39 protein-coding genes and 2 pseudogenes (1 of these 41 running past the window's edge) are annotated in these 57,671 nt (G+C 71.7%); 22 read left to right on the top strand and 19 right to left on the bottom strand.

All coding sequences use genetic code 11. From position 1 onward, the window contains the following. Positions 1–216: the 5' portion of a bifunctional DNA primase/polymerase gene (locus tag AC3EVP_RS24105; RefSeq protein ID WP_435132906.1), read on the bottom strand. 582 nt of this gene lie to the left of the window's left edge; the window shows 216 of its 798 coding nt (coding positions 1–216); its start codon is at positions 214–216; the stop codon falls past the left edge of the window. Between the two features lie 214 nt (positions 217–430). Here AC3EVP_RS24105 and AC3EVP_RS24100 point away from each other — a divergent pair, with 214 nt between their 5' ends. Continuing rightward, positions 431–1,081 carry a biliverdin-producing heme oxygenase gene (locus AC3EVP_RS24100; protein ID WP_435132903.1) on the top strand — a complete coding sequence of 217 codons (651 nt, stop codon included), beginning with the start codon at positions 431–433 and terminating at the stop codon, positions 1,079–1,081. Positions 1,082–1,148: 67 nt separating this feature from the next. Here AC3EVP_RS24100 and AC3EVP_RS24095 read toward each other — a convergent pair whose 3' ends face one another. Next, complete coding sequence (locus AC3EVP_RS24095) at positions 1,149–2,399, bottom strand: helix-turn-helix domain-containing protein (RefSeq protein WP_488179825.1); 1,251 nt, start codon at positions 2,397–2,399, stop codon at positions 1,149–1,151. Positions 2,400–2,708: 309 nt separating this feature from the next. Here AC3EVP_RS24095 and AC3EVP_RS24090 point away from each other — a divergent pair, with 309 nt between their 5' ends. Further along, on the top strand, positions 2,709–3,617 hold the full coding sequence (locus AC3EVP_RS24090) for a helix-turn-helix domain-containing protein (protein ID WP_435132900.1): 909 nt from the start codon (positions 2,709–2,711) through the stop codon (positions 3,615–3,617). 19 nt (positions 3,618–3,636) lie between these two features. On the opposite strand, the gene AC3EVP_RS24085 is transcribed toward AC3EVP_RS24090, so the two are convergent. Together AC3EVP_RS24085 and AC3EVP_RS24080 are read right to left on the bottom strand one after the other, a co-directional pair. After that, positions 3,637–5,226 (bottom strand): HtaA domain-containing protein, encoded by a 1,590-nt coding sequence (locus AC3EVP_RS24085; protein ID WP_435132897.1) that lies wholly within the window; start codon positions 5,224–5,226, stop codon positions 3,637–3,639. A 111-nt stretch (positions 5,227–5,337) separates the two neighbouring features. Continuing rightward, positions 5,338–6,894, bottom strand: a complete 1,557-nt coding sequence (locus tag AC3EVP_RS24080; protein WP_435132894.1) for an HtaA domain-containing protein — start codon at positions 6,892–6,894, stop codon at positions 5,338–5,340. 172 nt (positions 6,895–7,066) lie between these two features. On the opposite strand from AC3EVP_RS24080, the gene AC3EVP_RS24075 reads away from it, so the two are divergent. From AC3EVP_RS24075 to AC3EVP_RS24065, 3 genes are read left to right on the top strand one after another with little or no spacing between them, the layout of a single operon-like run. After that, positions 7,067–8,077, top strand: a complete 1,011-nt coding sequence (locus tag AC3EVP_RS24075; protein ID WP_435132892.1) for a heme/hemin ABC transporter substrate-binding protein — start codon at positions 7,067–7,069, stop codon at positions 8,075–8,077. Further along, on the top strand, positions 8,074–9,195 hold the full coding sequence (locus tag AC3EVP_RS24070; RefSeq protein ID WP_435132889.1) for a FecCD family ABC transporter permease: 1,122 nt from the start codon (positions 8,074–8,076) through the stop codon (positions 9,193–9,195). The genes AC3EVP_RS24075 and AC3EVP_RS24070 overlap by 4 nt, the downstream gene beginning before the upstream one ends. Further along, positions 9,192–10,100: a heme ABC transporter ATP-binding protein gene (locus AC3EVP_RS24065; RefSeq protein WP_435132886.1), complete on the top strand. Its 909-nt coding sequence runs from the start codon at positions 9,192–9,194 to the stop codon at positions 10,098–10,100. The genes AC3EVP_RS24070 and AC3EVP_RS24065 overlap by 4 nt, the downstream gene beginning before the upstream one ends. On the opposite strand, the gene ddaH is transcribed toward AC3EVP_RS24065, so the two are convergent. Next, positions 10,033–10,851: a dimethylargininase gene (gene ddaH / locus AC3EVP_RS24060; RefSeq protein WP_435133044.1), complete on the bottom strand. Its 819-nt coding sequence runs from the start codon at positions 10,849–10,851 to the stop codon at positions 10,033–10,035. The two genes, AC3EVP_RS24065 and ddaH, sit on opposite strands and share 68 nt — an antisense overlap. A gap of 293 nt (positions 10,852–11,144) precedes the next feature. Here ddaH and AC3EVP_RS24055 point away from each other — a divergent pair, with 293 nt between their 5' ends. Both AC3EVP_RS24055 and AC3EVP_RS24050 read left to right on the top strand, forming a co-directional pair. Then, on the top strand, positions 11,145–12,737 hold the full coding sequence (locus tag AC3EVP_RS24055; protein WP_435132885.1) for a phytoene desaturase family protein: 1,593 nt from the start codon (positions 11,145–11,147) through the stop codon (positions 12,735–12,737). After that, positions 12,734–13,861 (top strand): magnesium and cobalt transport protein CorA, encoded by a 1,128-nt coding sequence (locus AC3EVP_RS24050; RefSeq protein ID WP_435132882.1) that lies wholly within the window; start codon positions 12,734–12,736, stop codon positions 13,859–13,861. The genes AC3EVP_RS24055 and AC3EVP_RS24050 overlap by 4 nt, the downstream gene beginning before the upstream one ends. Before the next feature lie 173 nt (positions 13,862–14,034). On the opposite strand, the gene AC3EVP_RS24045 is transcribed toward AC3EVP_RS24050, so the two are convergent. Further along, the gene (locus AC3EVP_RS24045; protein WP_435132880.1) at positions 14,035–15,102 is read right to left on the bottom strand and encodes a small ribosomal subunit Rsm22 family protein; all 1,068 of its coding nucleotides are present in this window, start codon (positions 15,100–15,102) and stop codon (positions 14,035–14,037) included. 321 nt (positions 15,103–15,423) lie between these two features. Here AC3EVP_RS24045 and AC3EVP_RS24040 point away from each other — a divergent pair, with 321 nt between their 5' ends. After that, on the top strand, positions 15,424–17,040 hold the full coding sequence (locus tag AC3EVP_RS24040) for an exopolysaccharide biosynthesis polyprenyl glycosylphosphotransferase (protein WP_435132878.1): 1,617 nt from the start codon (positions 15,424–15,426) through the stop codon (positions 17,038–17,040). Between the two features lie 8 nt (positions 17,041–17,048). On the opposite strand, the gene AC3EVP_RS24035 is transcribed toward AC3EVP_RS24040, so the two are convergent. Beyond that, positions 17,049–18,011 carry a GDP-L-fucose synthase family protein gene (locus AC3EVP_RS24035; RefSeq protein ID WP_435132875.1) on the bottom strand — a complete coding sequence of 321 codons (963 nt, stop codon included), beginning with the start codon at positions 18,009–18,011 and terminating at the stop codon, positions 17,049–17,051. A gap of 135 nt (positions 18,012–18,146) precedes the next feature. On the opposite strand from AC3EVP_RS24035, the gene gmd reads away from it, so the two are divergent. The 5 genes from gmd to AC3EVP_RS24010 all read left to right on the top strand — a co-directional run bounded on the left by gmd (position 18,147) and on the right by AC3EVP_RS24010 (position 24,132). After that, entirely contained in the window at positions 18,147–19,160 is a 1,014-nt protein-coding gene (gmd, locus tag AC3EVP_RS24030) for a GDP-mannose 4,6-dehydratase (protein ID WP_435133041.1), read from the top strand. Between the two features lie 129 nt (positions 19,161–19,289). Continuing rightward, positions 19,290–21,509: a LamG-like jellyroll fold domain-containing protein gene (locus AC3EVP_RS24025; RefSeq protein WP_435132873.1), complete on the top strand. Its 2,220-nt coding sequence runs from the start codon at positions 19,290–19,292 to the stop codon at positions 21,507–21,509. Next, a complete protein-coding gene (locus tag AC3EVP_RS24020; protein WP_435132870.1) occupies positions 21,506–22,309 on the top strand; it encodes a hypothetical protein in 804 nt (267 codons plus the stop codon). The genes AC3EVP_RS24025 and AC3EVP_RS24020 overlap by 4 nt, the downstream gene beginning before the upstream one ends. Beyond that, complete coding sequence (locus AC3EVP_RS24015; protein ID WP_435132867.1) at positions 22,306–23,130, top strand: glycosyltransferase family 2 protein; 825 nt, start codon at positions 22,306–22,308, stop codon at positions 23,128–23,130. The genes AC3EVP_RS24020 and AC3EVP_RS24015 overlap by 4 nt, the downstream gene beginning before the upstream one ends. 120 nt (positions 23,131–23,250) lie before the next feature. Then, positions 23,251–24,132 carry an NmrA family NAD(P)-binding protein gene (locus AC3EVP_RS24010; RefSeq protein ID WP_435132864.1) on the top strand — a complete coding sequence of 294 codons (882 nt, stop codon included), beginning with the start codon at positions 23,251–23,253 and terminating at the stop codon, positions 24,130–24,132. Positions 24,133–24,229: 97 nt separating this feature from the next. Here AC3EVP_RS24010 and AC3EVP_RS24005 read toward each other — a convergent pair whose 3' ends face one another. The 6 genes from AC3EVP_RS24005 to AC3EVP_RS23980 all read right to left on the bottom strand — a co-directional run bounded on the left by AC3EVP_RS24005 (position 24,230) and on the right by AC3EVP_RS23980 (position 30,109). Then, a complete protein-coding gene (locus AC3EVP_RS24005; RefSeq protein ID WP_435132862.1) occupies positions 24,230–26,281 on the bottom strand; it encodes a LamG-like jellyroll fold domain-containing protein in 2,052 nt (683 codons plus the stop codon). Positions 26,282–26,431: 150 nt separating this feature from the next. Continuing rightward, positions 26,432–26,989, bottom strand: a complete 558-nt coding sequence (locus tag AC3EVP_RS24000; protein WP_435132859.1) for a cysteine hydrolase family protein — start codon at positions 26,987–26,989, stop codon at positions 26,432–26,434. A gap of 166 nt (positions 26,990–27,155) precedes the next feature. After that, positions 27,156–28,508, bottom strand: coding sequence for an MFS transporter (locus AC3EVP_RS23995; protein WP_435133038.1), 1,353 nt, complete (start codon positions 28,506–28,508; stop codon positions 27,156–27,158). 97 nt (positions 28,509–28,605) lie between these two features. Next, positions 28,606–29,052, bottom strand: coding sequence for a MarR family winged helix-turn-helix transcriptional regulator (locus tag AC3EVP_RS23990; RefSeq protein WP_435132857.1), 447 nt, complete (start codon positions 29,050–29,052; stop codon positions 28,606–28,608). Positions 29,053–29,426: 374 nt separating this feature from the next. Next, on the bottom strand, positions 29,427–29,837 hold the full coding sequence (locus AC3EVP_RS23985; protein ID WP_435132854.1) for a type II toxin-antitoxin system VapC family toxin: 411 nt from the start codon (positions 29,835–29,837) through the stop codon (positions 29,427–29,429). After that, positions 29,834–30,109 (bottom strand): hypothetical protein, encoded by a 276-nt coding sequence (locus AC3EVP_RS23980; RefSeq protein WP_334476569.1) that lies wholly within the window; start codon positions 30,107–30,109, stop codon positions 29,834–29,836. Before AC3EVP_RS23980 ends, AC3EVP_RS23985 begins: the two co-directional genes overlap by 4 nt. Before the next feature lie 706 nt (positions 30,110–30,815). Between AC3EVP_RS23980 and AC3EVP_RS23975 the strand changes: the two genes are divergently transcribed. Then, positions 30,816–31,409 carry a DinB family protein gene (locus AC3EVP_RS23975; protein WP_435132852.1) on the top strand — a complete coding sequence of 198 codons (594 nt, stop codon included), beginning with the start codon at positions 30,816–30,818 and terminating at the stop codon, positions 31,407–31,409. Between the two features lie 339 nt (positions 31,410–31,748). Continuing rightward, positions 31,749–32,479, top strand: a pseudogene (locus AC3EVP_RS23970) (tyrosine-type recombinase/integrase); the annotation flags it as partial. Positions 32,480–33,099: 620 nt separating this feature from the next. Here the strand turns inward: AC3EVP_RS23970 and AC3EVP_RS23965 are convergent. Continuing rightward, positions 33,100–39,717 carry a polymorphic toxin-type HINT domain-containing protein gene (locus tag AC3EVP_RS23965; protein WP_435133035.1) on the bottom strand — a complete coding sequence of 2,206 codons (6,618 nt, stop codon included), beginning with the start codon at positions 39,715–39,717 and terminating at the stop codon, positions 33,100–33,102. Positions 39,718–40,264: 547 nt separating this feature from the next. After that, entirely contained in the window at positions 40,265–43,870 is a 3,606-nt protein-coding gene (locus AC3EVP_RS23960) for a laminin G domain-containing protein (protein ID WP_435132849.1), read from the bottom strand. Between the two features lie 458 nt (positions 43,871–44,328). Between AC3EVP_RS23960 and AC3EVP_RS23955 the strand changes: the two genes are divergently transcribed. Then, positions 44,329–45,051, top strand: coding sequence for a hypothetical protein (locus AC3EVP_RS23955; RefSeq protein ID WP_435132847.1), 723 nt, complete (start codon positions 44,329–44,331; stop codon positions 45,049–45,051). Between the two features lie 415 nt (positions 45,052–45,466). On the opposite strand, the gene AC3EVP_RS23950 is transcribed toward AC3EVP_RS23955, so the two are convergent. Beyond that, a complete protein-coding gene (locus AC3EVP_RS23950) occupies positions 45,467–45,748 on the bottom strand; it encodes a hypothetical protein (protein ID WP_435132845.1) in 282 nt (93 codons plus the stop codon). Positions 45,749–46,120: 372 nt separating this feature from the next. Next, positions 46,121–46,579, bottom strand: coding sequence for a Scr1 family TA system antitoxin-like transcriptional regulator (locus AC3EVP_RS23945; RefSeq protein ID WP_435132842.1), 459 nt, complete (start codon positions 46,577–46,579; stop codon positions 46,121–46,123). A gap of 70 nt (positions 46,580–46,649) precedes the next feature. Here AC3EVP_RS23945 and AC3EVP_RS23940 point away from each other — a divergent pair. The 4 genes and pseudogenes from AC3EVP_RS23940 to AC3EVP_RS23925 all read left to right on the top strand — a co-directional run. After that, positions 46,650–46,883 (top strand): annotated as a pseudogene (locus AC3EVP_RS23940) (mycothiol transferase); the annotation flags it as partial. Between the two features lie 190 nt (positions 46,884–47,073). Further along, positions 47,074–49,815, top strand: coding sequence for an NPCBM/NEW2 domain-containing protein (locus AC3EVP_RS23935; RefSeq protein ID WP_435132840.1), 2,742 nt, complete (start codon positions 47,074–47,076; stop codon positions 49,813–49,815). Positions 49,816–50,114: 299 nt separating this feature from the next. After that, on the top strand, positions 50,115–51,770 hold the full coding sequence (locus AC3EVP_RS23930; protein WP_435132838.1) for a cellulase family glycosylhydrolase: 1,656 nt from the start codon (positions 50,115–50,117) through the stop codon (positions 51,768–51,770). 147 nt (positions 51,771–51,917) lie between these two features. After that, complete coding sequence (locus AC3EVP_RS23925; protein ID WP_435132836.1) at positions 51,918–53,216, top strand: Ig-like domain-containing protein; 1,299 nt, start codon at positions 51,918–51,920, stop codon at positions 53,214–53,216. Positions 53,217–53,271: 55 nt separating this feature from the next. Here the strand turns inward: AC3EVP_RS23925 and AC3EVP_RS23920 are convergent, their stop codons facing one another. Then, positions 53,272–54,039, bottom strand: coding sequence for a DUF899 family protein (locus AC3EVP_RS23920; protein ID WP_335982843.1), 768 nt, complete (start codon positions 54,037–54,039; stop codon positions 53,272–53,274). A gap of 513 nt (positions 54,040–54,552) precedes the next feature. Here AC3EVP_RS23920 and AC3EVP_RS23915 point away from each other — a divergent pair. Beyond that, the gene (locus tag AC3EVP_RS23915; protein WP_435132833.1) at positions 54,553–54,963 is read left to right on the top strand and encodes a hypothetical protein; all 411 of its coding nucleotides are present in this window, start codon (positions 54,553–54,555) and stop codon (positions 54,961–54,963) included. On the opposite strand, the gene AC3EVP_RS23910 is transcribed toward AC3EVP_RS23915, so the two are convergent. Next, positions 54,912–56,087 carry a glycosyltransferase gene (locus AC3EVP_RS23910; RefSeq protein ID WP_435132830.1) on the bottom strand — a complete coding sequence of 392 codons (1,176 nt, stop codon included), beginning with the start codon at positions 56,085–56,087 and terminating at the stop codon, positions 54,912–54,914. The genes AC3EVP_RS23915 and AC3EVP_RS23910 overlap by 52 nt on opposite strands. Before the next feature lie 259 nt (positions 56,088–56,346). Between AC3EVP_RS23910 and AC3EVP_RS23905 the strand changes: the two genes are divergently transcribed. Continuing rightward, positions 56,347–57,671 (top strand): alpha/beta hydrolase (locus tag AC3EVP_RS23905; protein WP_435132828.1); only part of this gene is annotated, 1,325 nt, incomplete at its 3' end.

Below are 57,671 nucleotides of genomic sequence, written 5' to 3'. Positions count from 1 at the left end.
GACCAGCCGGAAGCCGGCCGCGGCCGCGGCCCGGGTCAGCTCGTCGCGCCGCGGGTCGGGGCCGGCGGGGCCGGAGCGGGAGCCGCGCGCGGCGCGCGGTGTCCGGGCGGGGCGGACCGGGCGGGTGGGGCGCTCGGCGGGCGAGGCGGACGAGGCGGACGAGCCGCTGTCCGCGCCGCGGCGCAACCAGTCGGACAACCTGTTCCTGCCTGCCATCGAGCTCCTTCCCTCGCCCCTGGGCCACCGCGATACCCGACACGGTACGCCGACGGTGGAGGCAATCCTGCCTCCTACCTGGATTGAACAGCCACTCGGGGTGGAAGTCTTCCCGTGCAACCTTTACCGACGAGATGTCGGCAAGACCTTGACCGATCGAGCGCGGCACGTCTTACTTAGGTATACCTAACTCGTTGACTTCCGGGAGACCGCCTTGCCGCCGCTGCCTGTCGCCACGCCCTTCTCGACCGTCATCCGCACCGCGAGCCAGGACCTGCACACCGAGGTCAACAACACCTCGTTCATGAGCGACATGCTCGGCGGGCGGCTCGGCGTCGAGGCGTACGCCCGCTACACCGAGCAGCTGTGGTTCGTCTACCGCGCGCTGGAGGACGGCGCGGCCGCGCTCGCCGGCGACCCCGTGGCCGGGCCCTTCCTCTTCCCCGAGCTCTCCCGGGTGCCCTCCCTGGAGCGGGACCTCGCACACCTGCGCGGGCCCGGCTGGCAGCAACGGGCCACCGCCGTGCCCGCCACCGCCGCGTACGCCGCCCGCATCGCCGAGGTCGCGGAGACCTGGCCGGCCGGCTACGTCGCCCACCACTACACCCGCTACCTCGGGGACCTCTCCGGCGGGCAGGTCGTGCGCGACACCGCGCAGAAGACGTGGGGGTTCGACCACAAGGGGGACGGCGTCCGCTTCTACGTCTTTGACGGCATCCCCAACCCCGCCGCCTTCAAGCGGTCCTACCGTGCCCTGCTCGACGCGCTCCCCCTCGACGCCCCCGAACAGGCCCGCGTCATCGCCGAGTCCCGCCGCGCCTTCACCTTCAACGGCGCCCTCCTCGCCGACCTCGCCACCGCCTGACGTCTTTTGGCGGCGCCGTGTTCCCCCGGGGTGCGCTGATCCCCCCGGGGGCCCGGGCGGGGGGCGGTCAGATGAGGAGGAGGTGGCCGTGGGCGTTCATCAGGTCGCGGACCTCCGGCAGGTCGTCGTACGCGCGGAGTCTGGTGAGGACGACGCGGACGCGTTCGGAGGTGCGCGTGCTGGTGAGGTCGCCGGACACGTCGATGGTGCGGTGCGCCTCTTCCACCGCGCGCTCGGGCTCGTTCGCATCGGCGAGGGCCACGGCCAGCCACGAACGGTAGAGCGCCACCTCGCGGGTGTGCGTGGCGTCGTACCGGCCGAGCACGTCTTCGAGCAGGGGGACCGCCCGGAGCGGCCGGCGCAGTTCGGTGTAGGCGCGGGCGTCCATCACCTCCAGTTCCGCCTGGGTGACCCAGTAGGCCCAGGCGGGTGCGTCGTCGGTGTCCGCTGATCCGAGTGCGTCGTGGGCGGCACCGAGTGCCTGGATGGCGGACCGCGCTTCCCCGGCCTTCGCGTGGGCCCACGCGACCCGGTCGAGGAACAGGGCTCGGGTCTTCGGCGGCGCGTCCGGTCCGGCTTCGTCCACCGCCGCGTGGGCGAGGTCGATCCCCTCGCGTTCCCGGCCGGTGTTGGAGTGCTGGTAGGCGAGGGACCCGGCGAGGTTGGCGACCAGCGGCCGGTCACCGGCCTGGCGTGCGGCGGAGATACCGAGCGTGTAGGCCCGTTCGGCGTCCGAGTGGCGTCCGGCGTCCGACGCGATCCAGCCCGCGATCTGGGCCAGCTCCCCGATCTGCACGAGCAGTGCGCGACCGGTGCGTTCGCTGAACGCCGCCTCTCGGTGCAGGCGCACCCCGGCATGGAGTGCGCGGAAAGCCGGTTCGATCAGGTCGCCGCCGGAAAGCACGTCGTCGGCCAGGCGCAGGGCATGTACGCGGGCGGCCAGGTCGGCCACGGTCTCGGCGCCGATCCGTCGGCCTTGTGGGGCACTCAGGGGGGCCATGAGGTCACCGTCGGGAAGCAGCTCCGCCAAGGTGGCGGACGGGCCGGGCAGAACTCCACCGGGAGCGTTGCGGGCATACGCGGCGGCCCGCTCCATCTCGGATGCGGGAACTCCCAGCGCCTGGGCCAGAAACGGCAGCCAGGTATCCGGAATGCGTTCGCCACGCTCCCAACGTGACACTTCATTACGGGTGATCGACTGCGTGCCCGACAGATCCGACAGCCGCAGCGCAAGAGTTCGCTGGGACTTGTCGGCCCGTCGCCGAAGCTGTGCCACGTACGCGCCGAACCGGCGCCGTCGTTCGATTTCGCTCGCCATCTGGCCCCCTTCCTCCCCAGTCTGGCCCCTCTCTGGCCCCCTGTCTGGTTCCTCACCCGCACGTGCCGAACGGCTTCGATGGACGGTGAGACCCCGGCGGCCGTGCAACCGGCCCCGGGGCGTGGCCGATCCGACACCGTTCCGAGGAGCAGCAGATCGACATGCAGGAAACTACTGGGTTTGCGGGCCTGGACACGGACCCGGCGCATCGCCTGTCGCCAGCGGCATTGCTGGAGGACCTCTCGTAGCTCGGTCGCAGCAGAACCCGAACCCTTCGGACCACATCGGAGAAAAGGAAGAGACGCCCGCATGGAGAACGACGACGACAGCACGATCGGCGACGCCAACGGAAGCGGCAACGGGAATGCGAGGAGCAAGAACGTCCGGGCGGTGGACCGGTTTTCGGCACGGGCGCTGTACGCCAACCGGCTCGCGTACGAACGGGAACGCTCCGGGATGAGCCTGGTGCAACTCGGCGAGAAATGCCGGTACGAGCAGTCGTACCTGCACCGGCTGGAGACCGGCGGCCGTTTGGGTACCGTACAAGCCGCCCGCGCGCTGGACGCGGTGTACGGAACCGGGGACCTGCTGGAGCGGCTCTGGTGGCTGGCGAAACGCGAGACCAAGGACCGACTCGTCCTCGGCCTCGCCCCGTTCGAGGCGAACGCCGCCGGCATCCAGGAATACGCGAACAGCACCGTCCCGGACCTGCTCCAGACCCGCGCCTACGCGCGCGAACAACTGCACCTCGCGCAACTGAGCGACGAACAGGCCGAGGAGCAGGTCACGGCACGGATGGACCGGCACGCGCGGCTGACCGGACCCGAGCCGGTGCACTACCGGGCCCTGATCGACGAAGCGGTACTGCGCCGCAAGGCCCGCGACCCCAAGACGTGGACCGCCCAACTGGAGCACCTCATCGAGGCAGCACAGTGGCCAGGCGTCGCCCTGCACGTACTGCCCTACGGCACCGGACCCCACCACCTGCGCAGCGCCCTGGAACTGGTCTACCTGCGCAACGGCGCCACCATCGCCTACACCCAGGGCAGTTGGAGCGGCCACCTCACCGACGACCCCGAAGAAGTCGAACCGCTGCGCATCGCCTTCGACTCCCTGCGCGACACCGCACTGCCCCCCGCCGCCTCCCTGACCTTCCTACGAGCCCTGCTGGACGAACACACGCAGCACGGGACGCCGGAGGAGGGTGCCGCGTCGTGAGCCCGGTACCCCGGGGGCGTCAGCCGGTGGTGCGGCGCGGGCGGGGGGAGCGGGCTACGAGGGCCGTGGCCGCGGCACCGGTGACGACGAGGGCGGCGGCCGCGCCGAGGAGGAGGGGGACGGGGGTGTCGGACCCGGTGGACGCGAGCGTGGCGCCGTCGGTGGTGCCGTCGGTGCCGCCGACCGTGGCGGCACCGTACGACGTGTCCGCCGCGGAGGTGCCGATGGAGGCGGTCGAGGCGGTGGGGAGCGCGGCGTTGTCCTCGAGGGAGACCGCGACGGTCACCGGGTCGAGCGCGTCACCAGCCTGGTAGAACCCGCTGAAGACGCCCGCCGCGTCGGCGGTGAGCGAGGCGGCGGCCGAACTGACGGTGACCACCTCCCCGTTGACCGTGGGCGACACCTTGCTGAGGGTGGCCACGTCGAGGTCGTCGTAACTGCTGGTCTTCCCCGTGGACATGTCCTTGCTGGTGACGTCGGCGGTCAGGGTGCCGGTGCTGCCGCTGGTGGTCACCTTGAGGTTGCTGAAGGACAGGTCGAGCAGGTAGGTGCCGTCGGTGAGGTGCCCGAGGAAGTGGACGCCGCCGGCGAAGGACACGTTGAGCGCCTTGCCGTCGGCGTCCCAGGTGCCGGTTCCCTTCGGAAAGCGGTAGCCGGCGGCGGTGTCGGCGGCGCCCCCGCTCAACTCGGCCTTGCCGTCGGCGATCGGGCCGGTGACGTAGCTGCGGAAGGACTCCTTCACGCCCCAGTCGAGGTTGCCGTCCACCACGGTGGCGCCGGTGCCCTCGTCGGTGTCGGCGTCGGCGTCGGTGTCGGTGGGAGCCGCGGGCGCGGTGGTCGCCGGGTCCGTCGTGGCGGGAGCCGACGTGGTCGGCCCGGTGGTCGGCCCGGTCGTGGCCGGCTCGGTGCTGGGTGCCGTCGTGGGTGCCGTCGTCGGCGGGGTGGTGGGCGGGGTGGTCGCCGGGGTCGTCGTGGCCGAGCCCGCCGTCACCGCGAGGTTCGCGGGGTCGAGCGCCGTGCCCGCCTGGTACATCCCGTTGAACGCCTGCGCGCCGTCCGCGGTGAGCGCGGTCGCGATCGCGTCGTAGGTGATGCTGCCGTCGGAGCCGTGGCCCGCGGTGGCCGCCGACAGGTCGAGCGAGGCGAAGTCCACGTCCTCGGAGGTGGTGCCCGCCGAGGTGACGTCGGCGGTGAGGGTGCCGGTCGTGCCGGTGGTGGTCAGCTTGATGTCGGCGAGCTTGATGTCGAAGCCGTGCAGTGTGGAGGCGAACTCCACGCTGCCGTCGAACGCGACCGTCACGGAGTGCGTGCTGGTGTCGTACGTGCCGGTGCCGTGGGTGAAGCGGTAGGTGCCGTCGTCGTTGGCGGTCGCGCCGTCGGCGGTGGTGATGGTGCCCGCCGCGATGCCGGTGACGTAGCCGCGGAAGGACTGCTTCACGCCCCAGTCGAAGGTGCCGCCGCTCAGCGGCAGGGTCGGCGGTGGGGCGTCCGCGGCGGCGGCGAGCGCGGGCAGGCCGAGCGCGGCGGCGCCCCCGGCCGTGGCGGCGGCGATGGCGAGGGCGAGCAGGCGGGAGCGGTGCCGTCGGGGCATACGGGTGAGCGCGGACATGGCGGAATGCCTCCTTTGGGGCGCAACGGGTGCGATGCGCAAGGGGTGTACGGGCAACGGGAGTTGGGGGGACCGGCGGCAGCGGGCGCGGGGTATCCGCTGCCGCCGGCTTCAGTCGGCCTCGGGCCCGGATGTCGGTCCGGGCCCGAGACCGGGCTCAGGGGCGGGTCCGTCACCGGACCCGGGTACGGTGACGGCCCGGTCGCCGCGGCGCCCGCGGGCGCGGACCCGGGCGAACGCGGCCGCCGCGAGGACGGCCGCCGCGCCGAGGGACAGCGCGGTGACCGTCCCGGCACCGGCGCCGGTGCCGTCGGAGGCGTTTTCGGGGTGCGGAGCGGCGGCGGGCGCGCTGCCGGCGGGCGGTGCGGGCGCCGTCGCGGGTGCGGCGGCGGCCGTGGTCGGGGCGGTGCCGATGTCCGGCAGCGCGGGCAGCTTCGCGCTCGCCGTCAGGGTGGCGGACACGCTGATCGGGTCCATCGACGTGCCCGCGGTGTACAGGCCGTTGAACTTCGCGGCGCCCCGCGCGGTCAGTTCGGTGGGCGCGTCGGCGACCGTGAGCAGGCCGTTCCTGGGTGTGGGCGCGGCGGGCGCGGTGAAGGTGGCGAAGGCGGTCCCGTCGGCGTAGAGGGTGCCCTTGGCGCCGGCGAGGTGGACGCGTACGCCGCTGAGCGCGAGGTCGAGCCCGTACGATCCGTCGGCCGCGCGCAGGCCGAGGAAGCGGACGGTTCCGGTGAACGAGGCGTCCAGAGTGCGGGTCTTCGCGTCGTAGCTGCCCTTGCCGCTGCCGAAGCGGTAGACGGCGCCGCCGTCCTGGGCCCCGCCGGAGACCTGCGTCCGGCCGTGCGCGATGTCGCCGCTGACGTACTCGCGGAAGGTGCGGCGTATGCCCCAGTCGACGGCGCCGCCGGTCAGCGGGCCGGACGTGGAGCTCGAACTTGCAGTTGACGGGGGCGACTTGGCGGGCGAGCCGGTGGTCGCGGCGGCGGGGCGGTGCAGGTCGACGGAGAAGGTGACCGGGTCGAGGACGGTGCCCGCGGTGTAGTAGCCGGCGAAGGCGCGCGCGCCCTGCGCGGTGAGCGTCGCCGGGACGGTGCCGAGGTCGAGCTGCGTGCCGGTGGCGCCCTTGGTGCTGACCTTGCCCAACGCTAGGGCGGCGAGCGGTACTTGGGCGGTGGTGGTGAATTTCCCGGTGTCCTTGTCCTTGCTGCGCATGTCGGCGTAGAGGGTGCCGGTGCGGCCGGAGATCCGCACGGTGGGGCGGGAGATGGCCAGGTCGAGGACGTAGCTCCCGCTGCTCTGGCGGTGCCCGACGAAGTGCACGCCGCCCTGGAAGCCGGCGGTGAGCGCGCCGGTGGCCGGGTCGTACGTGCCCTGCGCGGACGGGAAGCGGAACTGGCTGCTGCCGACGGTGTCGGCGCCCCCGGTCAGGCTCCAACTGCCTTGTGCGATGGGGCCGGTGACGTAGCTCTGGAACGACGCCTTGATGCCCCAGTCCAGCCGGCCGCCCAGCACCGTGCGGGTGGGCGCGTCCTGCGGAGCCGCGTGCGCGGCGGTCACCGGCGCGAGGAGCGCGGCGGCGAGCAGGGCGAGGCAGGTGGCGATGCGCGGCCGGAGCCGTACGCGGCGGCGCACACGGGCCCGGACCCGGGCAGGGCGGAGCAACGGCATACGGACCTCCCAAGAACCGACCGACTTAGGTAAGGCTAACCTAAGCTAACCTCATGGGCGGCGGGAAGCCCGCCCCCGGAGGTCCGGGACGGTGACGGTGACCGTGACGACGACGAGGAGGCGGCGAGCAGTGCGAAGAGGGCCGGTACACAGCACGGACGGGACGGGGAACGTGGGATCGCGCTCGACGGAATGGCGGTGGGCCGCCGCACTCGCCCTCGCACTGGCGGTCCTGCTGGCCGGGTGCGGCGGCAGCGCCTCGCCGGGCACGCCCGCCCCGGCCGGGTCCACCGCCTCCGCCGCCGACCTGGTACAGCCGCTGTCCGGCACCCCCGCGCCCCAACTGCCCGCCACCGTAAGGTCATCCGACGGCCGTACCGTCACCGTGCGCAGCGACGACCGGATCATCCCGCTCACCGGCGGCCTGTCCGAGGTGGTCTTCACCCTCGGGCTGGGCAGCCGTGTGGTGGCCCGCGACATCTCGGCGACCTTCGCTCAGGCGGCCAAGCTCCCCCTGGTCACCCGCGCGCACGACGTGTCCGCGGAGGGCGTGCTCTCGCTGCGTCCGACGGTCGTCCTCGCCGAGTCCACCACCGGCCCGGCAGACGCGATCGCGCAGATCCGGGCGGCGGGCGTACCGCTGGTGGTCCTCCCGGCCGCGACCTCGCTGTCCGACGTCGGCCCGCGGATCGACGCGGTGGCCGCCGCGCTCGGCGTGGCGTCCGCGGGGAAGAAGCTGCGTACGCGCACCGCGCAGCGGATCGCCGCCGTCCGCCGGGAGGTTCCGGCCGAGGCGCGCAGGCCGCGGGTCGCCTTCCTCTACCTGCGCGGCACCGCGTCCGTCTACCTGATCGGCGGGCGCGGCTCCGGCGCCGACTCCCTGATCGCCGCGGCCGGGGGCACCGACGCGGGCGTGGCGTCCGGCCTGACGAAGGACTTCACCCCGATCACCGCCGAGGCCCTGGTGAAGGCCGCGCCCGACGTCATCCTGGTGATGACCGAGGGGCTCCGGTCGGTGGGCGGGGTCGCGGGCCTGGAGAAGGTGCCGGGCGTCGCCCAGACCCCGGCCGGACTGGACCGCCGGGTGGTCGCGATCGACGACGGCACCCTGCTGAACTTCGGCCCGCGCACGGATGTGGTGCTGCGGGAACTGGCCGACGGAATACGGGAGTCGGCGAAGTGACGGCATCCCAGGACACCACGGCCGCCCCCGCGGGCCCCGATGCCGGCGCGCCCGCCGCCAAGCCCGCTGCTTCCGGCGTCCGTTGGCCATGGGAGCGGCGCAACACCCTGCTCGGTACGGGACTTGCCGTCGGCCTGGTGCTGGTGGTGCTGCTGTCGGTCGGCGTGGGGGCCTATCACCTCGGCACCGGTGACGTCATGGCGTCGGTGGCGCACCGGGCCGGGCTCGGCGGCCACCGGCTGGACCGGGTGGGCGAGTCGGTGCTGTGGGACGTGCGGATGCCGCGGGTGGTGCTCGCGGTGCTGGTCGGCGCGTCGCTCGGCTGCGCGGGCGCGCTGATGCAGGGCGTGTTCGGCAACCCGCTGGCCGAGCCGGGCGTGATCGGGATCTCCTCGGGCGCCGCGGTCGGCGCCGCCGGGTCGATCGCGCTCGGCCTCGGCTTCGCCGGGAACTGGACGGTCACGGTCTGCGCGTTCGCCGCGGGTCTGCTGACCGTCCTGGTGGTCTACGGGCTGTCCCGCTCCGGCGGCCGTACGGAGGTGGTGACGCTGGTGCTCACCGGCATCGCCGTCAACGCCTTCGCGGGCGCGGCGATCGGGCTGTGCGTGTTCACCGCGGACAGCGCGCAGCTCACCGAGATCACGTTCTGGCAGCTGGGTTCGCTGGCGCAGGCGACCTGGCCGAAGGTGCTCGCGGTGCTGCCGTGCGCGGTGGCCGGGCTCGCCGTGGCGCCCTGGTACGCGCGCCGGCTGGACCTGCTGGCGCTCGGCGAGCGGCAGGCCCGGCACCTGGGGGTCGACGTGGAGCGGACGCGGCTGGCGCTGATCGCGGTGGTGGCGCTGCTGACCGCCGCCGCGGTGGCGGTCGCGGGCATCGTCTCCTTCGTCGGGCTGGTGGTGCCGCACCTGCTGCGGATGGCGGCGGGCCCCGGCCACCGCTTCCTGCTGCCGGGCAGCGCGCTGGGCGGGGCCCTGGTGCTGGTGGCCGCGGACCTGGCCGCGCGGACCCTGGCGGCGCCGGCCGAGTTGCCGCTCGGGGTGCTGACCGCGCTCGTCGGCAGCCCGTTCTTCTTCTGGCTGCTGCGCAGGACCCGTGGCCGGCAAGGGGGTTGGGCGTGAGCGGGCGTACGCCGCCCGGCCGCCGGGGGCTGCGCGGGCTGTTCGCGGCGCGGCCGGCGCCTCCCGCGCCCGCCCGGCCCGGCGACGTGCTCGCCGCCGCCCGCGAGGTGCGGGTGTCGCTGGGCGGTCGGGAGGTGCTGGCGGGGGTGTCGCTGGACGTGCGGGCCGGGGAGGTGCTGGCGCTGGTCGGGCCCAACGGGGCCGGCAAGTCCACGCTGCTGGCCGCGCTCGCCGGTGACCTGCCCGCCGGGGACGGTGAGGTGCGGGTGGGCGGCGCGCCCGTGGCGTCCTGGACGGCCGCCCAACTCGCCCTGCGCCGGGCGGTGCTGCCGCAGTCCGCGCCGCTCGCCTTCCCGTTCACCGTCGAGGAGGTGGTGCGGATGGGCCGGGCGCCCTGGGCGGGGCGCGACGACGGCTCCGCGGTCGCCGCCGCCATGGCCGCCACCGAGGTGCGGGCGCTGGCGGCGCGCCCCTGTCCCGCGCTGTCGGGCGGGGAGCGCGCCCGCGTCGGCCTCGCCCGCGTCCTGGCCCAGCAGGCGCCGCTGGTGCTGCTCGACGAGCCGACCGCGGCGCTGGACCTGCGCCACCAGGAGCTGGTGCTGCGGGTCTGCCGCGGTCAGGCCGCCGCCGGGCGGGCCGTCGTCGTGGTCCTGCACGACCTCGGGCTCGCCGCGGCGCACGCCGACCGCGTCGCCGTCCTGGCCGGCGGCCTGATCGCCGCCGACGGCTTCCCCGCCGATGTGCTCACCGCGCCGCTGCTCACCCGGGTCTACCGGCACCCGGTGGAGGTCCTCCCCCACCCGCGCACCGGCCGCCCCCTGATCCACCCGCACCGCACTACGGAACCGGGGGCACCGGAGGCGCCGGGGGGACCTGCGGGCGCAGCTCCATCGTGCAGCACTTGACGCTGCCGCCTGCCTTGTGGAACTCGGACAGGTCGACGGCGACGGGGGCGAAACCGCGGCGGCGCAGCGGCCCGCGCAGGCCCTTGGCGGCGCGCGGCAGCAGCACGTTGCGGCCGTCGCTGACGGCGTTGAGGCCGAAGGCGGCGGCGTCCTCGGCTGTGGCGAGCAGCGCGTCGGGGAAGAGCCGGGCGAGGACGGCGCGGCTGCCGGGGGTGAAGGCGCCCGGGTAGTACATGATCTCGTCGGCGTCGTCGTCGAGGACGGCGAGCGCGGTGTCGAGGTGGTAGTAGCGGGGGTCGGTGAGTTCGAGGCTGATGACGGGGCGGCGGAAGAACTCCTGTGCCTCGTCGTGCGCGAGGGGGCTGCTGCGGAAGCCCTGCCCGGCCAGCAGCCAGGAGGACGTCACCGCGAAGTCGCCCTCCCCTTCGTTGACGTGCTCCGGCTCGCGGATGTCGGGGTAGCCGTGCGCGCGGAACCAGGCGAGGTGCGCCGGGGCCTCCGCGGTGCGCTCGGGGTTGGCGAACCGCGCGCCCAGCACCCGGCCGTCCACGACGGTGGCACCGTTCGCCGCGAACACCATGTCGGGCAGGCCCGGCAGCGCGTCGAGCACCTCCACGGTGTGTCCGAGCCCGCGGTAGCGCTCCCGCAGGTCCTCCCACTGGAACATCGCGAGCGCCGGGTCCACCGGTTTCCGCGGGTCCATCCAGGGGTTGATGCTGTACGTCACTCGGTAGTGCGCCGGTGGGCACATCAGGTACCGGCGGGGCGTCGCGATGCGCAATGGGGGCTCCTCGGAGGGTGGTTGAGTGCCTGACTTGCACGGCGCCCCCGCACCGGACGGTCGGCCCGGAGCCGGGGACGCGGAATCGCACGGCCCCGTACGGCAGTTCGTCCGCACGGGGTCGTACGCCTGCATTGTGCGCCCGGTTCGCCCTACCGGTCCCTAGCCCGTTCGGGCCCCCGGCCCGCACCCCGCCGGGGAGGGCGCCGTACCCGAGGGGCGGGGTCCCGCCCGGGCGGCCCGGGGCGCCGTACAGTGCGGGGATGGACGTGGGAAGCGGGGCGCGGCAGGACGTCGTGATCGTGGGCGGCGGGCACAACGGTCTGGTGGCCGCGGCGTATCTCGCCCGGGCCGGGCGGAGCGTGCTGGTGCTGGAGCGGCTGCCGGGGACCGGGGGCGCCGCGGTGTCGACGCGGGCCTTCCGCGGGGTGGACGCGCGGCTGTCGCGCTACTCGTACCTGGTCAGCCTGCTGCCGCGGAAGATCGTGGACGACCTGGGCCTGCGCTTCGCGGTGCGGCGGCGCCGCATCTCGTCGTACACCCCGCACGGGGACACCGGGCTGCTGGTGGACGCGGTGGACGGCGGGCGCACCCGGGAGCAGTTCGCGCGGCTGACCGGCTCGGACCGGGAGTTCGAGGCGTGGCAGCGGTTCTACGCGATGACCGCGCACGTGGCCCGGCAGGTCTTCCCCACCCTCACCGAGCCGCTGCCGACCCGGGCGGAGCTGGAGCGCCGGGTGGGCGACAGCGCCGCCTGGGAGGCGCTGTTCGAGCGGCCGCTCGGGGAGGCGGTGGAGGCGGCGTTCGCCGACGACACGGTGCGCGGCGTGGTCCTCACCGACGCGCTGATCGGCACCTTCACCCACGCGCACGACCCGTCGCTGCGGCAGAACCGCTGCTTCCTCTACCACGTGATCGGCGGCGGCACCGGCGACTGGGACGTGCCGGTCGGCGGGATGGGCGCGTTCACCGACGCCCTCGCGGACGCGGCGCGCGCGGCGGGCGCGCGGATCACCACCGGCGCCGAGGTCACCGCGATCACCACCGACGGCACGGTCGCGGAGGTGGCGTACGAGGACGCCGGGAGCGGCCGGACCCGTACGGTCGCCGCCCGAGACGTGCTCGTGAACGCCTCCCCGCACACGCTGGCCGGGCTGCTCGGCACACCCCCGCCGCCCCGCCCGGAAGGCGCGCAGCTGAAGGCGAACATGCTGCTGCGCCGCCTGCCGCGGCTGCGGGACCGCGCGGTGGACCCGCGCGAGGCGTTCGCGGGCACCTTCCATGTCGCCGAGGGCTACGGGCAGTTGCAGGCGGCGTACGAGCAGGCGGCCGCCGGGCGGGTGCCGGACGCGCCCCCGTCGGAGATCTACTGCCACTCGCTGACCGACGCCTCGATCCTCTCCCCCGAGCTGGCCGCGGCCGGTGCGCACACCCTGACGCTCTTCGGGCTGCACGCGCCCGCCCGGCTCTTCGCCGCCGACCCAGAGGGCGCCAAGCGCGAGCTGCTGGCGGCGACGCTGGACCGGCTCGACGCGGTGCTCGCCGAGCCGCTGGCGGACTGCCTGGCCACCGACGCGGACGGGCGGCCGTGCCTGGAGGCGAAGTCGCCGCTGGACCTGGAACGGGAGGTGGGGCTGCCCGGCGGCCACATCTTCCACCGGGACCTGTCCTGGCCGTACGCGGCCCCGGCCGGCCCCGGCGCCGACGGCGATGTGACCCAGAGCACAGACCGTTGGGGTGTCGGCACCGGATGTGCGAACGTCTTCCTCTGCGGCGCGGGCGCGGTCCGCGGCGGCGGGGTCAGCGGTGTCCCCGGGCACAACGCGGCGAGAGCGGTACTGGAGAAGGCACGATGACGGACACCCCCGCGGTGGCGCACCGCAAGGACGCCTCCCGGCGCGGTTTCGGGCGGCAGTGGCGGCGCGGCGGCCGCTGGCACGCCCTGGACGGCGCGGAGCGCGAGCTGCCCGAGCAGCGGCGCTGCACCGCCGACGTGGTGGTGGACTGCGCGGTGTACGAGGAGGGCTGCCGGGCCGCGTCGCTGCCGCCGCAGGAGGCGCTGGACGAGGCCCGCAAGCGCGGCGGTTTCGCGTGGATCGGGCTGCACGAGCCGGACGCGGAGCACCTGGAGGAGATCGCGCAGGTCTTCGGGCTGCACCCGCTCGCGGTGGAGGACGCGGTGCACGCCCACCAGCGGCCGAAGCTGGAGCGGTACGGCGACACGCTCTTCCTGGTGCTCAAGACGGTCGTCTTCGTGGAGCACGAGAAGCTCACCGCGACCAGCGAGGTGGTCGACACCGGCGAGGTGATGATCTTCCTCGGCCCGGACTTCGTGGTCGTGGTGCGGCACGGCAGCGCGCCCGGGCTCGCCCGGGTCCGGCGCGCCCTGGAAAGCCGCCCGGAGATCCTGGCGCACGGCCCGACCGCGGTGCTGCACGCCATCACCGACCAGGTCGTGGACGACTACGTCGACGTCGCCGACGCGGTCGAACTCGACGTGGACACTCTGGAGTCCGACGTGTTCTCACCCGAGCACGGCGACGACGCCAGCCGCATCTACCAACTCAAGCGCGAACTCATCGAGTTCAAGCGCGCCGTCTTCCCGCTGGCCCGCCCGCTCGAACGCCTCACCGAGGGCGCCGACGGCCTGGTCAGCGCCGAAATGGGCCGCTACTTCCGCGACGTCTCCGACCACCTCTCCCACGTCCGCGAACAGCTCCTGGCCTTCGGCGAGTTGGTGGACGGCCTGCTCCAGGCCAACCTCAGCCAGCTCGCCGTGCAGCAGAACGTCGACATGCGCCGGATCAGCGCCGGCGCGGCGATCCTCGCCATCCCGACGATGATCGCCGGCTTCTACGGCATGAACTTCCACCACATGCCCGAACTCGCCTGGACCTACGGCTACCCGGTGATGCTCGGCGTCACCGCCGTCCTGTCCGCCCTGTGCTACCGCGCCTTCCACCGCGTCGGCTGGCTGTAGGTCGTGTCTGAACAAATCCCGCCTGGCTGACGGGGTCTGGCACGCACGCTCGCTGCGTTGTCGGTCGTCGGCGCAGCCCGCTGCGCTCTCCTCCCTCCGCCTTGCGATCGCACGCACCAGGCCCCGGCAGCCCCCGCCCTTTGGGCGGGACGACGCTATTTGTCAGACACGACCTAGACCGCCCCTTCGCGGTCCGACCCTCCGCCGCTGGCGGGCTGGTCGTCGGGGGGCCAGGGGGCGCCCCAGCGGGCGTCGCGGGCGGCGCGGTAGAGGGGGCCGTGGCGTTTGGTGACGGTGGTGCGGGTGAGGTCGCCCGCGGCGGCGCACAGGTCGAGGAGGACCTGGCCCTTGCGGGTCTGCGGGTGGCGCACCACGCGGTTGGCGGCAGGTGCGGGAGGGGTCCCGGCGCCGTCGGGGCGGACGGCGGCGACGTAGCTGAACTTCTCGTCCTCGTACGGCAGGGTGCCGCCCTTGACCTGGCGGTGCAGCGCGGACCGCGGCACGCGCGCGGCGAAGTGGCACCAGTCGGTGCCCGTGACCGGGCAGGGCCCGCTGTGCGGGCAGGGCGCCAGCACCCTGAACCCGGCGGCGACCAGCCGGTCGCGGGCGGTGATCACCCGCGCGTAGCCCTCGGGCGTACCGGGTTCCGCGACCAGCACCACCCCGCCCGCGCGGGCGGCGCCGGCGGCCGCGTCGACCAGCGACGCGCGGTCGCCGGGAGTGAGTTCGCCGAGCACGTAGGAGACCGTGACCAGGTCCGCCGCCGGGAGCTCGGGCGCCCCCGACAGCGGCGCCCGGGTCCAGGTGGTGGCCCGCATCGAGGGCGCCGAGGCGTCGGCGGCCAGCGCCCGCCCGAGGTCGAGCGCGGCGGCCGACCAGTCCAGTACGGTGCCGCGCGGCCCGGACTCCCCCGGCCAGGTGTCGGCGACCGCCCACCGCGCGGCGCCCGTCCCCCCGCCGAGGTCGAGGTGCGCCCGCGGGGTCCAGGCCCCCGTACGGGCCCGCAGCTCGGCCAGCGCCGACCGCGCGGCCGCGTACGTCGCGGGCATCCGGTACGCCGCGTACGCCGCCGCGTCACCCGCGTCCCGCAGCACCGGCGCGGCCGTGGGTGTCGCCCCGCGGTAGTTCTCGATCAGCCGGTCCACCTGCGCGGACGCCTCGGTCGGCGCGGTGGCGGCAAGCCGGCGCGTCAGCGCCGCGGCAAGGTCGTCGGGCAGGTGCACGGTGGGAACGAGAGACACGAAGCCCCACTCTAGGCGGTCCGCGGCCGGCCCCCGCCCGTCCCCGCGCCCGGCCCCCGCACGTCCCCGCGCCGCCGGCGGCGGCACTCCGGGCTGCGCGCCGGGAGGGGACGCCCTCTTGCGCGGGCGGCGGGGGTCGGAGACCGTCGAAGCGGCCAAGAGCACACGCAGACAGTCAACTCTGTCATCACATCCACTCGAATACGTGCAATCGACGGCGCAACGGACCCTTGGTGGCTTACCGTTCGCAGGTGTCACGGAGCGCCAGCACTTGGGGAAGTGCTGGGGCTCCTCGTCGGTCGCGATGTGCCAGGGGGGTCCATGCGGCGTACCGAAACAACCCCGGCTACACCCGTACTGCCCGCAATACCCGTGGAAGGCGAGCCACGGCGCCGGTTCCGCCCGCGCTCCGCGCGGCCCGCCCCGCCGGTCCTGCCCGCCTTATCCGGGGCGGCGGAGACACCGCCGTCCCCGTACCGCGCCCGCACCCTGCCCGGCTGGCACGGCGTGCACCGCGCACACAGCGGCTACGGCGACAAGGCGCTCTGGTACCTGCCTCTGACGCTGACCGCCGACGCGCTGGCCGCCGCCCTCCCGCCGGCCGCGCTGCTGCACCGCGCCGGGCAGCCGCACGCCGCCGCGGCGGGCGCGGCGGCGGCCGCGGCCTGGCTCGCCGTCCGCGCCTGCCGCCGCCGCTACACCGCCGCCGAACTCGGCGAGCGCAGCGGTGTGACCGCCGTCGTCGCCGACTGGCTGGTGCTGCTCGGGGTGCTGGCGGTGCTGCTCCTGGCGGCGGACGAGCAGGTCGGCGCCGCGCAGGCGCTCGCCGGGGTCGCCGCCGCGCCGCTGGTCGCGGTGGCGACCCGGACCGCCGCGCACCGCCACCTGGTCGCCGCCCGGCGCTGCGCGCACGCGGTGCGCCGGGTGCTGGTGGTCGGCGAACCGGCCGCCGCCGACGACGTGGTGGGCCATCTCGCCGCCCGCACCGACCACGCCTACGTAGTGGTGGGGGTGGTGCCGGTCGGCGGCGCGCGCGTGGCGAGCGGGGCGCCGGTCACCACGCGGCTCGGGCCGGTGGCGCCCAGCGGCCCGGCCGAGGACGCGGGCATCGTGCTGGGCGCGGTCCGCGAGCACCGGGCCGAACTCGTCCTGGTGCTGCCGGGCCCGCGGCTGTCCGCCGAGCGGCTGCGCCGCCTGTCGTGGGCGCTGCACGACGCGCTGGTGCCGCTGGCGGTGGCGCCCGGCCTGGTGGACGTCGGGGTGGGCCGTATGCAACTGGACGCGCCCGCGGGCCTGGCGCTGCTGCACATCGCGCCGCCGGCCCGCTCCGGTGCGCCGGTCGCGGTGAAGGCGGCGCTGGACCGGGCCGGAGCGGCGCTCGGACTGCTGCTGCTGGCCCCGCTGTTCGCGGTGCTGGCCGCCGCGGTCCGCTGCTCCTCGCGGGGCCCGGTCTTCCACCGGCAGACCAGGCACGGGCGGGCGGGCGCGCCGTTCACCATGTGGAAGTTCCGCACCATGGTCGCCGACGCGGAGTCCCGCCGGGCGGAGTTGGAGCAGGCCGGCGGCAACGAACACGACGGGCTGATGTTCAAGATGCGCCGCGACCCGCGGATCACCGCGGTCGGCCGGGTGCTGCGGCGCTGCTCGCTGGACGAGTTGCCGCAGCTGCTGAACGTGCTGCGCGGCGAGATGTCGCTGGTCGGCCCGCGCCCGCCGCTGCCGGACGAGGTGGCCCGCTACGACGAGGTGGCCCGCCGGCGGCTCGCGGTGCGCCCGGGCATCACCGGGCTGTGGCAGGTCAGCGGGCGCAGCGAGCTGTCGTGGGACGAGACGCTGGCGATCGACCTGCGGTACGTCGACAACTGGTCGCTCGCCGGGGACGTGGACGTGATGACCCGCACGCTGCGGGCGGTCGTCGACGGGCGCGGTGCGTACTGATGGGCCGGTCAGGAGCCGGACACAGACCGGGCGGCGGCGGGCGCGGTGCGCCAGTGGTCGTAGACCGCGGCGATGCCGTCGCGCAGCGCGATCCGCGGCCGCCAGCCCAGCGCGTGCAGCCGGGTCACGTCCAGCAGTTTGCGCGGGGTGCCGTCGGGCTTGCCGGTGTCCCAGCCGATCGCGCCGCGGTAGCCGACCACGTCCCGTACGGTCTCGGCGAGTTCGCGGATGGTCAGGTCGGTGCCGCAGCCGACGTTGACCGGTTCGTCCGCGTCGTAGCGGCGCAGCAGCAGCGCGCAGGCCGACGCGAGGTCGTCGACGTGCAGGAACTCTCGGCGCGGGGTGCCGCTGCCCCACAGCACCACTTCGGGCAGGCCGCCCTGCGCGGCTTCGTGGAAGCGGCGGATGAGTGCGGGCAGCACGTGCGAGGTGGCGAGGTCGAAGTTGTCGCCGGGCCCGTAGAGGTTGGTGGGCATCGCGGAGACGAAGCCGGCGCCGTACTGCCGCCGGTAGGAGCGCACCTGGACGATGCCGGCGATCTTGGCGAGCGCGTACGCCTCGTTGGTGGGCTCCAACGGGCCGGTGAGCAGGGCCTCTTCGCGGATGGGCTGCTCGGCCAGCCGCGGGTAGATGCAGCTGGAGCCGAGGAAGAGCAGGCGGGCCACGCCCGCCTGGTGGGCGCCGGCGATCACGCTGAGCTGGATGGCGAGGTTGTCCTCCAGGAACTGCACCGGGTGGGTGGCGTTGGCCATGATCCCCCCGACCCGGGCGGCGGCGAGCACCACCGCGTCGGGCCGGGTGCCGTGCAGGTAGGCGGCCGTGGCGGCGGCGTCGCGCAGGTCGAGTTCGGCGCGGGTGCGGGTGAGCACCCGGTGGCCGTCGGCGGTCAGCCGGCGGGCGATCGCGGAGCCGACCAGCCCGCGGTGGCCGGCGACGAATATCCGGGCGCCGGGCGGCAGCAGTTCGCTCATGGCGGCGATTGTGCCAGCCGATCGGGACACCGCGGCGCCGATCCCTTCTTTCCGTCAATTCCCTGACTTCGGCCGACTCGCCCTGGCACCCTGTCCCGGGTGTCCGCCCGACCACTCCACCTCTTGGGGGAACCCGTGGGCAAGACCGCCCTCATCACCGGCGTCACCGGGCAGGACGGCTCGTACCTGGCCGAACTGCTGCTGTCGAAGGGCTACACGGTGCACGGCATCGTGCGGCGCTCCTCGTCGTTCAACACCGAGCGGATCGACCACATCTACCAGGGCCCGCAGGAGGCGCACCGGTCGCTGGTGCTGCACCACGCGGACCTGGCCGACGGGGTGGGGCTGGTGAACCTGCTGCGCGAGGTGCGGCCGGACGAGATCTACAACCTCGGCGCCCAGTCGCATGTGCGGGTCTCCTTCGACGCGCCGATGTACACCGGTGACGTCACCGGGCTCGGCGCGCTGCGGCTGCTGGAGGCGGTACGGGCCAGCGGCAGCGACGCCCGCGTCTACCAGGCGTCCTCCTCCGAGATGTTCGGCGCCACCCCGCCGCCGCAGCACGAGGGCACCCCCTTCCACCCGCGCAGCCCATACGCCTGCGCGAAGGTCTTCGGCTACTGGGCGACGGTCAACTACCGCGAGGCGTACGGGATGTACGCGGTGAACGGCATCCTGTTCAACCACGAGTCGCCGCGCCGCGGTGAGACCTTCGTGACCCGGAAGATCACCCGCGCGGTGGCCCGGATCAAGGCGGGCCTCCAGGACCGGCTCTACCTCGGGAACCTGGACGCGGTCCGGGACTGGGGCTACGCGCCGGAGTACGTGGACGCGATGTGGCGGATGCTCCAGCGCGCCGAGCCCGAGGACTACGTGGTGGCCACCGGACGGCCCGCCACCGTACGGCAGTTCCTGGACACGGCCTTCGCGCACGCCGGCCTGGACCCGGCCGAGCACGTGCGCTACGACCCGAAGTACGAGCGGCCCAGCGAGGTGGACGCGCTGATCGGCGACGCCTCCAAGGCCCGCGAGCTGCTCGGCTGGCAACCACGGGTCGAGGCCGAGGAGTTGGCCCGGCTGATGGTGGACGCCGACATCCAGCAGGTGGCGGACCAGCTCGCGGGCGCGGCCGTCCGCATCGACCGCTAGCGCCCCCGCGCGTACGGCAGCACAGCACGTACCGGAAGCACAGCACCTACCTGAAGCAGCACGCACGGCACGCACCTGAGTACAACGCCCCCGCACCACCCGCCTATCCGTTCCAGAGGAGAGCAACCCATGCGCAGATGGCCGGTGTTGACCGCTGCCCTCGCCTTGGCAGCCGCGGCATTGGGGATGGTGGGGCCGCCGTCGGCGACCGCACTGCAAGCACCCGTCGGGATCACCGCGGGAAACCTGCCCACCTACCAGACGAACGGCATCGTCTGGGCGATGGCGCAGTCGGGCGGTGACGTGTTCGCGGGCGGCACCTTCTCCACGATCCGCCCGCCGGGCGCGGCCGCGGGCACCCAGGAGACGGCGGCGGCGAACTTCGCGTCCTTCGACGCGGCCACCGGCCAACCGGCCGGCTGCCAGCCGTCGTTCACGGTCGGCTCGGACAACGCCACCGTCCGCGCCCTGGCTGTCTCGCCCGACGGCAAGACGCTCTACGCGGGCGGCTTCTTCGGCTCGGTCAGCGGCACCGGCGTCAGCAGCCTGGCCGCGATCGACCTGGCCACCTGTACGGTGCGCACCACCTTCCGCCCGGCGGTCTCCGGCACCGTGCGCACCATCGTGGCCACCGACGACGCGGTCTACTTCGGCGGCGACGTGACCTCGGTCGGCGGCACCACCCGGCACCGCTACGCGGCGGTCAGCGCCTCGGACGGCGCACTGCTGCCGTGGACGCCGAACGTCGACAACCCGGGCCGGGCCCTCGCGCTGACCCCCGACGGCAAGGACGTCATCCTCGGCGGCGACTTCAACACCGTGGACGGCACCGACTCGCACTCCCTGGCCGTGGTCGACGCGGCCACCGGCGCGCTGGTGAAGGCGTACCCGACCGGTTTCTTCGACGCCGCCTCGGTCACCAAGACCATCTACGTCGACCCGGCGAGCAACAGCTTCTACACCGGCAACGAGGGCACCGGCGGCGGGGTGTTCGACGGCCGGGCGCGCTTCAGCCTCACCGACTTCAGCCAGGTCTGGCGGGACAACTGCCTGGGCGCCACCCAGACCGTCGCGGTCTACGGGAGCGTGCTGTACAGCGGCAGCCACGCCCACGACTGCTCCAGCATGGGCGAGTACCCCAACGGCGTGCGCAAGCACCTGCTCGCCGAGCCGGTCGGCGACCCGCACCTGGTCTCCTGGTTCCCCGACACCAACGACGGGATCGGCGAGCAGATCGGCCCGCGGGTGATGTCGTTCTCGAAGGTCGGCAGCACCGAGTACCTGTGGGTCGGCGGGGAGTTCACCACCGTCAACGGCACCGCGCAGCAGGGCCTGACCCGCTTCCCCAGCACCCCCGACACCACCGCGCCCAGCCTGCCGCAGACCTCGGTGACCAGCATCAAGCCCGGTGCGGTGAAGGTGAGTTGGCAGTCGAGCCTGGACAACGACGACAGCCTGCTGACGTACCGGGTGTACCGCAACGGCGCCACCACGCCGATCTACACCACCACCGCCAGTTCGCTGCCGTGGGTGCGCCCGCAGCTGTCCTTCACCGACACCGACGTGAGCCCGGGCGTGAAGTACACCTACCGGGTCACCGCGAGCGACGGCACCAACACCACCGCACTGTCGCCCAACGCCTCGGCCACGGTGCCGGCTTCGGCGGAGGCGTACCCGACGCAGGTGCTCGCCGACGGCGCCACGCTGTACTGGCGGTACGACGCGGCGTCCGGCTCCTACACCGCGGACTCCTCGGCGTCCAACGAGAGCGGCGTCAGCGTCGGCGGCCCGGTGCACGGCGTGACGGGCGCGGTGCCGGGCTCCAAGGCGTACACGTTCAACGGCAGTTCGCAGTGGACGTACGGCGACCGCTCGCACCCGCAGCCGAAGACGTTCAGCGTCGAGGCGTGGTTCAGGACGACCACCACCACCGGCGGCAAGATCATCGGCTTCGGCAACGACCCGACGCAGACCAGCGTCTACTACGACAAGCACATCTACATGCTCAACAGCGGCCAGGTGGTCTACGGCGCGGTCAGCACCAAGGTCCAGACGCTCACCAGCTCCGCCAAGTACAACGACGGCGCCTGGCACCAGGTGGTCGCCACCGAGGGCAGCGGCGGCTCGAAGCTCTACGTCGACGGCGTGCTCAAGGCGTCCAGCACGACCATGACCGGCAGCCAGGCGTACACCGGCTACTGGCGGGTCGGCGGTGACAACCTCAACGGCTGGCCGAACCGGCCGACCAGCGACGACTTCGCCGGCTCGATCGACGAGGCCGCCGTCTACCCCACGGTGCTGACCGCCGCGCAGGTCGCGAAGCACTACACGCTGGGGACGGCCAAGTGAGCGTCCGCCCCGCGCGCGCCCGCCGCGCCACCGCCGCCGTCCTCGCGACGGCGGCGGCGGTGGCGCTGCTCGCCGCCTGCGGCAGCGGCGGGCACCACGCGACCGCGGCGCCCGCCACCGCCTCGGCGGGCAGCGGCGGCGCGCACGGCGCCGACGCTCCCAGCGAGGCGGCCGGCTCGGCCGCCTCCGGCCCGAAGGTGCCCGACAGCCAGCTCACCCCGCCCGGCGGCGGCGCCTTCAGCGCGCCGGAGAAGAAGTACCTGTCCGGGCGGGTGCCCAAGGGCGAGGACCCGGTGGCCGTCCTCGAAGGCGGCCAGGAGGTGTGCGACCGGCTGACCCGTACCTCCGCGATCGACCCGGCGGTGGCGGCGAGCGCCGTCGTCACCGGCGACATCAGCCTGTCCGGCGCCACCGCGGCCGCCCGCACCCTGTGCCCGGACCAGGCGTACGTCGTGACCGCGGCCGCGCACGGCTTCGGCGACGGCACCCACCCGGTGGCGGCGCGGGCGGTCGCGGGCACGTCGGTGGCGCCGGGGCGCTACCGGGCGCCGAGCGTGTCGCCCACCTGCACCTGGCGGGTGACCGGCGCCGACGGCACAACGCTCGCGTCGGGTGCGGCCGCGACCCCGGCGAAGGCGGTGCTGACGGTGGCGCCCGGCGCGCGCACGGTCAGCTCCAGCGGCTGCTACGCCTGGCTGCCGCCGATCACCGCACCGGCCCCGTCGGCCTCGGCGTCCCCGAGCACGTCCCCGGGCGCGCCCTCCTCCCCGTCCGCCACCCCTTCCGGAAGGACATCGTGAGCACACTCCCGCTGGTCGTGGTGATCCCGACCAGGAACGAGGCGGAGAACATCGCCCGTACGGTCTCCTCCGTCATCGGCCACGTCCGGGCGGTGGTCGTGGTGGACTCGCACAGCACCGACGACACCTGCAAGATCGCGGCGGGGCTGGGCGCGGAGGTGGTCGAGTACACCTGGGACGGCGGCTACCCGAAGAAGAAGCAGTGGTGCCTGGACCGGGTCCGGCCCGAGATCCCGTGGGTGCTCTTCCTCGACGGCGACGAGACGCCCAGCCGCGAACTGCTCGCCGAACTGCGGGCCGCCTTCGCCGCCGGGCCGCCGTCGGTGGCCGCGTTCGACATCCCGCTCGGCTACTGGTTCGCCGGGCGGCGGCTGCGGCACGGCCACACCATCGTCAAGCGGGCCCTGCTCGACCGCACCCGCTGCCGCTTCCCCGAGCCCGCCGACCTCGACGCGCCCGGCATGGGCGAGCAGGAGGGCCACTACCAGCCGCTGGCGCCCTCCGCGGCGCGGCTGCGCGCCTCGATCGAGCACGAGGACCTCGACCCGGTGCGCACCTGGTTCGAGCGCCACAACCGCTACTCCGACTGGGAGGCGTGGCTGGAGGTCCATCCGGCGGTGAAGGAGGACATCCGCCGGGTGAAGTCCCGGCAGGGGCAGCTCTTCCACCGGGCGCCGCTGAAGCCGCTGGTCTCCTTCGCGTACGCCTACGTCTACCGGCGGGGCTTCCTCGACGGCCGGGCCGGCCTGGACTACGCGCTGGCGATGAGCTTCTACCGCTGGCAGATCGGCCTCAAGGCCCGCGAGTACCGGCGCGGTTGAGCCCGATCCACCCCGTGCGGGCGCCCCGGCCCGGCCGGCCCGCCCGCACGGGTGCGGGCCTCCCCCGGCAATGAAGTAAACTCTACGGTGGAGTTTACTTCACGAGCTGGAGGACGCATCATGATCGTCGTCACCGCACCGACCGGACACATCGGCAGCCGGGTCCTGACCGACCTGCTGGACCACGGCGAGCAGGTCCGGGTGGTGGTGCGCGACCCGGACCGGCTGCCGGCAGCCGTGCGCGAGCGGGTGGAGGTGGTGGTCGGCTCGCATCGGGACCGCGAGGTCGCCGAGCGCGCGGTCGAGGGCGCGGAGTCGGTGTTCTGGCTGGTCCCGGCGGACTCGCGCGCGGCCAGCGTCTACGACGCCTATGTCACCTTCAGCATCCCCTTCGCCGACGCGGTCGTCCGGCACGGCGTGCGGCACGTCGTCACCGTCTCCGCGCTCGGCCGCGGCACGCAGCTGTACGCGGGCCACGTCTCGGGGTCGCTGGCGATGGAGGACCTGATCCGCAGCACCGGCGTGCACTTCCGGGCGCTGGCCATTCCGAGCTTCATGGACAACCTGACCCGGCAGGTGGCGCAGATCCGGCAGCGCGGGGTCATCACCGAGACGGTCCCCGGGGACGTCAAGCTGCCGTTCACCGCCACCCGCGACATCGCCGACCTCGCCGCCCGCCTGCTGCGCGACCGCTCCTGGACCGGTCAGGACACCCTGGACCTGCTCGGCCCGGAGGACCTGACCTTCGAGGAGGTCGCCGCGCTCGCCGCCGAGGTGCTCGGCATCCCGGTCCGCTACGAGCAGGCCGACCGCGAGCAGACCCGGCAGCAGCTGACCGGGTACGGGTTCTCCGAGGCGATGGCCGGCAGCCTGCTCGACATGGCCGCCGCCAAGGCGCGCGGCCTGGACAACGCGGCCGTGCGCACCCCGGAGAACACCGCGCCGACGAGCTACCGCCAGTGGATGCGGGAGGTGCTCAGGCCCGCGGTCGAGGCGGGCTGAACACCCTTACGGCGGCGGGCGGTCGCGCACCGCTCCGCCGCCGTCGGGCCGTCGGGTCGTCGGACCACCGGAGCCGTCCGAGCCGTCCGGGTGGGCCTCAGGCGTTCATGAAGCTGCTCGGCGCGAGCGCGCGGTCCACGATGCGCACGTCGCCGATCGAGCCGTGGAAGACCTGGCTGACCGCGCCGGCCCACTCGTAACCGCCCAGCAGGAAGGGCAGGTCGAGCGCGGTCAGGCCGGTGTTGGTGCTGTTGGGGTTGCGGCCCTCCTCGCAGCCGTTGACGTACAGCTTGGTGATCCGGCCGTCGTTGACGACCGCGACGTGCCACCACTCCTCCTGCTGGAGCAGGTGGCTCCAGTTGGTGGCCGCGCCGTCCTGGTTGACCGGGTAGACGTTCCACTGGAGTTCGATCGAGCTGGACAGGCTCAGCGTCAGGACCGGCTCGTCGGCGGTCGCCGAGGCGCCGGTCTTGCCCGCCTTGCCCGCGCTGCCGCTGCGGCTGAGCATCGACGACCAGCCGTTGCGGCCGCCGTCCCAGTCGGAGGGCACCTTGAAGAAGACCTCGAAGGTGTAACCGCGGGTGAAGGTCTCGGCGTTGATCGGCGCGCCGTCCACGGTGCGGAAGTACGCCCCCGTGACCGGGTTGCCCTGTCCGGCGAAGACCAGGCTGCCGTGGCCGGGCTGGTCGGGGTGGTGGTCGCCGGTCCAGGTCAGCGCGTCGGCGGCGCTGCCCGAAACGCTGTGCAGGGCAAGGTCGTTGCCCTGGCCGGTCTGGTCCTTGACCACGGTGCCCGCCGCCACGTTCGACCCCGACTTGCCGCCTTCGTCGAAGCGCCAGTACGCCAGGGTGCCCGGCACCAGCATCCGCCGCGCGGGGCGGGCGGCGCGCGCCGGCACCGGTGCGAAGCCCGCGAACCGCTGGTCGAAGTCGATCGCCATCGAGAACCGGTCGACGGAGGAGGTCAGTTCGATCTCCTTCGCGGCGAGGTCGTTGAGCTCGTCGTCGGCCGCAAGCTCGCGAATCCAGGGCGAGAACGTCGCGACGTCGATCACCCCGCGGGTCAGGTCGAAGCGGTAGGAGCGGATCATGCCCGCGCCGCCGTAGTACCGGTCCTGGTAGTTGGTGATGTGCAGGTGCACGTCGTTGCCGGCGCTGTTCTTCATCACGGTGCTGCCGGGCGGCCAGTAGTGGCCGTTGAGGGTCAGGAAGATCTGGTCGTTGTCCTTGATCAGGCCGTCCCACATCTGCTGGCCGTAGTCCGACAGGCCCGCGGTGCCGTCGTCGTAGGAGCCGACGATCTCGTGGGTGGTCACGATCACCGGGAGCGTCGGGTTGGCCTTGATCACCGCGTTGGCCCACGCGAAGCCCTGCTCCGACAGCCGCCAGTCCAGCGAGAGCAGCATCCAGGAGCGGCCGCCGGCCTTGAAGACGTGGCTGGTGTTGTAGCCGTCCGGGCTGGAGGAGTGGTAGCCCGCGGTGCGCTTGGCCCGCGCAGGGGTGAAGGTCTGGAGGTAGGGGGTGGAGCCGCGCTGGTCGTCGCCGGAGACGTCGTGGTTGCCCGCGAGGACGCCGTACGCCGCGCCCGCCCGGTCCAGCATGTCGAAGACCTTGGTGGCCGCGGTGTACTCCTCGGCCAGGCCGTTGTTGGTGACGTCGCCGAGGTGCGCGAGGAAGACGATGTTCTCGTCGTCGCCGCCGGCGCGCCCGGCCGGGTCCAGCACGTAGCGGAACGACGCCTCGACCGGCACCGGGTGGATGCGGTCCTGGTCGAACATGTACTGGGTGTCGGGCATCACCACGACGGTGAACCGGGGGTCGTCCGGGTCCGGGCTCCACTTGCCGCGCGGCGCGGGCGTCATGGCCGTCTGGCCGTACGGGTCGTCGTCCTTGCCGCTGCCGCTGCCGCCGCTGCCCTTGCCGCCCTTGCTGTCGGCTGCGGCGTACGCGGGGGCCGTGCCGAGCAGGCCCGCCGCGGCCGCGCCCGCGCTCAGCACGCCGGCGCCGCGCAGGAAGGTGCGGCGGCTGGCGGCGGCGATGCCCTCGCCGTCCAGGTCCGCGGTGCGCGGGCAGGCGCACTGCCCGTCCTCGCCGCCGCTGGTCTCGTGCGCCTGGTGGGACCCGGGCGCGCTGTCGGGTGAGCCGTGCATGTCCACTCCAAAGGTGGGGATTCGAACGGCGTCACGCTAGGGATCTTCCGCCTACGGCGGCACGGCACTTCGGGGTCCGTCCGCCGAACTCTCCCCCAACTCCGGGCCGCGGGTCACCCGGTGTGGTAGCCGGGTGACCCGCGGTCGTGCTCAGTGCGCGGACTCCAGGGCGGCCGCCCACTCCTTGGTGGTGGCCACGTCCACCCGGCGGTTGAGCAGCCTGGTCAGGAGCATCTCGTGCACCTCGGGGTCGGAGTCGGCGCAGGCGTCGGAGAGGACCGTGACCTGGTAGTCCAGGTCGGCCGCCTCGAGCGCGGTGGACAGCACGATGCCGCTGGTGGCGATCCCGGCCAGGGCGAGGCGGTCGATGCCCTGCGCGGCGAGGATCTGCCGGAGGTTGTTACCCGCGAAGGCGCTGACGCGGTTCTTGTGGACCACGATCTCGTCGCCGACCGGGGCCAGTTCGGGGTGGAAGGCGGCGCCGGGGTCATCGGCGGTGAACAGGTGCTTCGGCAGGGCGCCGAAGATCTTGTTGCGCGGGTGCGCGTCCACGTGCCCGGCGCGCAGCCGCAGCGCGACGTGGATGACCGGGACGCCGGCGGCACGGGCGGTTGCCAGGGCAGCCGCGGCGGCCGGGACGTAGTCCGGGGACACGTGCGTGACGGTGGTCCGCTGGAGGTCCATGGCGAGCAGGGCGGTACGGGACACGGTTCGGCCTTTCGTGAGGGTGGTTCGTCGTGCGGAGGTGCGGAGGTGCGGAAATGGGTGGGGGCTGGGTGGCCGCGGGCGCGGGGCGGGCGGGCCGACGGGCGGGCGCGGCAAGGGAGTTGGTCGTTGGCCGGGCGGGTGACCGGGTGGCTGGCCGGTAGGTGTTTTACGCGGCGGATCGTTTCCCCGGCGCGTCCCCGGTCGGCAGGCGCCGCAGCGTGCGGTCGAAGGCGGTGGCCAGCAGGTACAGCGCCCCCGCGCCGAGCATGAACCACGCCAGGTGGTGCATCCCGCCGGTGCTCGCGCGGTCGCCGAAGGACACGGCGGTGGCGGAGGAGGCGATCATCGACCCGAGGTAGCCGAAGGTCCGCAGCAGCCCCGCCGAGGACCCGGTGCGCTCCGGATCGGACTGGAAGTACACGGAGTTCTGCAACGCGAGGCTGTTCGCGCCCTGCGGCACACCGAAGACGACGGCCAGCAGCACCAGCATCCACAGCGGGCTGCCCGCCGTGAGGCCCAGCATCAGCGCGCACGCCGCGATCTGGCCCACCGCGCCGAGCAGCAGCTTCCCGACCACCCCGCGCCGCCGCCCGACCGTCACGGACACGCAGATCCCCACCAGGAACATCGGTATCTGCACCAGCCCGGCGTGGAAGGGCGTCAGCCCGTACCCCTCCTCGGTCCACTGCGTGAAGCCGTAGAGGAAGGCGTACGACACGACGTACGCGACCAGCGACCGGCCGTAGGTGGCGAGCAGCGGGGTGTTGCCGCCCAGCACTCGCAGATCGATGAAGGGGGTGGGGGCGCGCAACTCCCGTACGGCGAAGGCGGTTCCGGCGGCGAGGGTGATCAGCAGCAGGTACCAGTTGGCGAGGTGCAGGTTCATCAGGAAGAGCAGCAGGGAGAAGAGCATCGCCGCGAACAGGCCCATGCCGGGCAGGTCGATGCGTGCGGCCAACTCCCGCCGGGCTCTGGGCCGTTGGCCCTCCTGCTTCGGCAGCCGCAGGGCGCCGAGCGCGACCGCGAGCACGGACAGCGGGATGTTGAGCGCGAAGGTGACGCGCCAGCCGCCCAGTCCGATCAGCACGCCGCCCAGCAGCGGGCCGACCACGGCGATCGTCTGGTTGGCGACGGCGAGGGTGGTCAGCACGCCCGCCGGGCTGTCCTGGCCGGTCCGCGCGGCCTCGCTGCGCAGCAGCGCCATCGCGGCGGGGTAGCCCGCGCACGTGCCGAAGCCGAGCACGACCCGCGCGGCGATCAGCACCCCCAGGTCGGGCGCCAGGGTGCCGACGACCCCGGCGACGCCGACCAGCCCCGTACTCAGCAGGAACAGCCGGCGCGGGCCGAAGATGTCGATCAGCCGCCCGACGATCGGCTGGCCCAGCGCGGTGGCCAGGTACAGCGCCGAGACCAGCCACGCGGTCTGCGAGGGCGGCGCCCCGAACGCCTTGCCGATCGGCACGAGGGCGACCGCGATGATCGTGGAGTTGATCGGGTTGAGCACCGATCCCAGCATCATCGGGGGGATGAGGCGGCGGTCGAACGCCTTGCCGGCGGGGGCGCCGGGCGCGGCCTCGGCGGCCTGCTCCTGGACCTCTTCCTGCCCCTGCTCCTGCTCAGTCACGGACGAGTCGCTCCAGTACGGCCATGGCGGCGATCACGGTCTGCCGCTCTTCCTCGGTGCACTTGTGCTCCAGCTCGCCCGCCAGCCATTCGCCGCGCGCCTGCCGTCCCGCTTCGGCCTGGCGCCGCCCCTCCGCGGTGAGCCCGATCAGCAGCCGCCGGCCGTCCTCCGGGTCCCGGCGGCGCTCGACCATCCCCAGCTCGGCCAGCCCGGCGATCGTCGCGGCCATCGACTGGTGCCGCATCCCCTCGATCGCGGCGAGGTCGCTCACGGTGAGGTGGTCGTTGTCCATCAGCTGCCCGAGCACCGACATCCGGGCGAACACGAAGCCGTCGTCCGCCGCGGCAGCCCGCACCTTGCGGCGCAGCCGCCTGATCACGGCCCGCACGTCATTCGACGCCCGAACCGCCGAGGCCGACGGGGTGCTCTCTGTGCTCATGCACCCCACCGTAATTTAGACAGCCCAAACTGTCCAGTTTTCCTGCGCAGCTAGCCTGTGCACCTCCCCTCGGGCCGCACACCAACGCCCCCGGGAGAACCCGTACGAGTCCTCCCGGGGGCGCGGGGTGGAGCGGGGCAACTGGTCGACATTTCCGTCACCCACCGGATGACCGTCGGCATCGAATTTCCGGTACGAGTTCCAAGGGCCACAGTCTGAGTTGTGAACGAGTACCGGCGTGGCGGCCGCCAGCACATAGTACGTGTGCTAGGCGACCCCGCCCCACCTGCGTTTTCGCAGGTCATCGGCGGTTTCGTGCTCCGCTGGCGTCCGTAGTTGTGCCCTGGCGTCCGTGCTTGTTGCCGTCAGCGGGGCTACGGCAGGAGTGTCAGCGCGGGAACGTGGGCGGGCTTGACTACGCTGAAGTGCCGCCGGTCGAGGGTGGCTACCCGGTCCACGCCGAAGCGCTCGGCCACCGCGAAGACGGAGGCGTCGACCCCGCCGAGCGGGAAGTCGGCGTACTGGAGGACCAGCTCACCCATGCGCGTCAGATCGGCGGGAGTGAGGTGGACCAGCTCGAATGTTCCCCGTGCGACCTCGGCGAGGAAGGCCGCTTCGACCTGGGGCCAGCGCTCCAGCAGCCAGCAGACCTCGGTCATGACCGGGCTGGGCAGCAGACGGCGACCGGTCAGCGACGTCAGCAGGGAGGCGCACTCCGGGTGACGCCGGTCGGCCGCGTTGAACGCCGCCGCCAGGGGTCCGGTGTCCAGGACCGTGGCGATCACGCCGAGTCGCCGAAGCGCTCGCGCATCCGCTCGCGGATGTAGTCGTCGTGCCGTTCAGCCAGATCCTCTGGACCATTCACGCTGCCGATCAGGGCCAGCAGCCCAGCCGGGACCGACTCCTCGGCCTCGTTCGCGTCGACTGCCGGCAGTGACTGGGCGACCTGGGACAGTTCCTCGTCCTGGGTGACGAGCAGGCGCAGGCGTCGCACCTGGGTCGGGGTGAGCCGGTCCACCAGGTGGTGCATGTCCTCGTAGTCGTATGCAGCGGTCACGCCAGCAGTGTAAGACGGCCCCACGCCCTCGGACAGCCGGATCGACAGAGGTTCACCCCCGCAGTCGCCCGAGGGCTGCGAGGAACTTGCTCGGTGCCCCCGCGTGTGCCTGCCTGGTACTTCCCCGGCGGCCCATTCGCCGGAGAGGGCGGTCCTGGGCGTCGTGGCAGTGCCAACGCCCCGCCAGCGCGGGAGCGAGGAGGCCTGGCGGGGAGGGGGCCGCCGCGAGGGTGCGCCGCTGGGGTCCCACTCCCCGCAGTGAGCAGTGCCGTCCACCGCCCTTGGTCACGACCCCGGTCAGCACGAAGCATCTGGTCAGTTGGTGCCTCGTCCCGGTCCAGTAGCGCCTGATCATGTGGGCGAACAGCGGCTCAGTCGGCAACGCTCGGCCAGCTCCAGCGGGCCGGGCCCGCCTAGAACCTCGAACCTCGTGAAGAAGATCTGAACGCACAACGTCCGCACCGGCACACCCCGACCCCGACGCTTCAACCCGCTCACCACCGACGAGGCCCGGCAGTTCCCCACCGCCTAATACCGTTCTCACGCGGCAGCTGTGACGGGGAGTGCGGGCTGGTATCACTCCCCGTCCCAGAGGAGACCCCGCGCCGACGTCCACCCGCCGGCGGGCCGGCGCGACCGCGTCGTCCACACCTGGCACCGCACGGGACGTTGAGGCCGCGAGCAGCCCATGGCAGGCTCCTCCCGCATGATCGATGAATTCGCCAAGGACCACCTGCACGGGAGACTGCGGCGGGACCGCGAGGCGCTGGTCTGGAAGCTCGACGGCTTGTCCGAGTACGACAGCCGCCGGCCGTTGACCGTGACCGGGAGCAACCTCCTCGGCCTGGTCAAACACGTGGCCAGTGTCGAGGCCAGGTACTTCGGCGACGTCTTCGGCCGCCCTTCCCCGGAACCGCTGCCCCGGTGGCAGGACCACGACGGCAGCGATCTGTGGGCGACCGAGGACGAGACCCGCGATCAGATCATCGAGTTCTACCGGCGCACGTGGGAACACTCGGACGCGAGGATCAACGAGCTTCCCCTCGATGCCCCCGGCCACGTGCCGTGGTGGCCGGAGCCCCATTCCCGCACGAACCTCTTCGCCGTCATGGTCCACGTCCTCGGCGAGACCAACCGGCACGCCGGGCACGCCGACATCCTGCGCGAAGGCGTCGACGGCCGAACCGGGATGCGCCCCGAACACGAGACGCGGATCGATGAGGTCGCCCGCGCCGCGTACCGCGCGAAGATCGAGCAGGCCGCCAGATCGCGTACGCGAGATCGCCGCCTTCGACGCTGACACCGAATTCACCGATCAGGCCGTGGCCGCCTACGTGGCCAAATGCGCCGCCAAGTCCGCCGACGCCTCCGGCACCCTCGACCGCGCCCTGTTCTGCCGCCCCTGCCAGGGACGCGGCGCACCCTCCTGCCCCACTGGCCCCCCGCTCCCTGCACCACGTGCGACGGCACAGGACAGGCCCGCCCGTTGCCGCGCCTCGCGGTTGCCCTTGGTGCCCTGCGCGCCGACCGCCGCGCCTGGCGCGCACCGAACAGGCCCGCGTCCACGCCGGCCTGCCCGGGCCCGACCCGGACACCGCCCTCGTCGTCGGGCATCGGGCATACCCCGGTACGGTTACAGCCCCGCAACGTCGCCCGCAACGTCCGGATGGGCACACGCCGCCCCCGCCGCTTCGAACCCCTCACCGCCGAGGAAGCCCGCGCATTCCTCACCGCCACGCACGGGCACCGACTGAGCGCGCTGTTCGAACTCGCCCTGCGCACCGGGCTGCGCAAGGGCGAACTCCTCGGCCTGCGCTGGGAAGACCTCGACCTGGCCGGCGGAACCGCCCGCATCCGCCGCATCCTCCAGCGCACCAACACCGCCGGCCTGACGGCGTTGCCGACCGAGACCCAGAGCTCGAAGCGGCGCGTCGCGCTGCCCACCGAGTGCCTGCGCTCCCTCGAACGACACCGTGACCGGCAGCGCCAGAAACGCGAAGCAGCGGGGCGGGTTGGAAAGTGAGCGGCTACGTCTTCACCCGGCCCGACGGGTCCCCGATCGAGGGCGTCACCCTCACCCGGCAGTTCAACGCCCTGCTCCGCCGGGGCACGCTCCGCCGCATCCGCTTCCACGACCTGAGGCACTCGGCGGCGACCCTCCTCCTCGAACAGGGCGTCGAACTCGTCATCATCAAGGAACTGTTGGGACACGCCCACATCGGCGTGACCGCGACCGTGCACGCCCACGTCCGGCTCCGCCTCCAGCGCGACGCCATCGACCTCCTCGGCCACGCCCTCCGCAACCCCGTCGAGACCGTCCCCGAGACCGACGAAGACGACGGCCCACCACTTTGCACAGCACCTGTCCGCTGGCGTTGCCGTCAACTACTGCCGTCAGACACCCCAGCGGCCTCACCAGGAGGAAATCTGGTGAGGCTTCTGGGGTGAACCGATTCGGTTTACGATTCCATTATTGCTCTAAATCATGGATTCGCCAGATGTACGAAGGGACCGCAAACGCTGTTCTGCTGCAACCCTGATGCGCTTCGAGGCTCCAGTTGCACTCAGAGCTTCGAGAACTGTCTCATTTCGAGCTGAGTTAGCCGCCCGCAGTTGCAGCCAGGTAGACCAGTTCTGAGGACGGGGATCCACCTCATCTGATGCCCCGCTAACTGCGGAGAGTTTTTCGAACATCGAAAGCTCACGAGCTCGGGTCACAGCATATTCGCGAGCCCTCCCAGGGGGGAGCGCTGTGGCATAGTCCACTCTTTGGGAATCCGGCACAACTTCCATGATCTTCAAAACCATGGACGAGGCGATTGACTCATCTGGCTCCTGCCTGACCAGCTCCAAAAGCTCCGACCACTCCCCGGCGATTGGGATTGCTTGGGAATAAATAGCCCAGCGAGCATGTCCGCTCTCCAGGCTCCCATGATCGCTGCCGATCCTTTCTGCCAGAGCTCTCAACCTCTCCTCGAACGACCACGACATCACTTGCACCCACCCTGCTGATTTAGCCGATAGGCGGCCATGCTCTTACGAATAGCCCTACGAATACTGCCCAGGTTATTATCGATCACCTGCTGCTGAGCCCGCGAAAGCTCCACATTGGAGTTTAGCGGTTTTCCGTTCTGTCCAATCTGAATCCCGTCACCCTTGATGCCGGGACCAATAAGATGACCGTGCGCTGGCCCGTGATCATTTGAGTAGATCTGGAAACGGTATGCGCCGTCCCTGAAGACCGTTCCACTGAAACCATCATCATCATTATGGACCAAAACTGGCGTGGTCCCCGCGAGTACATAGTACGTGTGGAGTTGGTCGACGGTGAGGTTGTAGCGGTCGGCGGCGCCCGGGGTCTGGTGGGTGGCGACGACGTAGGTGTGGGCGGCGGTGGGGGTGGTGAGGGCGTCGCCGGGGGTGAGGGCGGCGGCTGGGGTCCAGCGGTGAGTGGAGTCGTCCCAGAAGGGGTGGTTCGCCGTGGTGTGGAGGGTCGCGGTATGGCCGGGAGCCGTCTCCACCGTGAGGTCGATCAGATCGTGGTCGTGGTTGATGTGGGTGGCAGTGACGGTGTGGGCGCCCTTGTGCTTGCCCGTTGCCGGGTCGGCCGTCTGCACCTTGTCGCCGGGTTGGAGGTCGCCGATGCGCTTGGCCGAGCCGTCGGCCATGAGGACCAGGGTGTCGGGGTCGAAGCTGTTGGCCTCGCACGTCTGAGTCTTTTGGCGTATCGACGCTTCCTCGGCTGCCTCGGAGTCGGCGACCGCCTCTTCCGCCGCGACAGACGCTGCCGTGTCGAGACCCTCCAATGCGTCGGCCTCGGGCATCGCGAAGGACAGAGTGGTCTTCAGAGCATCGTTGATCGCCAGTGACGCGTACCATTCGCGCGCAGACCGTTGGCATTTGGCGAGGTTGTCGACGCAGTACGTGGCGGCGATGGCTCTGGCCTTCGCATACCCGTGGGGATGGTCCATGAGGTAGCGGCTCGCCTCGCTGCATGCCAGCAGACCGAAGCAGATCGTGCCGTGCTGTCCCCACTGCGGGTGCCAGTACCCTCCCATCGGAGGGTTGTGGGTCGCGGTGTAGTCAGGGCCGAACGCGGCGTACACGGCGGATGCACCCTTGCCGGTGACGGCTCCCGACGAGTTGTCATCGAGCCACGTGTCGTCGGTGTAGTGCGGTTCGCCCCTGTCCCGGTCACTGTCATACGTGGACGCCGCGGTCGGTGAGCCCCCGGAGCAGTTGGTCATGACGCCGGTCATGCAGTCTTCGTTGCCCTGTCCGGTCGGGTCGGAGAGGGTGGCGGGGTTGTTGTCGGCGTAGGTGTAGCCGTTGAGGGACTGGCTGTCGCCGGTGTCGAGCTGGGGGTCGACGGACAGGAAACGGCCGGTGGCCGGGTCGTACTCGCGGGCGCCGATGTAGGTGAGGCCGGAGTCGGAGTCGGTGGGGTCGCCGAGGAATCCCTTGTCGTCGGGCCAGGTGCCGCTCCCGCCGGAGCGGGGAGCTCCGAAGACCGTGGTGTAGCGCGTGGTGACCGCCTGGGTGGTGGCGTCCTGGGCCAGGCTGCTGGTGCCGTGCTGGTCCCCGACCAGCCACGTCAGGGTGTTGGTCCCGGTCCGGGTACTGCGCATCGCGACAGTCGTGTCGCCGAGGGTGTAGTAGCGCTCGGCCCAGTACGAGGAGGTGCCCGTCTTGAGGTGCACCTCGGTGTCGCCCAGGTAGAGGACCGTGTCACCGCCGCTGTCCCGCTTGATGAGCAGGTTGCCGTCTGCGTCGTAGACGTGACTGGTGGTGCTCTTGACCGTGCCCGCGGACGTCTTCTCCGTCAGGGTGTCGAGTTGCCCCTCCGCGTTCCACGTCAGGGCCTGTGTGTCGGTGCCGTTCGGGCGGGCGGTGGTCTCTCCGGAGGCGCTGTAGCCGTAGGCCGCCGCGGCTCCGGTGCACGTGGCTGCCCCGGGCAGCACGGACGTGAGGGCATGGGGCCGCTTGGCGTCGTAGCAGTACGACGTCAGGGTGCTGCCGGACGAGGTGTGGTCGGTCTGCGTGGCCCGCAGACCGCCCGCGGTATAGGTGTACGACGTCCAGTACGGCGCGGGGCCGCCGAGCGATGCCGCGCTGCGGCCGGCCGTGGCGCAGTCGGCGGCCGACGGGGTCCACGCGTCGGTCAGCCGGTCGTAGCCGTCATACGTGTAGCACTCGTTGTCCGTGGTGCTCTTACCGTTCTGGCCGACCGAGTCGAAGACGTGGGTGACGTTGCCCGCGTCGTCGTAGCCGTAGTCGAGTTCCTGGAGCTTGTCGGGCACGGTGTTGTCGGTGACCGTGGACTGGGTGAGGCGATCGGTGCCGTCCTCGAAGGTGTTGGTGACAGTGGTCTTGGGCGTCCCTTCCGCCGCGGTGCTGCCCAAGGTGAACTGGAGCGGCTGGCCGAGCTGGGAGTAGCTCGTGCTCAGTACGTAGCCGGTGGCGCCGTGGACGTCGGTGGGCAGGCCGAGGTTGGTGTAGTGGGTGGTGGTGGACTCCTCGGGGAGGCCACCCGCAGCCGGATCGTCGATGTACTGCTGGGTGCCGTCCTTGTTGTAATACGTCTGAGTCGTCAGGGTGCTGCTGACGGCACCGGAGGTGACCAGCGGGTCACCGGCGGGAAGATCGAGTTCGCTGGTGGTGGCGCGGTACAGGCTGTCGTAGTCGGTGACCTTGCTCGTGTACGCGCTGCCGGTGGTACCGCCCACGTAACTGGTGGCCGTGTCCAGTTGGCCCTTGAGCAGGGAGTCGTACGTCCAGTGCCCGAGCTTGTCGGCGTCCGTGCGGGCGTTCTGCCACTCGTCGGTCTTGCGGCCGAGCACGTCGTACCCGTACAGCAGGGTGGTGTCGTCGGCGTCGGTGGTGGAATCGACCTGGTCGAGGCTGGTGTAGGCGGTGGCGGTGGTGCCGGTGTCCGGGTCGGTGCTGGAGGTCTGGCGACCGAACAGGTCGTAGCCGTAGGACCACTTGGCGCCGTCTGGACCCTTGACGGTGTCGGCTTTGCCGTCGCCCGTGTAGGTGAAGTCAGTGGTGAGGTAGGGGGCGCCGACACCTGCGCCGTACTGGGCGTCGGCGAAATCCGTGCCGGAGTATGTGCGCTGCTCGGTGGTACGGCCGAAGACGTCAGTCAGGGTGCGGGTGGCTGTCCCGCCGACCGGGGCGCTGGTGGCTGTGGAGTCACCGGTGTACTGGGTTGTGGTGCTCCACTTCTTGACGCCGTAGACGGTGAACGTGCTGCTCGTGGCCCGCCCGGCGCCGTCGAAGACGGTGTCGGTCTGTTTGGCGGCCCGCCCGGCCTCAGTCCGGACGTATTCCCCTGAGGGGGTCGTGGTGGAGTCGAAGACGTCGGTGTACGTCTGGTCGGTCAGGCCACGGCTGTCGTAGCGGGTGTCGGTGAGCAGCCGGCCGCCGTTCGAGGTGGGCGACTGGGTCTGCAGCGTCCTCAGCAGCGAGTCGTAGATCGTGTAGGTGGTGTTGTAGGAGCCCTCATCGACGATCGAAGACGTGGACACCCAGGTCGGTGCGGTGTTGGAGAGGTGGTAGGTGTACGTGTAGTTCGCACCGGCTCCCCCGGCCCTGGACTGGTTCGGCAGCCACACACCGGTGATCCGGCCCAGCGGGTCGTATGCGGTCTCGGTGATCTTGCTGTTGACGTCGTACTGCTTGAGGGGGTCGCCGGTGGCGAAGTCCAGGTAGGTATAGGCGTTCTGGGACTTCGCGTTGGTGACCTGGACGCGGGTCACCGGGCCGGTGGTGGCCGGAACGTATGCGGTCTTGGTGGTGTTGCCGGCGGCGTCGGTCGTGGTCAGGACGCGTCCGAGCTTGGCAGTGGAGTCGTCGTAGGTGGAGGTGGTCACGGTTTGCCAGGACGTGGGCGGCCGTTCCGTGCCGGAGGCGCTCGCCGGGTAGGCGGCAGCGCGGCCGGTCCAGGTGGGCTCGCCGAGGGTCGGGGTCTGGGCGGCGCTCCATGCGGTGGCGACCGTGTTGTCGTAGACCGTGGCGGTGTCGGAGAGTACGTCGCCGCGGGTCTTGGTGTCAGTCGGGAGGGCGAGCGCGGACTCGGCCGTGTTGCATGGCTTGCCGGTGACCCGCGTGCGGGAGGCCAGCGAGGTCAGCCCGATGTCGGGGTTGCGGGCGTACCAGGTACGGGTGCAGGTTTCGTCACCGGTCTTGGCGCTGTCGCCGGCGTCGTCCACGGCGGTGGCCATGCCGTAGCCGTCGTACGTCGTCTTGGCGCTGTGAGTTCGCCAGGTGGCGGACGCCGTCAAGTAGGTGGATTCCGAGGTTGCCCCGGTGCGGACGAAGTACGCCTGAGCGTGCGGGGTGGCGTCGGTCTGGTCGGCGGTCGACTGCGACCAGGGGGTGTTGACGGTGACGGAGACTGGAGTCGACCCGTTGTACGTGATCTGCTCCCGGGTGAACCCCGCGTACTGGTCGCTGTCGGTCTGAGCCTGCACGGTCAGGCCCGTGAAGCCGGTGCCGGGGACGGACACCGACCGGGTCGAGCCGTTCTTCCGGGCGTCGCCGTCCATGCCCTGGAGGTAGATGGCCGTCGACTTGGACTGCGTGGCGGGAGCCGCACCGGTGAGGGTGGTGACACTCTGGTAGCCGCGCCAGTCCGACCAGGTACGTTCCTTCGTCGGTGTCATCGGGTCGTCGTCATGGTGCCAGGCCGGGCCCGAGTACGTGTAGGACGACTCCATGGTTTCGCCGTGCCCGGTCGGGTCGGAGGTGATGACGTCCAGTACCCGGTACTTGTTGAACCAGTCGAGCGTGGCTTCGTCCGCGCCGTTGACGTGCCAGTAGACCGGGTAGCAGCTGGTGTTGTCGTCGTCCTCCGCTGTGGGCATCGTCGAGCCGCGGACGCACTCCGGTTCCGAGTAGTCGACCGTGGTGATGGCGCCGGTCTCCGACGTGATCGAGTCCACGCGCGGCCGGTTCAGCGGAAGGACGTCATCTGTGGGCGCGTCGACGCGGTCCGGCCGCATTTGATAGGTGAAGGTGAGCGGCTCCAGAGCCGCCGTGCCACCGTTCTCGCCGGCGTGCACGATGCTGTCGAGGACCAGGGACTGGTCGGTGCTGTTGCCGATGTCCCCCGGGTCCAAATACTCCTGCTTGAGTGTCCACGCGTCCACCGGTGCGAAGGCGGCGGGAGTCGCCGCGGCGTTCCAGGCGAACGTCTCGACCTTCGTCAACCGCTTGCGGGTGAAGAACGAGGGCCCTGTGGCGTGGCAGGTCGCCCCGTTCGTGCAGATCGAGTCGAACGGCACGTCCGGCCAGTTCGGTGCGGTGTCCTTGGTGAGCGATGAACAGTCGGTGGCGGTGCAGCGCTCGTCGTACCCGAACTGGACCTTGTCCGTGGCGTTGGTGGCGCTGAACAGGGAGTCGGCGCGCTGGCCGTAGAGGATGTGGTCGAGGTAGCCGCCGCGGGTGTACTGGGCGGTGCCGGTCGTGGCGGCGTTCTTGGCGTAGTAGTTGGTCTCCGGCGTGTACCAGTACGACATGGCGTTGCCGTGCAGGTCGACGACGTAGTCCAGGTTCCAGCGCCATGCCTGGACTTGGGCGCGTGCGGACAGAGTGGTGCCGTCGGTGTAGCCGGGCTCGCCGGAGTCGTTACCGAAGACGGGAACGGTCCATACGGAGTTGGTGCGCTGCGTGTCAGCGCCGGGCAGCTTGTTCAGGCCGAAGACGTACTTGGTGCCGTCACCAGTGGTGACGGTCCAGTACTCGCCGGCCCCGTCGATGCCCGCGTCACCCTGGTCGCCGTTGTCGGCGCCGGTGGAGTGCGTGACCTTGGACGCGTCATCGTCCTTCAGGTGCCAACTGCCCGTCGAGCTGTCCTTGACCAGCTGGGTCGACTTGCCGTTCAGCACCAGGTTGGCATTGTCGTACTTCCAGCACAGGTCGTTCTTGCCGCTCTCGCCGTCGTCGTCGCAGGACGTGTACGACCGCTCGACGTAGGACTGGACGCTCAGGTCGAAGCCCTCGCCGACCTGGCTGCCCTGGTTGTTCGTGGATGCCGTGCGGCCGTCGACACTGCCCGAGTCGTACGACAGGGACATCGAGGGTTCGGGGCCGGCCGCAGCCGGCGGTGTGCTCATCGGGTAGGACCAGTCGAATGAACCGGATGAGCCGCCGGCGGTCCAGGTGGAGGAAGGCGACAGCGGTGACGCACTGTAGTTACCGGCCCCCGAGGTGGCCTCGCCCTGGGCCGCGGCAACAGCCAGGACCGTGGCGGAGGTTGCGCCGCCGGATGTCCGGTCCAGGGTGATGTCGGCGGCCACGGACTGCGTCGCTGTGTCGTTGGTCGAGTGCAGCGCTGTCTGGACGCGGCAGTCGGCCCGGCCGGGCTCGGTCAGCGCGCAGGCCGGGAGTTGGACCAGCCGCAGTCGGCCGGACCAGCCGCCGCCGTACGCGGAGGCGTAGGCCGCGTAGTCCACTCTGACGCGCGCGGTACCCGCAGTGGTCGCGGTCGCGGACAGCAGTACTCCGTCGATCCCGGCGGCCTGGGCGTGCTTCTGGTCCAGGGCGCGGAGGTCGACCGTGCCCGCGGCACCGTGGCCGCCGGTACGGGTGACGGTGACCGGCATGCCCCCGGCGGTCAGGCGCAGCGGGCCCTTCGCCGGGAGGGTGCCGGACACCTGCCCGTTCTTCGGCCAGATCACTCTCTGCTGGGTGCGGGCTGCCTTGGCCTGCGCGTCATTGGTGGCCTTCGCGGCGGCGACCTTGCTGCGTTCCTTGGCCGCACCGAGCCCGGTGACCGGATCGACCTTGCTGGTGCGTTCCTTGGGCAGCGCCGGTGCGCCGAAGTCGCCGCCGGTGTGCGCGACCGCGGGCGATGCGGCGAGGCCGGTCGGCACCGTCAGCGCGAGGCACAGCGCGGCCACGATGGCAGGGCGTCTGCGGCGCCGCGCCTGTTCGGCCGCGGGTCGGCGTGCCAGCAGGATGCCGTGCAGGAAGGTCACCCTCCGCCACCTGGTGTTCCGTCGTGTACTCACCGCTGCTCCTCCATACGGCCGGATCGGTAGGTGTGCCGTCGCGCACACATACCTGCGACCGTCACGGGTCGCTCGTGCACGCCTCGTTCGTTTCCGGGTGCTGGCGCGGCTCGGAGTGAGCCGCAGCCGCACTTCCTGGTCAGTCGCCCACGGTGTTCGCGACCTGCTGGCGGTCTGCCATCGCGCCGGCCCACAGCCGGATGTCGGTGATGCGCCCGGGCAGGTGGTGGCCCCACCCGGTGTCGCCTGCGACCCGGCCCTCACCGGCGGTGAAGAGTCCGGACCCGGGGTCGGCGGTGTACGGCACGCCCTCGCCGTTCTCGTCGGACCCCAGGTAGAAGTGGGCACTGCCGGAGGGCGCGTCGTAGGTACCGGTCAGGCGGACCGAACTGCCCAGTTCCGCGGGTTCGTCGGAGACGACCCCGTCGAAGCTGCCGTCGGCGGTGATCCGGCCGAAATACCAGTACCCGATGGGGACGGTGAGATCAGCGCCGCCATCCGGGTCCGGTTCGGTCTCGGTACCGGTCAGTTGGTACCAGAAGCCCCATGACGAGCCGTCGGCAGCACTCTCCTGGAGCACCTGGGCGGTGTAGCCGACGGGCTTGGCCACGAGTGCGGCGCTGTCGAGGTCGACCAGGGTGGTGGCCGTGAAGGAAGCGGTGTCGTCGACGACCGGGCCCGCAGTGGTCACGGCTCCGGTGGTGCCGTCGAGCACGATCGCCTGCCCGTCCAGCGATGCGCCGCCGGACAACGTGAGTGAGCGTCCGTACTGCGAGACCGTGTCCGACAAGGTGCTCCCGGATGCGCCGTCCGGGGCCCAGTCAGCGACCAGTTCAGTGCTCGGCTGTCCTGCGGAGTCGAACAGCTCGTCACTGGTGGCGATCTCGTCAGCGGTCAACGTCCTCTGCCACACGGAGACTTCGTCCACCCGCCCTTGCAGGTAGTGGTTGTACGTACCGTACGGCGAGCTGTTCCGGCCGAACTCCAGCATGCCGTCCGAGGCATGCGCGGTCGCGGCCGCGGGCAAGGCGACGGGCGCGCCTTGGAGATGCCCGTTTACATAGAGGCTGATGGTGTCGGCGACCGCGTCGTACACGCCGGTCAGGTGCGTCCACGTCTTCAGCGGTACGCCGGCCGTGGTGGCGTTCGCTCCGAGGTACTGGGGGGTGCCGTTCTCCTGCCAGTTCCACAGGAACACCCAGCGCTGGATGTTCGGCGAGTAGTACAGGGCGAAGCCGGAGTTGTCACTGCCTGTCTCCGACAGCACCGTACGGAAGTCCGACTCGTCCGACAGATACGCCCATGCCGAGACAGTGAACGACGACTCGGAGTTCACCGCCGGCTGCGAAGTGGCGGCGTAACCCTGCTGGTTGGCGGGGTTGGTCGTGTCGTTCAGCCACAGCGAACGGTCTCCGACGCCTCGCCTGGCCAGCCCCGACCAACCCGCGCCGGCGGTGTAGAGGGTGGCGTCGTGCCGGGCGCCCTCGGTAGCGGTGTCGGCCGCCGTGGTCACCCCGGAGCCGGCCGCGGCGTCGTCGAAGTGCCAACTACCCACCGGCGTCTGGCCCTCCTTGACGTTGAACATCGCGGTCGCCGTCTGGCCCCAGCCCGCCCCGTCCTCCGCGCGCACCAGAAGCAGTTGGGTGCCGGCGAGTTGTGGAGTGATCTTCACCTGGACACTCGCGCCCTTGATCGGCGCGGACCAGGTGGCGGACGATGCCAGCTTGTACGCGTACGCCGTGTTGACGTCACCGCCGGTCGGACCGAAACCAAAGGTCGCCGAGATCCCGGGGCCACCGGCCGCGACGCAGACCGAGCCGTCACAGGGTGTGTACGGACTGCCGAACGTGATGGCCGGCGGATTGGGGCCGGTGGTGTCGATCGTGAAGTAGCACCAACCAGTGGTGGTGACGGTGCTGTGCGACTCCAGGTAGCTGCTGCCGTCGTAGTAGGAGCGGGTGAATGCCGCGAAGCGGTACAGCCCTCCGTCATCCAGGGTGATCGGTGATGGGTCCGTCTCCGTCGTACCGTTGCCGATGAACCCGGTCAGCGGCCGAACCGGCTCGGTCGCCGTACTCCACCCACCGTCCGTGCCCTGCTTCTGCACCACGAAGTGCGCCCGCAGGCTGGCCCCGCTGCCGCCCCCGGTGACGTTCGCAACCTTGGCGGTGAAGTCCGGCGTCGGATCACCGACCACCTGCGGGTCGGCAGCCTTCGGCTCACAGCTGACCCCGCTTCCGGCCACCAGCCCTGCCGCGGTCGGCACCGCGGGCTGGCCCACGTATGTCACCGACAGCACCGCATCGTTCCTGAACCGCTTCCAGTCGCTGGTCGCGGACTCGTCCTCTGCTTTGATCAGCAGCGTCAGCCGGTCGAACTTGCCCGCCGCGAAGTCCGCGACCTGCGAGGTCAGCCGGGTGTCGTGGAACTCGATCGGTGCGGCCGGCTGGGAAGGGCTGCACAGTGAGCCCCGGCCTGCCGATACGTGCCGGGTGGCGACGACACCGAGATTGGTCGGCCGCTTGGCCCACGTCGTACCCGAGCTGATGTTGCTCGTGCGCTCCAGGTCCACCCAGGCGAGGTCGCAGGTGAACGACCAGGACTCGGTGTCCCGGAACGTCGCGTCCAGCACCTTCTTCCCCACCAGAGTGCTCGGCGAGAACTGGTAGTAGATCCGCTCGGTGTAGCCCGGGCCGCAGTAGTAGCCGTCGTACGAGGAGCACTGGCCCACGCCCTTGCCCTCGTCGTCGGTGCCGTTGTCGAAGTTGAAGTCCGTGTAGCCGTCCGACCGCATCTGCGTCCGGGCGGTCTGGCTCACTCCCACGCTGGGGTCGATGTACAGCGGGTAGGCGGTGTCGTCGGTGTTCGCCAGCATCGCCGGGTCCGGCTCGACCGACAGGGATCCGTCACCGATCTGCACCGGCAGCACAGTTGAGGCGTCGCCGTCGCCGGGGCCGGCGGGGGTGTCGACTTGCGCGGACTGGGGGGCGTCTGCGGACCGTGCGGCGGACGTGCTGGCGCTGTCGGTGCCCTGCGAGTTCCACATGAGGGCCGGAGGCGCCGAGAAGACGGGATTGGCGTCATCCTCGTCGACTGCCGTCAACCCACCACCATCCGCGGACCGCACCGTCAGGCCCTTGGAGTGCAGCGAGAACGTCAGGTGCTGGAGCGCCGGATTCGCTGCTGCTTCCGGAGACTTGACCACCAAGAGCTCACGGAAGCCGTCGACGGTCGCGGTCATGCGGAGATCGGTGCCCGGGAGGACCTCGGGGTAGGTTGCGGTCGCCCCATCCAGGGTCGGCTCCGGCAACGATGTCGGCCATCCCAAGGTCAGTGAGCGGTTGCCCTGGGAGATGTCCACCAGGCCGGAGCCGTCGCCCCCGCCCGAGAACGACAGCGACATCAGGGTCGCTTTCGGTGCCACGGAGCCGTCCGACCTGGTCTGGAGGGTCGTGTCCGGGTCAGTCCACGAGCCGTCAGCGGCCTTGACTCGTACCGGAACCGCCGACTGGTCGACTGTGAACGTGACCCCGTCCGGGTTCGCGTAAGTGGTCGAGTACGGGGTCCGCTCGCTGGCGACTTCCACCTGCTCGCCGCTGTCCGCAGCCTTCTGCGCTGCGGCTGCCTCGGCGGACAGCGGCGCCTTGGACCCGGTATCGGCGTGCGCTGCTGACGGGCCGCCGCCCATCGCCGGGAGCAGCGTCAGCAGTGAAGCCGCCGCCAGCATGGCCACCAACGCTCGCACCCGCGTACTGCCTGCACAGGCAGTACGGCGCGCCCTACTCCACTCCATGAAGTCCCCACCCCGGAGTTGCACGTTCTGCTGGTCAATGAAGAGCCAGCAGAATGTAAAGGAGATGTGAGGGCGGAGTCCATCGGGACGAACGGACCATTTGGGTCGCATATGCACCCACACAACGCCCGGTGGGATGTGACCTGAAGCACATTGAACCGCCTTGGGAAATCACAAGGGCAAATTACGTGACGCGGTGAACAACCAAAAGAAAACAGGAAGTTAACCAAGGATGCTACCCCCGAGCGGTCACGCCGGTGCGCCCGAGGGTGTAGCCTCACCGCCGACTCCCCCACACACAAAATGATGGAATCGGAAAACATTCCGACGTTCAGCAAGAGGAGGTCACGGAATTGGTGGCAAAACGCACCGGGCTCAGATCCGCCGGCCTAGTCGTAGGTGCGGTCGTCATGTTCGCAAGCGGCTGCGGTGGCACCGGGGAAACAGACCACTCGCAGACCGGAGCCGGTCGTGCGAGCAGTACGGCGGGGTCGTCCGTCGCGCCGTCGAGCACGGCTGCCAAGGGGTCACCCGCGCAGGTCGGCCAGCGCGACATCGATTCCTACGTCCTCAGCCGAAAGGAAGTCCCGGGGTACTCCATCACGGCGATGCAAGGCCGGACCCCCGAGGGGGACGAGGAGCCGGTCTCGCTGTCGAAAGGGACCGTTTTTCGCATCTCGCCTTTCGCATGCCAACCGTTCTTCGCGAATGTCGGCAGCGAATCGAGCGCCTACCCCCAGTACGGGCTCGCCGTTGACATCGTCGCCGACGACACCATTGAGACGACCATCTCCCTCGCCGCATACCGACCCGGTGACGCACCGCGGGTTCTGGCCGACCTGCGACAATCGGCTGCGTCATGTAGCGGCTGGGCAGGGCCGGTCGACAAGGCCGAGAAGTATGGCAAGCCGCAACTCGAAGCCGCACCGCGCCTCGGAGACGAGGCCGTGGAGTACAAGATCACCGAAAACATCACCGAGGACGACGGGAAGGTGATGCACGTCCCCTACGTCTATGTGACCGTTCGGAAAGGATCAACCGTTGCGGCATTCCAGGTCAGAGGACTTCCGGATAAGCCGCCGAAAGTTCCGACAGCGATGATCAAGGCCCAGATCGCGAAGGTTCTGAGGTAGACGCTCCGCCCGCGGACATACGCCCGCCATCGAACTGGGGCATCGGTGAGAAGACGCTCTGACGTCGAACCGTGCGGCTGCACCGGGTCCGGAGGTCGTGTCCCTTGATGTGGTGTAGCCGATCAGCATGGCGGTGTGCGCCGGAGGCGTGCGGTCGGTCGGTCGTCGCTCCCTGCCCGACAGGTGGGCCACCATGCAATTCTCCCTGGTAGAAGGCGAATTCCAACGAGGAGGTGCATGATGGCCCTGTCGCAGCATGATTTACTCCGGCTGCTGGAGTCCCACCGCCCATGCCCGCTCTCCAGCCCCTCAAGGTGCCCCCACCCTCACCGCCAACTCCTCCACCCTCCGCCCGAACACCGGGCCCCCACCCCCTCCCCACACACGCCCGCCCCTTGGGACACCCTTATCCCCATCAATTCTCGCCGTGAAGACGTGCAACCTTCGCCCGCCAAAGCACCGAGCGGAATCTCCCGTCCTCTTGAGCCCAGTAGCGGCGTGCTGTCTCAACGACCGATGCGTACTCGGCCCACCTCACAACGGAGATAAGAGCGCCCGCCGACAAGGACGCGCCCTCGTACGGTCGGGCCGACATGACGGCGCTGCCCTCGTAGACGTATCCCTGAACGAGCCAGCCGTCCTGCGCCTCCGAGAGAGACAGAGTTGCGGGATCGTGGAGTTCCTCTTCGGAAAGCAAGGCCGCCAGGACGGCGTCCGGGTCCTCGGCAAGCAGACCCAGTCGACCGTCCGAAAGCCCGGAAGGTTCCCCAACTCCTTGAAGGCCCCGTAGGCGAATTCAGGGTCGGTATCCCCGATCAGCCGCCCCTCGATGACCAACTGGAACCGGGCCTGACCAGAATTCGCTACCGGCGCAACCAGAAGGCCGAATCTTCCGTCATCGGTCAGGAATCTCAAGACCTGCCCCCCCTTTTTGACCGCCGTCGCGCCCGCCAGCACATAGTAAGTGTGGAGTTGGTCGTCGGTGGGGTTGTAGCGGTCGGCGGTGCCGGGGGGTTGGTGGGTGGCGGCGCTTCGACTCGACCTATGAGAGCGCCTCCGCCGACAGCCCTTACCGGTGCTCCAGCTCGCGGCCGCGGGGGTGGGCGCGGGCGGAGGGCTCCTCGGCGGCCGAGGGGGCGGGGGTCCGGGCGCGGTAGTCGGCGGCGGTGGACTCGATCAGGGCGAGGGAGTCCTCCGGGGGAAGCGCGGCGGCGGTGAGGAGGTCGTGGGTGAGGTGGGCGAGGTAGACCGCGCCCGGGTCGGTGAAGTGGTTGCCGGTGTGGTGAGCGGTGAAGTGCAGCGCGGAGCTCTCGTCGGCGTACGTCATCAGGCGCAACGCGCCGTCGGTGCCGGTGGGGTGGGGCGTCGCGGCCAGCGGCGGCCCCCGTACGGTGATGCGCCGCCGGCGGATCAGCGCGGCCAGGCTGTGCAGTTGCTCCGCCATGGTGGCGGGGCCGCCGAGGCAGCGGTGCAGGACCGCTTCACCGAGGACGGCCAGGTAGCGCGGCCCCTTCGGATGTTGCAGCACCGGCGTACGCGACAGCCGCGCTTCCCACCGGTACCGGGTGGGCCGGTCCGCGAGCAGCGGCGCGTACGTTCATTCCCGCACGAACCTCTTCGCCGTCATGGTCCATGTCCTCGGCGAGACCAACCGGCACGCCGGGCACGCCGACATCCTGCGCGAGGGCGTCGACGGCCGAACCGGGATGCGCCCCGAACACGAGACGCGGATCGATGAGGACGCCCGCGCCGCGTACCGCGCGAAGATCGAGCAGGCCGCCAGAGGGCGAGTTGGTGTGGCGGGTGGTGGCGAACTCCGTCAGAAGGCTTGACGCGCGTGTGCAAGTCCGGTGACATGTGATGGAAATCCTTGGAAAAAGTTCGGTGTTGTTCATCTGGTGACCATCGGGCCCCGCCACGGAGCGCGAACTGCGAACGATCGGTCAGGGATCGGTTCCGGCGGGGGCCGGCGGTCCAAGGCAAGGGACACGCATGCGACTTCGACGTAATCGACTCCGGCACGTGGTGACCGGGATCGCCCTTTCGGCGCTCGTCGGCAGCGGACTGGTCGTGGCGGCCGCGGCGCCCTCGACCGCCGCACCTCACTCCGCCTCCACCCCGCAGTCCACCCCCCACTCCCCCGGCACGTGGACGGTGGACGACCCCGCCCGCTCGACCCTCACCGCGCAACTGGACCTCGACTCCGCGGGCGAGCTGCACCTCGCCGTCGACCGCGGCGGCACGCCGGTGCTGCTGCCGGGCCGGCTCGGAATCCGCACCGACCAGCACGACCTGACGGCCGGTCTGGAACTGGTCAGGCGCCAGGACCGCACGGTCCACGAGTCGTACCAGATGACCACCGGCAAGCAACTGCGGCGCTCGGCCACGATGCACGAGGCCACGTTCACCTTCCGCGGCACCGACGGTGCCCAACTGGGCGTCGCCGTACGAGTGTCCGACGACGGCGTCGCCTACCGGTACCTGCTCGACGGCAGCGACACCGGCACCGGCACCGGCACCGTGACGGTCACCGCCGAGACCTCGTCCTTCGCACTGCCGACAGACGCCAAAGCCTGGGTCCAGCCGTACGCGACCAGCTACGAGACGGAGCGGACCGAGACCACGGCCGGCGCGGCCAACGAAGCCCAGCCCAAGACGTGCACCGGCACCACCTGCTCCTTCGGCTACCCGACGCTCTTCGAGGAGGGCAGCACCTACGTGCTGCTCACCGAGGCCGACGTGGACGGCCGCTACTCCGGCAGCCACCTCGACCACGTGGACGGCAGCGGCACGTACTCCGTCGCGCTGGCGGACGACGCGCCCGTCACCTCGCAGGGGCCGCTGTCCACGCCCTGGCGCACCGCGATCGTGGGCAGCCTCGACACGCTCGTCGGGTCGACCCTGGTGGACGACCTCGCGCCGCCCTCGAAGGTGAAGGACACCTCCTGGATTCGGCCGGGCGTGGACGACTGGTCCTGGCTGAGCGACGGTGACAGCCCCGGCGACTTCGACCGCCAGAAGGACTTCGTGGACTACGCGGCCGCCCACCGCCTACGCTACACGCTCGTGGACGCCGGCTGGCAGGCGAGCTGGGTGCCCGAGCTGGTCCGCTACGCGCGGGCCAAGGGCGTGGACGTGATCCTGTGGTTCGACTGGAACGACCTCAAGACCCAGGCCCAGCGCGACGCCTGGCTGCCGAAGGTCAAGGCGTGGGGCGTGGCGGGCGTCAAGGTCGACTACATGTACTCCGACTCCCAGTCCACCTTCCAGTGGTACGACGCCATCCTGCGCGACACGGCCCGGCTCAGGCTGATGATCGACTTCCACGGCGCCACGATCCCGCGCGGCCTCCAGCGCACCTGGCCGCAGGTGATGAGCGTGGAGGCGGTCCGCGGTGAGGAGAACGGGCAGAACCCCACCCGCGACATCTTCCTCGCCTTCACCCGCAACATCGTGGGCTCGATGGACTACACCCCGACCTGGTTCTCCCGCCCCAACCGGCAGGACTCGCTCGCCCACGAGCTGGCGCTGCCCGTGGTCTACGAGTCCGGGTGGACCTCACTGGGCGACAACCCCGAGGGGTTCTCCGCGCAACCGGTGGCCGAGCGATTCCTCGAACAACTCCCCACCACCTGGGACGAGACGCACCTGGTCTCCGGCGGCCCCGGCCAGCAGCCGGCCGGTGACCGGCAGGCCGTCATCGCCCGCCGCAACGGCGACCGCTGGTTCGTCGGCGGCATCCTGGCCGGCGCGAGCGACACGATGAAGGCGCCGCTCGGCTTCCTCGGCAAGGGCAGCTGGCTGGTGGAGACGGTCGGCGACAGCGACGGTCAACTGGTGCGCACCGTAAGGACGGTGACCGCGCAGGACACGCTGACGGTGTCGGCCGCCGCCAACGGCGGTTTCGTCGCCCTGGCCTGCCCGGCCACCAAGGGCCGCACCGACTGCGAGAACCCGGTGATCACCGCGCCGGCCACGACGCTGACGCCGACCCACTCGGCCGTGACCGCGGGCGCCGGCACCACGGTCGGGATCGACGCGACGTTCGAACTGCCCCAGGGAACGGCCCTGCGGCAGGTGCGGCTGGCCGTGGACCGCGACCGGCTCCCCGCCGGCTGGAGCGCCAACGGACCGGCGGTGGCGGCCGGTTCGCTGCCGGCGGGCAAGCCGCTCGCCGGCCACTGGACCGTGACGGTCGGCAAGGACCAGCCGGGCGGCGAGGTCGACGTGCCCGTGGTGGCCACCTACGCCGACCCGGCCGGCGGCAACGCCCCGCCCATCCACGTCGAGGAGGTCGTGCAGGTCTCCGTACCTCTGCACGGCACGGTCTACGCCAGCGACCAGCCGTTCCTCTCCGAGACCAACGGCTACGGGCCGGTCGAGCGCGACCAGTCCAACGGCGAGGCGGGCGGGCAGGACGGGCACCCGCTGACCATCGACGGCACCGTGTACGCCAAGGGCCTGGGCATGAACGCCCCGGCCCAGGTGCAGATCGACCTCCAGGGCCGCTGCACCCGCTTCGAGGCCCACGTCGGGGTCGACGACGAGACCGGCGGGCAGGGCAGCGTCACCTTCACCGTGCTCGGCGACGACGGGCGGCAGCTCGCCGCCACCGACGTGATCCGCGGCGGACAGAGCGCGGTGGCCCTGTCCGTCGACACCACCGGGGTGCACACCCTGAGCCTGGCCGTCGGTGACGGCGGCGACGGCAAGAACTACGACCACGCGGACTGGGGGCTGGCCCAACTCACCTGCGCCGGCTGACGTCCGCCGCCGCACATCGCACGCGGCACCCGGGACCGCTGCCCCGTCACCCGTTCGAGGTGGCGGGGCAGCGGGCGTACGCGCGCGGGCCGACAACACCCCGCACATCCAGTGACGTGAAGTAGCCCCTCCCCCAACGGCGTTGATTGCTTCACTTGTTGAACCCCGGCCGCCCTCTTGACTGCGCGCACGGAACGTCGCTTTTATGCGAAGTGCACGTGGGAGCGCTCCCATACGCGTCCCCCGCGCACATCTCCGACCGGCAGCGTTCCGTTCCCCCCACCGAGAGGAATCGCCCCATGGTCACCACTCCGGGCTTCGCCGGCCCCCCGAGAGCGTCCCGCGCATGGCGGGTGCCCCTGACCGCCCTCGTGGCCGCGGCCCTGATGGCCCTGATGTCCCTGTTCGCGCTGGCCGGGCAGTCGCCGGCCCGCGCCGCCGCCCCACCGGCCGCCACCGCCGCCACCGCCGCCCCGGCCGCCGGGACCGGTTACTGGCACACCAGCGGACGCCAGATCCTGGACGCGGCCGGCCAGCCGGTGCGCATCGCGGGCGTCAACTGGTTCGGCTTCGAGACCGACAACCACGTGCCGCACGGCCTCTGGGCGCGTGACTACAAGTCGATGATGGACCAGATGAAGTCGCTGGGCTACAACACCATCCGGCTGCCCTACAGCGACGACATCTTCAAGCCCGGCACGATGCCCGACAGCATCAACTTCTACAACATGAACGAGGACCTGGAGGGGCTGACGTCCCTTCAGGTCATGGACAAGATCGTGGACTACGCGGGCTCGATCGGCCTGCGGATCATCCTCGACCGGCACCGGCCGGACGCCAGCGGGCAGAGCGCGCTGTGGTACACCAGCTCCGTCCCGGAGTCGACGTGGATCACCGACCTCAAGGCGCTGGCCACCCGTTACGCCGGCAACCCGGCCGTGGTCGGCATCGACCTGCACAACGAGCCGCACGACCCGGCCTGCTGGGGCTGCGGCGACACCACGATCGACTGGCGGCTGGCCGCCGAGCGGGCGGGCGACGCGGTGCTCGGCGTCAACCCGGACCTGCTGATCTTCGTGGAGGGCATCCAGACCTACAACGGCACCTCCGGCTGGTGGGGCGGCAACCTGATGGGCGTCGGGCAGTACCCGGTGCAACTCGACGTCGCCAACCGCGTGGTGTACTCCGCGCACGACTACGCCACCAGCGTCGCCCAGCAGAGCTGGTTCAACGACCCGTCGTTCCCGGCGAACATGCCCGGCATCTGGGACAAGTACTGGGGCTACATCTTCAAGCAGAACCTCGCGCCCGTCTGGGTGGGCGAGTTCGGCACCACCTTGCAGTCCACGACCGACCAGACCTGGCTCAAGGCCCTCGTGGACTACATGCGCCCCACCGCGACCTACGGCGGGGACAGCTTCAACTGGACGTTCTGGTCGTGGAACCCGGACTCCGGTGACACCGGCGGCATCCTCAAGGACGACTGGCAGACCGTCGACAGCGTCAAGGACGGCTACCTCGCCAGCATCAAGGCCCCCGGCTTCGACGGCACCACGTCCACGGGCGGCACGTCGAGCGGTACGTCGTCCGGCACGTCGAGCGGCACGTCATCGGGTACGTCCAGCGGCGGCAGTACGGGCGGCAGTACGGGCGGCAGCAGCTGCACGGCGGTCCTGCACGTGGACAACCAGTGGGACACCGGCTTCACCGCCACCGTCACGGTCACCGCGGGCAGCACCGCCGTCAACGGCTGGACCGTCACGTGGTCCTGGCCGGGCAGCGAGAAGGAGACCAGCGCCTGGAGCGCCGACGTCAGCCAGACCGGCAGCGCGGTGACGGCGAAGAGCCTCTCCTACAACGCCGCCGTCGCGGGATCGGGCTCCACCACGTTCGGCGTCCAGGGCACCTCCGCCGGTGCGTTCACCGTACCGGCGCTGACCTGCACGGCTTCCTGACGGTCCACCACGGCACGGCGGGCCGGCCGGTGTACGAGCAGGCCGGCCCGCCGCGAGTACGTCGTCACGCTGAACGCCGACACCTACGCCGTCACCGGAAACTGGCTCGGCGACGCCTATCTCGGCCTGTGCGGGCGGGAGGTCGCGGTGTCGGGCGGCAAGCGCTGGTGGACCGAGAACGCCAGCAACGTCACGGTGAACTGCGACACGAACACCACGACCACGAGCTACATGCACTACCAGGCAACCACCGAGCCGCCCGGCAACCAGACATCGGGGCTGAACTTCCGGTTCGCTCCCCAGCAGCCCGGGGCGCCGGGGAAGCTGCTGTACACGTGGACGACCAACGCCTCGTACGCGGCGCTGTACGACACGGCCGACTCGAAGGGCATCTCGGGCCGGCAGTGGTCCAAGAGCACCATGCCCACCATCCCGGTCGCGCAGGACGCCTCGCTCAGCGCGGACGCCTCGCTGGTGGGGCTGGCCGACGGCGCCGACGGGTTCCGGCTGCTCAACGGCGCGGACATGTCGGACGCCGCCGGATGGAGCGCGCCCCCGGCGGGCGCCTCCGCGACCGCGGTGGCGCTCAGCCCGGACGGCTCGCTCGTGGCGCGGGGCATGGCCGCGTCCGGCGACGACGCCGATCTGCTGGTGCAGGACACCGACCCGACGCACGGCGACACCCCCCGCAGCTTCGTCTTCCAGGACGACTCCGACGGCGGCGACCGTATCGCCTCGCGCGGCCTCGCCTGGTCGTCGCACGCGTCGAAGCTCTTCGCCGTCACCGGCGACTCGGCCGGTGACGCGTACTGGCTGCACATCATCAGCAACCCGGGTTCCCGCTACCACGCGGCCTTCCAGGGGCCGTTGACCCTCCAGCCCGGGACTCCGTACGCCGGGCAGCCGGTGGAGCTGAGCGGCACGATCACGCTGAACGGGCCGGCGTCCGGGCCTGCCGCGCGCCTGACGGCGGTCCGTACGGACGCCTCCGGCAGCCACCCGCTCGATCCGGTCACGGCGGCCGCCGACGGTTCGTTCACCTTCGAGGACACCCCGCCGGACGCGGGGACCGCGACGTACACCGTGTCGTACGCGGGCGACGCCGAGCACGACCCGGCCGACGACGCCACTACGACGGTCACCGTCGACAAGGCGCCGACCTCCTTGACGCTGGCCGCGCCGACCTCGGGTACCGGCGGCAGCGTGCACATCGCCGGGACGCTCACCACGACCGGCACCGCGCTGCCCGCCGGCACGGTGGTGCGCGTGCAGCGCCGTACGAAGGGCGGCGCGCCCTCGCTGCCGACGCTCCGGGTCGGCGCGGACGGTACGTTCGCCTTCGACGACGTGCCCGGCCCCGGCGACACCCTCTACACGGTGGACTTCAAGGGCGACGACGACCACGCCACGTCCACGGACTGGGTGGTGGTCCCGGCAACGGGCTGACAGTGCCGTACGGTTGACGGCCGGTCGGCGGAGGTCCCGCCGGCCGGCCGGGGTGTCAGTGGTGGGTGCCCTGGCGGCCGAGGGTGGTCTCGGGGGTGGCGCCGGGGCGCGTCCACTGGGGGACGGGACGGCCGGTGGGGCCCCAGGTGGCGTTGCCGTCCGCGTCCGAACGCCAGTACCAGCAGGGGCCCTTGCCCTCGGGCCACCCCTCGGGGACGTCCTGCCACGCCTCGCCGCGGCCGTAGGGGGTCATGTCGAGCAGGGCGAAGGACCCGCTGGCCGCCTCGGTGCCGCGGCCGGTGGTGGAGTAGGTGAGGAACGTACGGTCGCCGTCGCGCAGATAGCTGGTGAGGTGGCCCATCTCGCCACCGACCGGCTCCTCCAGGCCGCGCACGGAGTACCAGGGCTGGGTGTAGCCCATGAAGTCGGTGAAGGCGGCGACCTCCTCCCAGCGGCCCGGGGTCAGGATCGCGAACGACACCCCGCGGCTGTTGAGGTACACGGCGTCCTTCATGTGCCAGGCGGTGACGGTGCAGCCCTCGCACTGGCCCTGGTGGGGCGCGCCGTCCCACCACATGTGCTTGTAGACGAGGAGTTCGTCGCGGCCCTGGAAGAGGTCGAGGAAGGGGACCGGGCCGTTCGGGCCGACGACCTCCACGGTGCCGTCGAACTCGGCCATCGGCAGGCGGCGGCGCGCGGCGGCGATCGCGTCGCCCTCCCGGGTGTGGGCCTTCTCCCGGACCAGCAGTTCGTCGCGGGCGGCCTGCCAGGTGGCCATGTCCACGATCGGCGGGCGGGCGGGGTCGGCGGGCGGGGTCGTCATACGGTCCTCCGTGGGTGTCCAGTGCTGTCACCACGTCAGACTCCCGCCGCGCACGGAACTCATCGCCACCCGCGGAAACGCGGGAGACAAGGCCGCGCCAACTGCCGTACCTCCACCGTGCGTCACGCCTTTCCGCAGGTCAGGACGGTGGAACGGCCACCCGCCAGATATGGCCGCCGTGCTGGCCTGTCCCCCCGGGCCGCGCCCGAGGCGAGCCTGTGACGGCACCCCGGCCCTCCTTCGGCCGTCCGACGACTTACGGAGCCCCCATGAAGTCACCGACGTACGCGCACCTGGCCGTCCTCGGCGTGACGCTCACCGGCCCGACCCGGCGGTCACCGGTCCGAAGCGTCCGAAGGGTCCGAAGAGTCCGAACGCTCAGAACAGCCCTGGCGGCCGCCGCCCTTGCCGTACTGCCCCTGCTCGCCCTGGCACCCGCCGCCCGAGCGGCCACCGCCGCCACCGAACTTCCCCCGTTCACCAGCGGCTTCGGCCTGACCCTGCACGCTCACCGTGACCACCCCGCAGGTGTCCGGCCCGCACCGGATACGGATCTTCCTGCCCGCGGACTACGCCGCCGACCCCGCCCGGCGCTGGCCGGTGACGTACTTCCTGCACGGCGGCGCGGGCAGCGTGGACGACGCGGCCGCACCGGCCGACCTCGCGAGGCTGGCGGGCACCGACGTCACCCTGTACACCGGCAGCAGCCTGCCGCTGGACGCGTTCACGCGGGTCGCGGCCCGGCACGTCAAGGCCCGGCTGGACCGCCTCGGCATTCCCGCCCGCCTAGACGACTACGGCAACGGGGCGTCGCTGGCGCCCGGTTGCGACGGCGGGCACGACTACGGCTGCTGGGCTCCGGCGCTCGCCGACTACATCCCGCGCCTGCGGGCGGAGTTCGGCGCGGCGGACACCCGGGAGTAGACCGCGAGGAGGTCCTCGACGACCGCGCCGATCGAGAAGCGGTCCTCGACCAGCCGCCAAGCCGCCTCGGACGTACGGGCGTTGGTGTCGGGGTCGAGCAGTTCGAGGATCGCCGCGGCCACCAGGGGGCCGTTGTCGGCGTCGGGCCGACTGGGGGTGATGACGCCGGCGCCGGCCGCCTCGATGTCCGGGGAGAGGCCGCCGGTCGCGGCGGCGACGACGGGGACGCCGACGGACATCGCCTCCAGCAGCGAGACGGCGAACGGCTCGACCACGGACGGCAGGACGTACACGTCGGCGGTGCGCAGCCGGGCCAGTACCTCGTCGTGGCCGAGCGGGCCGGGGGTCTGAAGGGCGTGGGCGACGCCGAGTTCGGCGGCGAGCGCGCGCAGCGGCCCGGTGAGCGCGCCGGTGTCGGGCCCGGCCAGCACGAAGCGGGCGCCGGGGTGGACGGCGAGCACCGCGGGCATCGCGGCGACGAAGTCCTCGGGGCGCTTGCGTTTCTGGACGCGCGCGGCGTAGAGGATCGTCGGCGGGCGGTCGCCGGTGCGCGGCGGGCGGCGGTCCTGGCGGGCGACGCCGTTGACCAGGCGGTGGAAGGTGGTCAGGGGGGTGTCGGGTACGACCGCCTGGACGCCGTCGCGTTCGTCCGCGGTCAGGTGCAGGATGGCGTCGGCCCGGCGCAGCACCCGTTTGAGGCCGAGCAGGTCGACGGCTTTGGCGAAGGCCTTCTCCGTCGGGTCGATCATGCCGTGGGTCTGCACCACCAGCGGCACCCCGGCGGCGAGCGCCACCAGCGCGAACGGCAGCGTGATCAGGTCGCGCATCAGGTGGACGTGCACCACGTCCGCGCCGGCGGCCATCCGGCGGGCGCGGGCCAGCAGCCCCGGCGAGGTGATGCCGCTGACCTCGAAGGCGGGCAGCACGTGCCGGGCCTGGTGGACAAAGGACGGCACGCCTTCCAGTTCGGTCGGCAGCGGCCCGGTGAAGCCGTCGCCGAGGGTGGCGATCCGGGCGTCCATGCCCTTGGCCCGCAGGCCCCGCGACAGGTTGAGGGCGACCCGGGTCGGGCCGCCGAAGTCGTTGGTGGGCGTGTGCAGGGTGACCACATGCAGGACTCTCACGTGCGAAAACCGCCTCCCCCTGAGCTGCGTCGCGGCGCCCTTCCGCCGCCGGGCGCCGCCCCGGCCCCGCGTCCCCCGGCACGGCCGCCCCAGCCTAGCGGCGGGCGCCGCCGCGGGTGCCCGCATCGGCGCAACCCGCCTTTCCGGGGATGGTTCCGGACTTTGCCGCATCGTCACACCCTTCGCACGGAACGCACCGCGCCCCGTGTCCCTCTAGCCCTGTGGACGGTACGGAAACGGAAGGGAAAGGGGGCGCGGCGTGAACCTCACCAGCTGGTCGACGGCGTATGTCCTGGCCGGGGTGGCCGCGGCGTGCGTGGTGCTCACGGTGTGGACGTGGCCGCGGCTGGCCCGTACCGGCTGGGGGTGGGTGGCCGCGCGGCTGGCGGTGATCGGGGTGACCCAGCTCGTGACGGTCACCGCGCTGCTCGCGGCCGTCAACGCCGACTACCAGTTCTACGGTTCCTGGAGCGACCTGTTCGGCACCGGGAAGACCGCGCCGGTCGCGATCGGCCCGAACGCGTCGGGCACCGCCCTGACCACCAGGACCGCGCTGATCGAGCCGGGGGCGACCTCGCTGCTCAAGGGTGTCAGCGGCATCCCGAGCGCGCCGGCGTCCCGCAACGGCCGGGTGGAGTCGGTGCGGGTGATAGGGCGGCGCACCGGGGTGATCGACCCGGCGTTCGTCTACCTGCCGCCGGAGTACTTCCAGAAGGCGTACGCCCGCCAGCGCTTCCCGGTGATCCTGGCGATGAGCGGCTATCCGGGCAGCATCTACAACCTCGCGCAGGGGCTGCGGGTGTGGCAGATCTCCCAGCAGCTGATGAAACAGGGCCGGATGCAGCCGACGGTCATCGTGGAGATCCGCCCGACGATCGCGCCGCCGCGCGACACCGAGTGCGTCAACGTGCCCGGCGGGCCGCAGACCGAGACGTTCCTGGCGAAGGACCTGCCCGACGCCCTCAAGGCCACCTACCGGGTGGGCCACAGCGCCACCGCGTGGGGCGCGCTGGGCTACTCCTCCGGCGGCACCTGCGCGCTGCAACTGGCGATGCGCGACCCGGGGGTCTTCACCTCGGCGGCGGCGCTGTCCCCGGACTTCACCATCCATCAGGACATCACCACCGGCAACCTGTTCGGCAGCGGCGTCTCCCGGCAGAAGCGGATCGACTCCCACGACCTGTACTGGCGGTTGCGGCACCTGCCGATCCCCCAGGTGTCGGTGCTGGTCGCCGCGAGCCGGCACGGGGACGAGAACATCTACCCGAAGGCGCGGGAGTTCCTGCGGCTGGCGAAGGCGCCGATGCGGACCGCGTCGATCTTCCCCGCCCACGGGGTGCACAACTTCAGCACGTGGACCAGTGAGATGCCCGCGGCGCTGGCGTGGCAGAGCCAGCAGCTGATCTTCCCGCAGGACGTGGCGCCGCGGCACGCGGCCGGGAAGGCGCATCCCGGTGCGAAGGGCGGGCGCGGCGCGGGGGCCGGCAGCCGGGTGGCGCACGACAAGCCGGTGCTGCGGGCGGAGCGGCGCAGGGCGGTGGGGGGGGGGGGGGGGGGGGGGGGGGGGGGGGGGGGGGGGGGGGG

Source organism: Actinacidiphila sp. bgisy144 (assembly GCF_057708105.1).
This window is presented reverse-complemented; position numbering and strand designations above follow the sequence as displayed.

Coding starts and splice junctions, on each gene's coding strand:
- AC3EVP_RS24095 (WP_488179825.1), bottom strand. CDS start 2,399: ATGGCGAGCGAAATCGAACGACGGCGCCGGTTCGGCGCGTACGTGGCA.
- AC3EVP_RS24090 (WP_435132900.1), top strand. CDS start 2,709: ATGGAGAACGACGACGACAGCACGATCGGCGACGCCAACGGAAGCGGC.
- AC3EVP_RS24085 (WP_435132897.1), bottom strand. CDS start 5,226: ATGTCCGCGCTCACCCGTATGCCCCGACGGCACCGCTCCCGCCTGCTC.
- AC3EVP_RS24080 (WP_435132894.1), bottom strand. CDS start 6,894: ATGCCGTTGCTCCGCCCTGCCCGGGTCCGGGCCCGTGTGCGCCGCCGC.
- ddaH (WP_435133044.1), bottom strand. CDS start 10,851: ATGTGCCCACCGGCGCACTACCGAGTGACGTACAGCATCAACCCCTGG.
- AC3EVP_RS24055 (WP_435132885.1), top strand. CDS start 11,145: ATGGACGTGGGAAGCGGGGCGCGGCAGGACGTCGTGATCGTGGGCGGC.
- AC3EVP_RS24050 (WP_435132882.1), top strand. CDS start 12,734: ATGACGGACACCCCCGCGGTGGCGCACCGCAAGGACGCCTCCCGGCGC.
- AC3EVP_RS24040 (WP_435132878.1), top strand. CDS start 15,424: ATGCGGCGTACCGAAACAACCCCGGCTACACCCGTACTGCCCGCAATA.
- AC3EVP_RS24035 (WP_435132875.1), bottom strand. CDS start 18,011: ATGAGCGAACTGCTGCCGCCCGGCGCCCGGATATTCGTCGCCGGCCAC.
- AC3EVP_RS24025 (WP_435132873.1), top strand. CDS start 19,290: ATGCGCAGATGGCCGGTGTTGACCGCTGCCCTCGCCTTGGCAGCCGCG.
- AC3EVP_RS24010 (WP_435132864.1), top strand. CDS start 23,251: ATGATCGTCGTCACCGCACCGACCGGACACATCGGCAGCCGGGTCCTG.
- AC3EVP_RS24005 (WP_435132862.1), bottom strand. CDS start 26,281: ATGCACGGCTCACCCGACAGCGCGCCCGGGTCCCACCAGGCGCACGAG.
- AC3EVP_RS23995 (WP_435133038.1), bottom strand. CDS start 28,508: ATGATGCTGGGATCGGTGCTCAACCCGATCAACTCCACGATCATCGCG.
- AC3EVP_RS23990 (WP_435132857.1), bottom strand. CDS start 29,052: ATGAGCACAGAGAGCACCCCGTCGGCCTCGGCGGTTCGGGCGTCGAAT.
- AC3EVP_RS23975 (WP_435132852.1), top strand. CDS start 30,816: ATGATCGATGAATTCGCCAAGGACCACCTGCACGGGAGACTGCGGCGG.
- AC3EVP_RS23965 (WP_435133035.1), bottom strand. CDS start 39,717: ATGCCGGTCACCGTCACCCGTACCGGCGGCCACGGTGCCGCGGGCACG.
- AC3EVP_RS23955 (WP_435132847.1), top strand. CDS start 44,329: ATGTTCGCAAGCGGCTGCGGTGGCACCGGGGAAACAGACCACTCGCAG.
- AC3EVP_RS23930 (WP_435132838.1), top strand. CDS start 50,115: ATGGTCACCACTCCGGGCTTCGCCGGCCCCCCGAGAGCGTCCCGCGCA.
- AC3EVP_RS23920 (WP_335982843.1), bottom strand. CDS start 54,039: ATGACGACCCCGCCCGCCGACCCCGCCCGCCCGCCGATCGTGGACATG.